Annotated in this window: 48 protein-coding genes and 4 tRNA genes (1 of these 52 running past the window's edge); 29 read left to right on the forward strand and 23 right to left on the reverse strand. The window is 43.2% G+C overall.

Annotated elements, in window-relative coordinates:
• Positions 1–100: 100 nt before the first annotated feature.
• From tssI to V2H77_RS15655, 11 genes are read left to right on the forward strand one after another with little or no spacing between them, the layout of a single operon-like run.
• Positions 101–2,113: a type VI secretion system tip protein TssI/VgrG gene (gene tssI / locus V2H77_RS15605; protein ID WP_341499533.1), complete on the forward strand. Its 2,013-nt coding sequence runs from the start codon at positions 101–103 to the stop codon at positions 2,111–2,113.
• Positions 2,110–3,342, forward strand: coding sequence for a DUF4123 domain-containing protein (locus V2H77_RS15610; protein WP_341499534.1), 1,233 nt, complete (start codon positions 2,110–2,112; stop codon positions 3,340–3,342). Before tssI ends, V2H77_RS15610 begins: the two co-directional genes overlap by 4 nt.
• Entirely contained in the window at positions 3,339–6,350 is a 3,012-nt protein-coding gene (locus V2H77_RS15615; protein WP_341499535.1) for a toxin VasX, read from the forward strand. The genes V2H77_RS15610 and V2H77_RS15615 overlap by 4 nt, the downstream gene beginning before the upstream one ends.
• Positions 6,347–7,315, forward strand: coding sequence for a hypothetical protein (locus tag V2H77_RS15620; RefSeq protein WP_341499536.1), 969 nt, complete (start codon positions 6,347–6,349; stop codon positions 7,313–7,315). The genes V2H77_RS15615 and V2H77_RS15620 overlap by 4 nt, the downstream gene beginning before the upstream one ends.
• Entirely contained in the window at positions 7,312–8,280 is a 969-nt protein-coding gene (locus tag V2H77_RS15625; RefSeq protein WP_341499537.1) for a hypothetical protein, read from the forward strand. Before V2H77_RS15620 ends, V2H77_RS15625 begins: the two co-directional genes overlap by 4 nt.
• Positions 8,277–9,245, forward strand: coding sequence for a hypothetical protein (locus tag V2H77_RS15630; protein ID WP_341499538.1), 969 nt, complete (start codon positions 8,277–8,279; stop codon positions 9,243–9,245). Before V2H77_RS15625 ends, V2H77_RS15630 begins: the two co-directional genes overlap by 4 nt.
• Positions 9,242–10,210, forward strand: coding sequence for a hypothetical protein (locus tag V2H77_RS15635; protein WP_341499539.1), 969 nt, complete (start codon positions 9,242–9,244; stop codon positions 10,208–10,210). Before V2H77_RS15630 ends, V2H77_RS15635 begins: the two co-directional genes overlap by 4 nt.
• Positions 10,207–11,175 carry a hypothetical protein gene (locus V2H77_RS15640; protein WP_341499540.1) on the forward strand — a complete coding sequence of 323 codons (969 nt, stop codon included), beginning with the start codon at positions 10,207–10,209 and terminating at the stop codon, positions 11,173–11,175. The genes V2H77_RS15635 and V2H77_RS15640 overlap by 4 nt, the downstream gene beginning before the upstream one ends.
• A complete protein-coding gene (locus tag V2H77_RS15645; RefSeq protein ID WP_341499541.1) occupies positions 11,172–11,735 on the forward strand; it encodes a hypothetical protein in 564 nt (187 codons plus the stop codon). Before V2H77_RS15640 ends, V2H77_RS15645 begins: the two co-directional genes overlap by 4 nt.
• Positions 11,699–12,139, forward strand: coding sequence for a hypothetical protein (locus V2H77_RS15650; RefSeq protein WP_341499542.1), 441 nt, complete (start codon positions 11,699–11,701; stop codon positions 12,137–12,139). Before V2H77_RS15645 ends, V2H77_RS15650 begins: the two co-directional genes overlap by 37 nt.
• A complete protein-coding gene (locus V2H77_RS15655) occupies positions 12,136–13,101 on the forward strand; it encodes a hypothetical protein (protein ID WP_341499543.1) in 966 nt (321 codons plus the stop codon). Before V2H77_RS15650 ends, V2H77_RS15655 begins: the two co-directional genes overlap by 4 nt.
• Before the next feature lie 45 nt (positions 13,102–13,146).
• On the opposite strand, the gene yigL is transcribed toward V2H77_RS15655, so the two are convergent.
• From yigL to recQ, 3 genes are read right to left on the reverse strand one after another with little or no spacing between them, the layout of a single operon-like run.
• Complete coding sequence (gene yigL, locus V2H77_RS15660; RefSeq protein WP_132346111.1) at positions 13,147–13,947, reverse strand: sugar/pyridoxal phosphate phosphatase YigL; 801 nt, start codon at positions 13,945–13,947, stop codon at positions 13,147–13,149.
• 22 nt (positions 13,948–13,969) lie between these two features.
• Positions 13,970–14,968 carry a lysophospholipase L2 gene (gene pldB / locus V2H77_RS15665; protein WP_341499544.1) on the reverse strand — a complete coding sequence of 333 codons (999 nt, stop codon included), beginning with the start codon at positions 14,966–14,968 and terminating at the stop codon, positions 13,970–13,972.
• A 14-nt stretch (positions 14,969–14,982) separates the two neighbouring features.
• Entirely contained in the window at positions 14,983–16,809 is a 1,827-nt protein-coding gene (gene recQ / locus V2H77_RS15670; protein WP_341499545.1) for an ATP-dependent DNA helicase RecQ, read from the reverse strand.
• A 449-nt stretch (positions 16,810–17,258) separates the two neighbouring features.
• Here recQ and V2H77_RS15675 point away from each other — a divergent pair, with 449 nt between their 5' ends.
• From V2H77_RS15675 to V2H77_RS15735, 13 genes are all read left to right on the forward strand, one after another.
• Positions 17,259–19,079, forward strand: a complete 1,821-nt coding sequence (locus tag V2H77_RS15675) for an IucA/IucC family protein (protein WP_341499546.1) — start codon at positions 17,259–17,261, stop codon at positions 19,077–19,079.
• Positions 19,080–19,132: 53 nt separating this feature from the next.
• On the forward strand, positions 19,133–21,373 hold the full coding sequence (locus V2H77_RS15680; protein WP_341499547.1) for a TonB-dependent siderophore receptor: 2,241 nt from the start codon (positions 19,133–19,135) through the stop codon (positions 21,371–21,373).
• 68 nt (positions 21,374–21,441) lie between these two features.
• On the forward strand, positions 21,442–22,458 hold the full coding sequence (locus tag V2H77_RS15685; RefSeq protein WP_341499548.1) for an iron-siderophore ABC transporter substrate-binding protein: 1,017 nt from the start codon (positions 21,442–21,444) through the stop codon (positions 22,456–22,458).
• Positions 22,455–23,468 (forward strand): FecCD family ABC transporter permease, encoded by a 1,014-nt coding sequence (locus tag V2H77_RS15690; RefSeq protein ID WP_341499549.1) that lies wholly within the window; start codon positions 22,455–22,457, stop codon positions 23,466–23,468. The genes V2H77_RS15685 and V2H77_RS15690 overlap by 4 nt, the downstream gene beginning before the upstream one ends.
• Positions 23,455–24,501, forward strand: a complete 1,047-nt coding sequence (locus V2H77_RS15695; protein ID WP_341499550.1) for a FecCD family ABC transporter permease — start codon at positions 23,455–23,457, stop codon at positions 24,499–24,501. The genes V2H77_RS15690 and V2H77_RS15695 overlap by 14 nt, the downstream gene beginning before the upstream one ends.
• A complete protein-coding gene (locus tag V2H77_RS15700; protein WP_341499551.1) occupies positions 24,501–25,313 on the forward strand; it encodes an ABC transporter ATP-binding protein in 813 nt (270 codons plus the stop codon). The genes V2H77_RS15695 and V2H77_RS15700 overlap by 1 nt, the downstream gene beginning before the upstream one ends.
• A 179-nt stretch (positions 25,314–25,492) precedes the next feature.
• The gene (gene fhuF, locus V2H77_RS15705; RefSeq protein WP_341499552.1) at positions 25,493–26,269 is read left to right on the forward strand and encodes a siderophore-iron reductase FhuF; all 777 of its coding nucleotides are present in this window, start codon (positions 25,493–25,495) and stop codon (positions 26,267–26,269) included.
• Between the two features lie 262 nt (positions 26,270–26,531).
• Positions 26,532–27,989 carry a pyridoxal phosphate-dependent decarboxylase family protein gene (locus tag V2H77_RS15710; protein WP_341499583.1) on the forward strand — a complete coding sequence of 486 codons (1,458 nt, stop codon included), beginning with the start codon at positions 26,532–26,534 and terminating at the stop codon, positions 27,987–27,989.
• 30 nt (positions 27,990–28,019) lie between these two features.
• Positions 28,020–29,321, forward strand: a complete 1,302-nt coding sequence (locus V2H77_RS15715) for a lysine N(6)-hydroxylase/L-ornithine N(5)-oxygenase family protein (protein ID WP_341499553.1) — start codon at positions 28,020–28,022, stop codon at positions 29,319–29,321.
• Entirely contained in the window at positions 29,321–31,723 is a 2,403-nt protein-coding gene (locus tag V2H77_RS15720; protein ID WP_341499554.1) for a GNAT family N-acetyltransferase, read from the forward strand. The genes V2H77_RS15715 and V2H77_RS15720 overlap by 1 nt, the downstream gene beginning before the upstream one ends.
• 308 nt (positions 31,724–32,031) lie before the next feature.
• A complete protein-coding gene (locus V2H77_RS15725; protein WP_341499555.1) occupies positions 32,032–32,502 on the forward strand; it encodes a thioesterase family protein in 471 nt (156 codons plus the stop codon).
• A gap of 114 nt (positions 32,503–32,616) precedes the next feature.
• Positions 32,617–33,507: an EamA family transporter RarD gene (gene rarD / locus V2H77_RS15730; RefSeq protein WP_265378218.1), complete on the forward strand. Its 891-nt coding sequence runs from the start codon at positions 32,617–32,619 to the stop codon at positions 33,505–33,507.
• Between the two features lie 7 nt (positions 33,508–33,514).
• Positions 33,515–33,778: a hypothetical protein gene (locus V2H77_RS15735; protein WP_341499556.1), complete on the forward strand. Its 264-nt coding sequence runs from the start codon at positions 33,515–33,517 to the stop codon at positions 33,776–33,778.
• A 361-nt stretch (positions 33,779–34,139) separates the two neighbouring features.
• Here V2H77_RS15735 and corA read toward each other — a convergent pair whose 3' ends face one another.
• From corA to lptM, 7 genes are all read right to left on the reverse strand, one after another.
• Positions 34,140–35,090, reverse strand: coding sequence for a magnesium/cobalt transporter CorA (gene corA, locus V2H77_RS15740; protein WP_049585403.1), 951 nt, complete (start codon positions 35,088–35,090; stop codon positions 34,140–34,142).
• A gap of 95 nt (positions 35,091–35,185) precedes the next feature.
• Positions 35,186–37,348 carry a DNA helicase II gene (uvrD, locus tag V2H77_RS15745; protein ID WP_445935531.1) on the reverse strand — a complete coding sequence of 721 codons (2,163 nt, stop codon included), beginning with the start codon at positions 37,346–37,348 and terminating at the stop codon, positions 35,186–35,188.
• A 66-nt stretch (positions 37,349–37,414) separates the two neighbouring features.
• Positions 37,415–38,131: a 5-amino-6-(5-phospho-D-ribitylamino)uracil phosphatase YigB gene (gene yigB, locus V2H77_RS15750; RefSeq protein ID WP_341499558.1), complete on the reverse strand. Its 717-nt coding sequence runs from the start codon at positions 38,129–38,131 to the stop codon at positions 37,415–37,417.
• Positions 38,131–39,042 carry a tyrosine recombinase XerC gene (xerC, locus tag V2H77_RS15755; protein WP_341499559.1) on the reverse strand — a complete coding sequence of 304 codons (912 nt, stop codon included), beginning with the start codon at positions 39,040–39,042 and terminating at the stop codon, positions 38,131–38,133. The genes yigB and xerC overlap by 1 nt, the downstream gene beginning before the upstream one ends.
• A complete protein-coding gene (locus V2H77_RS15760; RefSeq protein ID WP_341499560.1) occupies positions 39,039–39,743 on the reverse strand; it encodes a DUF484 domain-containing protein in 705 nt (234 codons plus the stop codon). The genes xerC and V2H77_RS15760 overlap by 4 nt, the downstream gene beginning before the upstream one ends.
• 32 nt (positions 39,744–39,775) lie before the next feature.
• Positions 39,776–40,600, reverse strand: a complete 825-nt coding sequence (gene dapF, locus V2H77_RS15765; RefSeq protein ID WP_341499561.1) for a diaminopimelate epimerase — start codon at positions 40,598–40,600, stop codon at positions 39,776–39,778.
• A 47-nt stretch (positions 40,601–40,647) separates the two neighbouring features.
• Entirely contained in the window at positions 40,648–40,833 is a 186-nt protein-coding gene (gene lptM / locus V2H77_RS15770; protein ID WP_088374044.1) for an LPS translocon maturation chaperone LptM, read from the reverse strand.
• A 78-nt stretch (positions 40,834–40,911) separates the two neighbouring features.
• Here lptM and cyaY point away from each other — a divergent pair, with 78 nt between their 5' ends.
• The gene (gene cyaY, locus V2H77_RS15775) at positions 40,912–41,232 is read left to right on the forward strand and encodes an iron donor protein CyaY (RefSeq protein WP_088374043.1); all 321 of its coding nucleotides are present in this window, start codon (positions 40,912–40,914) and stop codon (positions 41,230–41,232) included.
• A 28-nt stretch (positions 41,233–41,260) separates the two neighbouring features.
• Here the strand turns inward: cyaY and V2H77_RS15780 are convergent, their stop codons facing one another.
• Positions 41,261–43,834, reverse strand: a complete 2,574-nt coding sequence (locus V2H77_RS15780) for a class I adenylate cyclase (protein WP_341499562.1) — start codon at positions 43,832–43,834, stop codon at positions 41,261–41,263.
• A gap of 599 nt (positions 43,835–44,433) precedes the next feature.
• On the opposite strand from V2H77_RS15780, the gene hemC reads away from it, so the two are divergent.
• From hemC to hemY, 4 genes are read left to right on the forward strand one after another with little or no spacing between them, the layout of a single operon-like run.
• A complete protein-coding gene (gene hemC / locus V2H77_RS15785; protein WP_341499563.1) occupies positions 44,434–45,375 on the forward strand; it encodes a hydroxymethylbilane synthase in 942 nt (313 codons plus the stop codon).
• Entirely contained in the window at positions 45,372–46,112 is a 741-nt protein-coding gene (hemD, locus tag V2H77_RS15790; RefSeq protein WP_341499564.1) for a uroporphyrinogen-III synthase, read from the forward strand. Before hemC ends, hemD begins: the two co-directional genes overlap by 4 nt.
• A gap of 20 nt (positions 46,113–46,132) precedes the next feature.
• Entirely contained in the window at positions 46,133–47,263 is a 1,131-nt protein-coding gene (gene hemX, locus V2H77_RS15795) for a uroporphyrinogen-III C-methyltransferase (RefSeq protein WP_341499565.1), read from the forward strand.
• 3 nt (positions 47,264–47,266) lie between these two features.
• Positions 47,267–48,499: a protoheme IX biogenesis protein HemY gene (gene hemY / locus V2H77_RS15800; protein ID WP_341499566.1), complete on the forward strand. Its 1,233-nt coding sequence runs from the start codon at positions 47,267–47,269 to the stop codon at positions 48,497–48,499.
• Between the two features lie 89 nt (positions 48,500–48,588).
• Here hemY and V2H77_RS15805 read toward each other — a convergent pair whose 3' ends face one another.
• From V2H77_RS15805 to rffC, 12 genes are all read right to left on the reverse strand, one after another.
• A complete protein-coding gene (locus V2H77_RS15805) occupies positions 48,589–48,891 on the reverse strand; it encodes an NINE protein (RefSeq protein ID WP_341499567.1) in 303 nt (100 codons plus the stop codon).
• 780 nt (positions 48,892–49,671) lie between these two features.
• Positions 49,672–49,748 (reverse strand) — tRNA-Pro (locus tag V2H77_RS15810).
• 31 nt (positions 49,749–49,779) lie between these two features.
• Positions 49,780–49,866 (reverse strand) — tRNA-Leu (locus V2H77_RS15815).
• A 15-nt stretch (positions 49,867–49,881) separates the two neighbouring features.
• Positions 49,882–49,957 (reverse strand) — tRNA-His (locus tag V2H77_RS15820).
• A 75-nt stretch (positions 49,958–50,032) separates the two neighbouring features.
• Positions 50,033–50,109: transfer RNA gene (locus tag V2H77_RS15825), tRNA-Arg, on the reverse strand.
• A gap of 157 nt (positions 50,110–50,266) precedes the next feature.
• Positions 50,267–51,643 (reverse strand): bifunctional threonine/serine APC transporter ThrP, encoded by a 1,377-nt coding sequence (gene thrP / locus V2H77_RS15830; RefSeq protein WP_265513459.1) that lies wholly within the window; start codon positions 51,641–51,643, stop codon positions 50,267–50,269.
• 259 nt (positions 51,644–51,902) lie between these two features.
• Positions 51,903–52,640 carry a lipopolysaccharide N-acetylmannosaminouronosyltransferase gene (wecG, locus tag V2H77_RS15835; RefSeq protein ID WP_341499569.1) on the reverse strand — a complete coding sequence of 246 codons (738 nt, stop codon included), beginning with the start codon at positions 52,638–52,640 and terminating at the stop codon, positions 51,903–51,905.
• The gene (gene wzyE / locus V2H77_RS15840; protein ID WP_341499570.1) at positions 52,631–54,010 is read right to left on the reverse strand and encodes an ECA oligosaccharide polymerase; all 1,380 of its coding nucleotides are present in this window, start codon (positions 54,008–54,010) and stop codon (positions 52,631–52,633) included. Before wzyE ends, wecG begins: the two co-directional genes overlap by 10 nt.
• On the reverse strand, positions 54,007–55,092 hold the full coding sequence (locus V2H77_RS15845; RefSeq protein WP_341499571.1) for a TDP-N-acetylfucosamine:lipid II N-acetylfucosaminyltransferase: 1,086 nt from the start codon (positions 55,090–55,092) through the stop codon (positions 54,007–54,009). Before V2H77_RS15845 ends, wzyE begins: the two co-directional genes overlap by 4 nt.
• Positions 55,089–56,339 (reverse strand): lipid III flippase WzxE, encoded by a 1,251-nt coding sequence (wzxE, locus tag V2H77_RS15850; protein ID WP_341499572.1) that lies wholly within the window; start codon positions 56,337–56,339, stop codon positions 55,089–55,091. Before wzxE ends, V2H77_RS15845 begins: the two co-directional genes overlap by 4 nt.
• Position 56,340: 1 nt before the next feature.
• On the reverse strand, positions 56,341–57,471 hold the full coding sequence (gene rffA, locus V2H77_RS15855) for a dTDP-4-amino-4,6-dideoxygalactose transaminase (RefSeq protein ID WP_341499573.1): 1,131 nt from the start codon (positions 57,469–57,471) through the stop codon (positions 56,341–56,343).
• A 1-nt stretch (position 57,472) separates the two neighbouring features.
• Positions 57,473–57,671, reverse strand: partial view of a dTDP-4-amino-4,6-dideoxy-D-galactose acyltransferase gene (gene rffC / locus V2H77_RS15860; protein ID WP_341499574.1) — the 3' end only. The gene runs 515 nt beyond the window's last position; the window shows 199 of its 714 coding nt (coding positions 516–714); its start codon lies off the right edge, out of view — the gene reads right to left on this strand; the stop codon is at positions 57,473–57,475.

Here is a 57,671-nt window from a genome sequence, read left to right on the forward strand (position 1 = left end):
TTCACCAATTAATCGCCATCAATGACGACACCGGCGAATGCTGGGAATTTTACAATATGCCTGGGCATCAGAAGATCATGTAATGTATTGAGGAAAAATTATGAAAACCGGACTCCGCTTTACCTGCACTATCGGCAACCTGGAAGCCAAAACTTTTGCCGTGGTTGATTTTACGTTAGATGAGGCGCTTTCATCGTTATTTACCCTGTCTCTGACGTTAGCGGCACCTCGTTCAGATATTGATACCGATACCCTCCTGCTCCAAACCGCGCGGTTCACCGTCACCCGTGACGATATTCTGCAACGCGAAGTGACAGGATTGGTTGAAAGCGCGGTTGTTGGAACCACAAACCGGCATCAAACCCAGTATCACCTGACAGTCAGGCCAGAAATGTGGCTTCTGACACTCGATCAGGACAGCCGTATTTATCACCAAATTAGCATTCCCGATATTTTACAAAGCCTCCTGAAACAGAAGCAACTCCGGGCCAATATACATTTGAATAACCCACACTCAACACGGGAATATGTCACCATGAAAAGGGAATCATCCTATGATTTCTTTACCCGCCTGGCGGCTGAGGAGGGGATGTTCTTCTGGTTCGCCGATGACGGGCTCCATCTGAGTGATAGCCACCTGAACATGAGAGCGCCGGATACACTGATCTACAACCCGGACATTACCAGCGCAGTAGAAGAAAATGTTATCTACAAATGGCTGTTTGGCTCCCACATGCGCCCTGAATCCACCACCCAAAAAGACAGAAATTACCACAATCCCAATTACGCTTTACGACACAATGCAACAGATTTTGCGGCAGAAAACGACACACTATTTCATATTTTCGAAAGTTACGGGCGTTTTCAGAAAGACAAAGAGGCCATTCCGTTTATCCAATACCGGCTGGAAGCCCTGCGTGCTGATAGCAAATCAGGGATAGCGAACAGTAACTGTATCCGATTAATGCCGGGCAGAATCTTCACATTAACCAACCACCCGATTGACGCCATGAATGACCGCTGGCAAGTCATCTCTTCTCAACATACAGGGCATGTCCCTGCGGTTTTAGGCGACGGCGGAACCGGCACTACCCTGAATTCACAAACCCGGTTTATACCAGGCCGCAACGATTGGCGTCCGCCATACCGCTATAAACCACTGGCTGACGGCGATGAAATCGCAACAGTTGTTGGACCGGGCACTGAGGAAATTTACGTCAATAAAGATGGGGCGGTTCGCGTTCACTTTCACTGGAACCGTTATGACGCGCCTGACGACCGGGCTTCTTGCTGGGTGCGGGTTGCACAAGGGTGGAATGGCAACGGATTTGGTTTTCTGGCAACGCCGCGAGTCGGTCAGGAAGTGATTATCTCCTATCTCAACGGCGATATTGACCGGCCTATTATCACCGGATGCACTTACAACGGCCTTAACCGCCCGCCGCTGAATTTACCCGCGGAAAAGACGCGCACCACGTTCAGAACCAAAACACATAAAGGTAATGGTTTTAACGAACTGCGTTTTGAGGATGAAAAAGAGCGGGAAGAGATTTATATCCACGCTCAACGTAACCAACTGATCCAAATTAACCACGATAAGACACAACAAATAGAGCACGACGAAAGCCACACGGTCATGAATGATCGTCGGCACAAAATCGGCAATGATGAATTTATCCGCATCATGAATGAACAACACATTCAAGTGGATAAAAATCAGTTCGAAACCATTGAGAAAGACAAAGTTACGCGGATCAACAATAGCTGGAAGGAAGAGATCTACGCTTCTCATTTCCAACAAATTGGTGAAAACAAACAGAGTGATATCAAAGGCAATTACCAGATAAATGTCGTTAAAGGCATTCACTCACACACCAAAATACATACCCTGCAAGCCAGTGATACCGTGATCCTCAGAGGTAAGGCAGGAAGTATCACGCTGGATGCTCAAGGCATCACACTAAACGGCAACATCTTTTTGAAAGGCCCGGTGGTAGTGCAAGGTGGCAGCGCCGGCACCGTGCCAACATTGACCGGCGCAGCCAATGAAGGACAGCCCATTGCTCAGGATTGCAGAGGAAAGGCTGATGCACAAAAGGAAACATCAGAGTGAAAACGCTATCTTCGTTTGATCTAGCTCACTACTGGGTTGCCACTTGCACCTACCAAGCGATAGGCAATGAAAAACATCCTGCCGGACAATATTCAGCCAAAGCATTAATTCATGCTCCGACTGAATATGAGGCATTTACAAATCTATGCAACTACGTGATCGGTTTTGGAATAACAAACGGCCAATACCAAGACATCATTGCCTTACAAACTTACCTGATGGAAAGCGCTAACCCCGAATTACGGTTAATACGCTATATCCGACAGATAAGTGATCAGCAGCCCGTCATACTGGTACAACGGGAAGATATTGACTCTCCACGGCCTGCCATTCGTGGCGATTTAATATTGACGCCAACCACTGATATGCCGGTTTATGAAGATAATGAACATCTCTACGCGGTCATTGACGCGGCAGTATATCAACAGGCAGGACGATTTATCATTCCTGATCTGTCCGCTTCCTCTTTACATTGGCAAGGACTGTTTCAGGGAGAAACTCGAGTTTCACTGGAAGATAGCGCCCCTTATCTGGTTGAACTGTATAAAGACAGTAGTAATCAGCCAGAATTACAACGATACATTATGAATGCCGATAACCGGGCAGAGCTGAGCGTGTTTATCCAAAGCGAACAACCTTTTGAAACAGTGTTAAATCATCTGCGTAAGTTCACCTATTTAAAAAATGAGCTGACTCAAGAGTGGGCATTTTTCCGTTTCTATCATCCCAACACACTGACGACTCTGCTTAATACTCTATCCGACGGGCCATTAGCCCATTTTATGCAGGGGATCAATTCAATATGGTTCTATGGTGATAAACCCGATACCCACCACATTATCACCATCACGGAAAACATTCGGCAGGCAAAACCTGCGCCTGTCACGCTCAATCACCAATTGTGTGAACTGTTTGAGCAACAAACGCAACAACGCCATGTACTTAAAACCATTGACTTTATTAAGGAAAATCTAACTGAACGCTGTCAGGTGAATAAAAACACCCTGCCTGCTTTTGTTTTGCAGCAGACTAATCAGGCTTATCTGCAAGGACTGACGCAACAGCGAGCCATACTCTATTACGTTGCCGCCAGGTGTTTAATGCCAAACGATGAAGTTCACTGGCAACAACTTTGGGACTCAGCCTGCTCGCAAACAGAAACACAGGAAATACGGGCACATTCACTTTTCAAACAATGCGACACACTAACAACCAAGGAAATATTATGACCACCAACATTCAGGAACGCTTTGACAAATTAATAGAAAAAGCTTACGAACTGTTCCCGCAAAATCTTGAGGTAGATAATTATATGCAGCCCTGTGACTGCAACATTAAACCGATTTACCCGGTTCGTTATGCTTATGTGAACTTTTTCGGCAAAGAACTCGAAAAACCAGAAGCGCCCCCGGATATCCACACCCTGATGTTCTCCTCGTCACTCCAGCAAACCAAAGGCTATGCCGCCCGCCTGCTGCGTCCCGGCTGGATATACATCAAGGAAGAAGATCCGCTTACTACCCGAGGCAGCAAAGCCCGCGGTTATCTGCACATCTTTAAATATTGCGTATCAGAAAGAGAGATTAACGGCAAAAAGCAGCGGGTGGAGAAATTTAAAAAGTACATGTTTCTCAACCGCAAAGACGCCAGTGAAGGACTCATCCCTGAACCCGGCATTCGGGGCGAGGGGCATCCATTCCTGTTTGTCGCCAAAGATGTCATCAATATCAGTATCGCTTACAGTGAACACCCGTGGCACTCCTCCGTACTGGCTAAGATTGACAACAGTCTTGAACTGCGGCAGAAAACCATGCAATTCATCAACCTCGAACAGGAGCAGTCCCCCTTTGCGGTTAACGCCTCAGAAAAGTATTTTCGAAAACTGATTGTCGATTACAAAATCCGGCAGGAGCAGTTTGCCAACATCAAGGCCACCATTGAAAAAGACATCAATGAACTGGATCTGGCTGACGTCGGGATTGATACACTGACCACTCAGGGCAGCTACGAGATGGATGCCGACGTGATTATCAAGCGAATCAACAGTTATCTGCACCTGGATGAACAGGCGCGGATTGTGATCCTGCATGACCCGGTAGGCCGTCAGCGGGATATTGTGGAAGCCTACTCTATCCTGAATTTGTGGCAACAGAGCTATAACGCCTCCAACATCTACCCACTGACCATCGGCTTCTATGTCGAAAATCTCAAAGCCACCAAAAACCCGGAGCTGAAAAAGAAAATAGATGACAGTATCCATCAGGAACGCTGGGAAAATGACTGGCCGAAACTGAAAAAAGTCACTGAAGATTTTGAAGCGCGTCAGGCCATGTTTATGAAACTGTTCGAAGCCTTTGCGGATAACCCGGACCTCAGTTATCAAGTCGGCGGGCTGAAAAATTATTTTCACTACTTCTTTTCACTGCAAGATGAAAAAGAGACGCTGGAAGAAGAGGATGCGCTGGAGTTCCAGTTTTTCAGTGAAATACTCTCCGGCCTGCTCGGCAATCTGCAATCCTCCCTGCCCGGCCAGCAGGTGCTGGCGAAGCTGGCAGCTAAAGAGTCGGACAGCAACGGGGATGGCAACTTCTGGCGCACCATTACCACCGGAGTTGTCACCGTACTGAATAACGACAAAGTCAAATCTCCGCTACTTAAAGGCCCGTTTATTCGTGGCGTCGATAATATTCTGCTGGGGATGGGGACATTTCTGGCAACCGTCTGCGCCTATACCCAGCAGGCGATTTATCAGGGTTCAAGTTATGTCCGTCAGCTTCCCCAGAAAGCGATTGACCAGATAACCCAACAACTGGTTCCGGCCCTGTTGTCCACGTTGGGAGTAGTGATTGAACCGGATGGCAGAGTGGCACTCAGCGAACAGAGCTATCAGGAAGTGCTGAGACGGCTGGAATCGAAAACGAATCGCCACCTCCCTGACCCGGCAGTGCGTCAACAGGCTATCGGGGAACGGATGATTAACTGGAGTAAACGTCTGGAATCACTTGGCAATAAACCGGTGATAACCCTGCCTGAGGTTAAAACCAGTGTGGACTCTCCGGTTCAGCTTTTTACTTTAGACGGGGCTGGCAAACCTTCCCTTGGTTTACTGTTTGATTCTTCACTGACCGGTGTCAGCCTGTTTCTGAATGCATTCACCCTGTCCGATGTGCTCATGCAGACAGAATATGCCCGCAACAACCCTTTACAACCCGGACCTACCTATATGAATCTGTTGCGCTTTAGCACCGCAGTGATTGGGATGAGTGCCGATTTGACCTCCATCGGTTCGACATTAGCCAGCAAAGTAAACTCACCCATAGTCAAGGCGCTGATGAGCGGGATAAAAGTGCCTGCCGTCAATATCGCAATGGTCAATCAATTCTCCCGTGTTGCCGGTAGCGTGGCAGGCTATTTAGGGGCAATTATCTCCTTCTATGATGCGAGTAACGCTTTCAAAGTGGGTAATAACATGGAAGGTTATGGACTGGTAGCGATAGGGGCAGGCTCTATTATTCTGACAACAGTAGGATTAATATTTCTTGCCGTTGGCTCTGTACTGACAGCGGGACTATTAGCATGGCTGGCAGCAGGTACCAGTTTGCTTATCGGTGGTAGCATTGTACAAGCCAGCAGTGCCTGGTCAGATTTAGAGAAAGTACTGAATAATTGTTTCTGGGGAGTGGGAAAGAAATATGCTTTTTGGCCAGTGGATGAACGACCAACTATCTCAAATCAATTACAAGATGCTAGGGAAATGAGCGATTCCATTAATAACGCTTTTCTTATAGAGAACCAAGAATTTTTAAATCTCTTTATTCAGCCACAACTGAAAATACATCAGGGATTTGGCGTCACTACCTATCGTTTCACTTTGCCTGCTTTTCAGATAAGCCTCTCAAATATTCGCGGTATCTTTGTGACTCCACCGAAAACCTCCTACTGGGGAGAAAAAATCGATTATATTGAGATTAACCGTCAAAAATATACTCTCGATACCTTTCGTAATACCAAATTTAAGGAAGCCAAAGCACAGGCCAAACTTACCCTGAATGGCGATACCGCAACACTGGAGGTAGTAATTACCGAAACGAAGGGCGTTTTCCCCAAGAATAGTGAACTGTACTGGTATTATGAACAATCAGAAAGCGTCATCGCCCCTATGCGTTATCTCTGGGGAGAAAAACCCATAGCAGAAAATACCATTAAGGGTAGTTTTGACGGGGAGCGTACACTATGAAACAACGATTAAAACATTTACTTAAAAAATGGTTTCCTACTATTCATCCAATGCCAGCCAAGAGGTTGGCTCGATGGGAAAAAGAAATCTTGGCGGTACCTCCGGATATTAAAAACGAGGAAACCATTAAGCATGTGGAAATATTGGATTGTCTTAATGATAAGGAGTGCTGGGTTAGAAATCCCCAGCGTCGCTTCCGAAATATCACCTTAATCCCAGTAACATTAGGAATTATCAGTAGCTTGGTGTTAAGCGTTAACGATTTTATAGAATCAAGAAAAAAAAATGAGGAAGCTATACATCGATGGGTTGGTTATGCTAAAAAGAAATATGGTGAAGAATTCTACCTGCGTAATGATCTACCAGCGGATATGGAAGATGTACGTTATATCGGCAATGATAAAGAAATTTCACTAAGAAAATATTTGTATTACCGTTATACCTACTACCCCAGTAGCCCCCAACTTCTGATAATTGATATAAGTTTCCTTCTGCTCTATTTATTGATTATTCCACCCTTTGTCTATTGTGTATTTTTCTGGCAGAGTCAAGCTCCATTAATTATCGATCGCGAACGGCAAATCTTTTACACCTGGTATAAAGGTAAAGCTTATGCTGCCCGTTATCCACAATTAGGTATGGTAGAAAAAACTAATATCCTGTATCTCAAAATCTACGGATTGGATGAAAATAATAATCTCATCGGACGTGGCTTTATCCCTAATATCACCAGTTACACCTTTGCTGCCTTAAGCAATGGCAATGATAAAGGACTAGCAGTCGCTTTTATGGTGAAATTTTTATTAAATGGCAAAGAAGCGGTCAGCAAAGTGGATTATAAACGCCGTGAGCCGCTTATCTGGTGGAGTAAAGATAAAAGACCTGAGGATTTAGAAGCTCAAATTCCATTGATTTTGGCAGAATTGGATCGCTTAGGTCCCCCTGATGAAGATCTTTCCGAATGAAGCAACGATTAAAACATTTACTAAAAAAATGGTTTCCTACTATACATCCATTGCCAGCCAAACGGCTGGCCCGTTGGGAAAAAGAAATTCTGGCGGTACCACCGGATATTAAGAATGCAGAAACCATTAAACATGTGGAAATACTAGACTACCTTAATAATAAGGAATGTCATATCCGTAATACCCAACGCCGCGCTCGGAGTATTGCCTTGATCCCGGTAACACTAGGACTAATTACCAGTCTGCTATTAACAGTAAATGATTTTATAAAAGAACGAAGAAGTGCTGAAAATAATCTTCATGATTGGATCGAGTTAGTAAAGGAAAAATATGGAGAAGAATTTTATCTACGCAATGATTTACCCGATTATATGGAAGATGCTCGTTATATTGGTAACGATAAAGAGATCTCTCTGAAAAAATATCTTCACTATCGCTATACCTTTTACCCAAGTAGTTCCCGGCTTCTCATAATTGATATAAGTTTCCTATTGCTCTATCTACTGATTATTCCACCTTTCTTATGGGCCATATTTTTTTTACGCCGTCAGGCACCATTAATTATCGACCGTGAACGGCAAATTTTTTACACCTGGTATAAAGGTAAAGCCTATGCCGCTCGTTATCCACAATTAGGTATGGTAGAAAAAACTAATATTTTGTATCTCAAAGTCTACGGACTGGATGAAAATAATAACCTTATCGGACGTGGCTTTATCCCTAACGTCAGCAGTTATACTTTTGCTTTCTTAAGCAGCGGCAATGATAAAGCGCTGGCAGTGGCCTTTATGGTGAAGTTTTTATTAAAAGGCAAAGAAGCGGTCAGCAAAGTGGATTATAAACGCCGTGAGCCGCTTATCTGGTGGAGTAAAGATAAAAGACCTGCGGATTTAGAAGCTCAAATTCCGTTGATTTTGGCAGAATTGGATCGCTTAGGTCCTCCTGATGAAGATCTTTCCGAATGAAGCAACGATTAAAAAACTTACTTAAAAAATGGTTTCCCACCATCCACCCGCTGCCAGCCAAACGGCTGGCCCGTTGGGAAAAAGAAATTCTGGCGGTACCGCCGGATATTAAGGATAAAGAAACTATTAAGCACGTTGAAATATTGGACTACCTTGATAATAAGGAATGCCGTATTCGTAACACTCAACGCCGTGCCCGGAGTATTACCTTAATCCCGGTTACATTGGGGATAATTACCAGCATGCTATTGACAGTAAATGATTTTATAAAAGAACGAAAAAGCAATGAATCAGAGATTTATCGATGGGTAGATGTAGCTAAAAAGGAGTATGGTGAAAAATTTTATCTACGTGATGACTTACCTGACTATTTGAACGGTATGAACTACATTGGGAATGATAAAGATCTTTCTCTGAGAAAGTACTTACATTATCGATATAACTATTATCGATATAGCGACTACCTTTTTAAAGTCGATATAGGTTTCCTACTGCTCTATCTGTTAATTATTCCACCTTTCGTGTGGGCCGTATTTTTTTCGCGTCGTCAGGCACCATTAATTATCGATCGCGAACGGCAGATTTTTTACACTTGGTATAAAGGTAAAGCCTATGCCGCTCGTTATCCACAAGTCGGCATGGCAGAAAAAACTAATATCTTTTTCCTCAAAGTCTACGGGCTGGATGAAAATAATAACCTTATCGGGCGGGGTTTTATCCCTAACGTCAGCAGTTATTCTTTTGCTTTCTTAAGCAGCGGCAATGATAAGGGACTGGCAGTCGCCTTTATGGTGAAATTTTTATTAAATGGCAAAGAAGCGGTTAGCAAAGTGGATTATAAACGCCGTGAGCCGCTTATCTGGTGGAGTAAAGATAAAAGGCCCGCCGATTTAGAAGCCCAAATTCCGTTGATTTTGGCAGAATTGGATCGCTTAGGTCCCCCTGATGAAGATCTTTCCGAATGAAACAACGATTAAAACATTTACTCAAAAAATGGTTTCCCACCATCCACCCGCTGCCAGCCAAACGGCTGGCCCGTTGGGAAAAAGAAATTCTGGCAGTACCGCCAGATATTAAGGATAAAGAAACCATCAAACATGTGGAAATACTGGATTCCCTTAATAATAGGGAGTGCCATATCCGCAACCCACAGCGCCGTTTTAGAAGTATTACCTTAATCCCAGTTACATTAGGGATTATTAGCAGCCTTATCCTAAATATCAACGGATTTATCGAAGATCGTAAAAATGATGAAGCAGGAATCCATAGTTGGATCGCATTGGTAAAGAAAAAGTATGGTGAAGAATTTTATCTGCGCAATGATTTACCAAATCATATGGAAGATGCCCGTTATATCGGTAATGATAAAGAAATCTCCCTAAGAAAATATTTACATTACCGTTATAATTATTATCGGCACAGCGACTCTTTTTTGAAAATTGATATAAGTTTCCTGCTATTCTATCTATTAATTATCCCTCCCTTTGTTTATTGTGTATTTTTCTGGCAGAGCCAAGCGCCATTAATTATTGATCGAGAACGACAAATTTTTTACACCTGGTACAAAGGTAAAGCCTATGCCGCCCGTTACCCACAATTAGGTATGGTAGAAAAAACTAATATTCTGTATCTCAAAGTGTACGGATTGGATGAAAATAATAACCTTATCGGGCGTGGCTTTATCCCTAATATCACCAGTTATACTTTTGCCGCTTTAAGCAACGGTAATGATAAAGCGCTGGCAGTGGCCTTTATGGTGAAATTTTTATTAAATGGCAAAGAAGCGGTCAGCAAAGTGGATTATAAACGCCGTGAGCCGCTTATCTGGTGGAGTAAAGATAAAAGACCTACGGATTTAGAAGCCCAAATTCCGTTGATTTTAGCAGAATTGGATCGCTTAGGTCCCCCTGATGAAGATCTTTCCGAATGAAGCAACGATTAAAACATTTACTTAAAAAATGGTTTCCCACCATCCACCCATTGCCAGCCAAACGGCTGGTACGCTGGGAAAAAGAAATTCTAGCGGTACCTCCGGATATTAAAAACGAGGAAACCATTAAGCATGTGGAAATATTGGATTGCCTTAATGATAAGGAGTGCTGGGTTAGAAATCCCCAGCGCCGTTTTAGGAGTATTAATCTAATTCCAGTTACATTAGGGATTATTAGTAGCCTTATTCTAAATATTAACGGATTTATCGAAGACCGTAAAAATGATGAAGCTGGAATCCATCAGTGGATCAATTTAGTCAAAGAGGAATATGGTGACAAATTTTATCTACGCGATGACTTACCCGATTATATGGAAAATGCTCGCTATATTGGTAACGATAAAAAAATCTCCCTAAGAAAATATTTACATTACCGTTATAATTATTATCGACACAGCGACTCTTTTTTGAAAATTGATATAAGTTTCCTGCTATTCTATCTATTAATTATCCCTCCCTTTGTCTATTGTGTATTTTTCTGGCAGAGTCAAGCGCCATTAATTATCGATCGCGAACGGCAAATCTTTTACACCTGGTATAAAGGTAAAGCCTATGCCGCCCGTTATCCACAAGTCGGCATGGCCGAAAAAACTAACATTTTTTTCCTCAAAGTCTATGGACTAGATGAAAATAATAACCTTATCGGGCGGGGTTTTATCCCTAACGTCAGCAGTTATTCTTTTGCTTTCTTAAGCAGCGGCAGTGATAAAGCGCTGGCAGTCGCCTTTATGGTGAAATTTTTATTAAATGGCAAAGAGGCGGTCAGCAAAGTGGATTATAAACGCCGTGAACCGCTTATTTGGTGGAGTAAAGATAAAAGACCTGCGGATTTAGAAGCCAAAATTCCGTTAATTTTAGCAGAATTGGATCGCTTAGGTCCCCCTGATGAAGATCTTTCCGAATGAAACAACGATTAGAAAATTTACTCAAAAAATGGTTTCCCACCATCCACCCATTGCCAGCCAAACGGCTGGCCCGTTGGGAAAAAGAAATTCTGGCGGTACCTCCGGATATTAAAAATGAGGAAACCATTAAGCATGTGGAAATATTGGATTGCCTTAATGATAAGGAGTGCTGGGTTAGAAATCCCCAGCGCCGTCTTAGGAGCATAAACCTGATTCCTGTAACTCTGGGGATTATTAGCAGTTTGGTATTAAACGTTAACAATTTTATCGAAGAACGAAAGAGTAATGAATCAGAAATTTATCGATGGGTTAATATAGCTAAAAAGGAATATGGCGAGAAATTTTACTTACGTGATGATTTACCAGACTATCTGAAAGATACACGTTATATTGGTAATGATAAAGAAATTTCACTAAGAAAATATTTATATTATAGATATACCTTTTATCCAAGTAGTTCCCGACTTATCAAAATTGATATAGGTTTCTTATTGTTATATTTACTAATTATTCCACCTTTTGTATGGGCCGTATTTTTTTACGCCGTCAGGCACCATTAATTATTGATCGCGAACGGCAGATTTTTTACACCTGGTATAAAGGTAAAGCCTATGCCGCTCGCTATCCACAAGTCGGCATGGCAGAAAAAACTAATATCTTTTTCCTCAAAGTCTATGGCCTGGATGAAAATAATAACCTTATCGGACGGGGTTTTATCCCTAACGTCAGCAGCTATTCTTTTGCTTTCTTAAGCAGTGGCAATGATAAGGGACTGGCAGTCGCCTTTATGGTGAAATTTTTATTAAATGGCAAAGAAGCGGTCAGCAAAGTGGATTATAAACGCCGTGAGCCGCTTATCTGGTGGAGTAAAGATAAAAGACCTGCGGATTTAGAAGCTCAAATTCCGTTGATTTTGGCAGAATTGGATCGCTTAGGTCCCCCTGATGAAGATCTTTCCGAATGAAACAACGATTAGAAAATTTACTCAAAAAATGGTTTCCTACTATTCATCCATTGCCAGCCAAGCGGCTGACTCGATGGGAAAAAGAAATTCTGGCTGCACCACCGGATATTAAGAATGCAGAAACCATTAAACATGTGGAAACATTGGACTATCTTGATGATAAGGAATGTCATATTCGCAATCCACAACGCCGTTTTAGGAACATTACTCTAATTCCTGTTACACTAGGACTAATTACCAGTCTAGTGTTAACTGTGAATGACTTTATAAAAGAACGAAAAGATACTGAATCAGATATTCATTCCTGGGTAGATCTAGTAAAAGAAAAGTATGGAGAAAATTTTTATCTGAGTGACGATTTACCAGATTATATGGAAAATGCCCGTTATATTGGTAATGATAAAGAAATCTCACTAAGGAAGTATTTATATTATCGTTATACCTTTTACCCAAGCAGCACTCGATTGCTCATCATTGATATAAGTTTCCTTCTGCTCTATCTATTGATTATTCCACCCTTTGTTTATTGTGTATTTTTCTGGCAGAGTCAAGCGCCATTAATTATTGATCGCGAACGACAAATCTTTTACACCTGGTATAAAGGTAAAGCCTATGCCGCCCGTTATCCACAAGTCGGCATGGCAGAAAAAACTAATATCTTTTTCCTCAAAGTCTATGGCCTGGATGAAAATAATAACCTTATCGGGCGGGGTTTTATCCCCAACGTCAGCAGCTATTCTTTTGCTTTCTTAAGCAGCGGCAATGATAAAGCGCTGGCAGTCGCCTTTATGGTGAAGTTTTTATTAAATGGCAAAGAGGCAGTCAGCAAAGTAGATTATAAACGTCGTGAGCCGCTTATTTGGTGGAGTAAAGATAAAAAGCCCGCCGATTTAGAAGCTCAAATTCCGTTGATTTTGGCAGAATTGGATCGCTTAGGTCCTCCTGATGAAGAAGAAAATTAATAAAAAAACAGCGCCAATAGCGCTGCAATTACAGTGGATAATAAATTAAACCTGATATATTTTGCACAAATAGTGGGAAACTGCATCATCAGCGTTTGAGCCAATCACTTCCATATCTGGCAGGATATCTTTCAAGCGCTGGTGAGCATCCTGCATAATACAGCCCTTACCTGCTACCGTTAGCATTTCAAAGTCATTCATGCCATCGCCAAAAGCAATACAGTCACTCAGTTTATAACCCATAGATTGGGCTACCCGTTCAAGTGCATGACCTTTCGACACTCCACCCGCCATAACTTCCAGACAATTGCGCAACGAGAAACTCACATTGACTCTATCACCCCAACGCGCTTTGATTTTCTCTTCCAACGTAACCAATAGATCATGATCTTGGCAGGTAAAATAAACTTTACATACATCATCGGTTTTAAAGTTGTCACGCTCAAAAAGTTGATAATGAAACACTGATTCCTGAAAAAACTCTTTCTGCTCAGGGCATTCACGATTCATATACCAGTGATCATGGCAATAATAATTCGTCAGAATATCAGCGTTATCAAACTCCATTAAACACAAATCACGCACAATCTCAGGATCAACATTGTGACTGAAAACCAGTTCACCCATAGCATTGTGTACCCGAGCGCCATTGGAAGTAATCATATAGGCATCAATACCAAGAACATCTCGGATTTGCGCTACATCTACATGATGACGACCAGTAGCAAAAATAAAATTAATGCCTTTATTGGTCAGTAAATTAAGGGTTTCCTTGGTGTAAGAAGTTAATTTGTGATCAGGAGATAGCAAAGTGCCATCTAAATCTGAAGCAACAATGTAATACATAGTTATCATTCCTATAATTGAATCAATTCTGGTCAAAAAAATCACAAATGGCGTTGAGTGCCTGGCTACGTAATTTATCTTTTTCAAACAGGATCTCATGATGCGCCCCTTGAATAATCAAAGGTGACCGTTCTTCAATGAAAGCCCTCTCTTTGTTACGTGATTCACAAAAAGCCCGTATTTTTTGATTATTAACGACTTTATCCTCACTGGCTTTTAAGATCATCAACGGTGTCTCAATTTCTCCGGCTTTTTTTATCAACATATCGCCAACCCACATACTTTCCCTCATCCAGTGATATGTTGGGCCGCCTATGCGTAATTCCGGGTAATCCGCGCAATAACGGAGGTAACGGTTATAACGCTCATAACTGTGTGTCAGAAGGTTTATTAAATAAGGCAATGGACGCCATTTTCCGGTTAATATCGCATAATCATTACGCACATCTGACCGCTTTTCTGCCCGGTTTACCAGGAAAGTCGCCAACCAACGCGGCATAGGAAAGTTAATACCAAACATAGGAGCACAAAGGGCTGCCGCATCAAACACCTGGCTGTGACGTAATAAAAATCCCCCTAATATTGCCGCTCCCATTGAATGAGCTAACGCATAACAGTGAGAATAATGACGAGGAAGAATTTCTCTTTCTATTAATATTTCAACGTCATCAATATAATCATCAAATTTTTCTACATGCCCCTTTTGTGGATCTGCAAGCATTCTGCTGGATCGCCCCTGCCCACGATGATCAATAATAAAAACGTCGTAGCCAAGGTGATAAAAATCATATGCCACTTCCGAGTATTTGACATAACTTTCACTACGGCCAGGAAAGATAACAACCGCTCTACAATTTTTTACTGTCGTACAAAAATGGACATAACGTATCAGTACATTATCGACCCCAATAAATTCGCACTCTTCCCTGACTTGCCAAAAATCTAACAGAGGCCCGTTGGCAAAAGCAGAGAACTGTGTCTCACGATTAAGCCAACTTTGTTTCAACATTTCTGGCGTCATAAGTTACCCTCAGACTAGCCAAACTCCTCTAGATGTTCACTAATTAAAGCCATAAAGACGTTACCAAAACGTTCCAGTTTCCGTTGCCCTACTCCATTGATTAATAACAATTCATCAGCCGTAACCGGGCATTGCTCCGCCATTTCAATTAGCGTGACATCGTTAAATACAACAAAAGGCGGGATATTTTCTTCATCAGCAATGGATTTCCGTAACTTACGTAGCTTGGCAAATAGTTTGCGATCATAATTACCGCTATACGATTTACTCTGCTGAGTGCGCCCTTTTAGGCTCTGAATTCGTGGAACAGCCAGTTTTAGCGAAACTTCGCCACGCAATATTGGGCGTGCCGCTTCTGTTAATTGTAATGCAGAATAATTGGCGATGTTTTGACTGATAAAGCCTAAATGAATAAGCTGCCGTAATACACTCATCCAGTGTTCCTGACTTTGATCTTTACCAATACCATAAACCGGCAAATTATCATGTCTCATATCACGGATACGCTGATTATTCGCGCCTCTGAGTACTTCAACAACATAGCCGATACCAAAACGCTGCCCAACCCGGTAAATACAAGAGAGCGCTTTTTGGGCATCCACCAAGCCATCATAATTTTTCGGTGGATCAAGGCAGATATCACAGTTACCACAAAGGGTTTGTTTACTTTCACCAAAGTAGTTTAATAACACCAAGCGACGGCAAGTTTGCGCTTCGGCAAAAGCCCCCATCGCATTGAGCTTATGTCGCTCAATATCCTGCTGTGTACCCGCTTCTTTCTCTTCCAGACAACGGCGAAGCCATACCATATCCGCAGGATCATAAAACAGCACCGCTTCCGCCGGCAGACCATCACGCCCAGCACGTCCCGTTTCCTGATAATAGGATTCGATATTACGTGGAATATTAAAATGCACCACAAACCGAACATTGGGTTTATTAATTCCCATTCCAAATGCCACGGTTGCCACCACCACCTGCAAATCATCACGCTGAAATGCGTCCTGCACCCGTGCACGCTGACTGTTATCCAACCCGGCATGGTACGGCGCAACACTCAAGCCACGTTTTTGTAAACGCTCTGATATTTCTTCAACTTTGTTGCGACTGTTGCAGTAAACAATGCCACTTTTACCTTTCTGACCGCGAATAAATAGCCACAGTTGATCTAATGGTTTGTATTTTTCTATCAAGGTATAACGGATATTGGGGCGGTCAAAACTGCTGATATGGATAAGTGGATTATGAAGATTTAGTAGTCGGACAATATCATTGCGGGTCGTTTCATCAGCGGTGGCCGTCAACGCAATGACAGGTAATGTCGGAAAGCGTTGCCTGAGCTGCCCCAACGCCCGATATTCCGGCCGGAAATCATGGCCCCATTGTGAAATACAGTGAGCTTCATCCACAGCCAACATTGCCGGTTGCCATTCCAGAAGCTGTTCAAGGAAGTTATCCATCATCAAGCGTTCAGGGGCGATATACAGCAATTTAATCATTCCCTGACGGCAACGCCGGATCACATCAATCTGCTGTTCACGGGCCTGAGTTGAATTCAAGCAATCTGCCGCAACGCCATTTGCCCGCAGTTGATCCACCTGATCTTTCATTAAAGAGATCAGCGGGGAAACAACCAAAGTCACCCCTTCCTGTACCAGCGCCGGAATTTGGTAACACAATGATTTACCGCCGCCAGTCGGCATAATGACCAGACAGTCACGCCCTTCCAGAATGGTATTGATAACTTGTTGCTGGCCTGGCCGGAATTGCAAATAACCAAAGGTTTTCCGCAATACCTGCTCTGTCAGTGATATCGAATTAATGACCTCTGCGGTAGACACGCTTTTCCTCAACCATGTTAAAAAATCACAGACGCCATCCAAAACGCCTGTGCATTATGCTATCTCACTCTCGAAATAATTACAGCATGTCATTGAACATCATCTCGGATAAAAGCAGGTTTTGTTAAAGGTTATAGCCGTTCAAAAATTCTCCCCACAATTCATCTTTCTCACTCCAATGCAGTGCCATAACGCCACATTTTTGACTGCTATTTAAACAAAACCAGAGTAAATCCTTACACTTACACAGTTGTTAATGATAATAATTTGTATTAATGTTATCAAAATTGAATACCTCAAAAGTCACCTGTCTAAGAGAACCGGAATGAATACCTGGAAAAAGGATGCTTATATTCAAAAATTTTAGAATTAAGCGTACCGATTTGTTTCCAGCGTATAGCGACTATGTTGGATATGATTTTTGATTATGAATAGGGATTGTTATCACCATGAGTTCACTACATATTAATTCTGATAATCACACTCTGCATCTCAACGCAGAGAACTGGCTCTATGCCAACCGCCATCTGGTGACAAAAATATTACGTGAGCTGTGTCACGAAAAACTGATTAATCCTACCTATCATGGGCAGCAACAGTATTCTCTGACAATAGGTGACTACCAATATCATTTTCAAGCGGAGGCTTATCAGCTCGATCATATTGATATTGATACCGCTTCCATAACCAAATTCAAGGATAATCAATCTCAGCCACTTGATGCCATTCAACTAATTATTGAGTTGCACCCACTGTTAGAAATCCAGGAAAAAATGCTGCCGATTTATCTCGACGAGATATCTAGCACGCTTTATGGTCACGCTTTTAAATATCAGTACAACCGACTTACAGCCCAAGATTTAGCTCATGCGGATTATCAAGTCGTTGAAACAGCAATGAGTGAAGGCCATCCAGTCTTTATTGCCAATAATGGTCGCATTGGTTTTGATGCCGATGATTATCAGCGCTATGCGCCTGAAAGCGCTAGCCCCGTGACTTTAATCTGGATTGCAGTGCACAGGAATAAAGCTATTTTCTCTGCACTGTCCGATCTGTCATACCAACAATTAATAGAAGAAGAGCTAGGAAAATATCTGCCAGCACAATTTGAACGCCACCTGAATATGTTGGGATTATGTCCATCAGATTATTATCTGATGCCTCTCCATCCCTGGCAGTGGCAGCACCGTATCGCCATCAGCTTTGCAGCAGATATTGCCAATAATCATATTGTTTATCTTGGAGAAGGCCATGATCGCTACCTCGCTCAGCAATCTATCCGTACTTTCTTCAACATTACTCAACCGAAGAAGAACTACGTTAAAACCGCCCTATCCGTGCTGAACATGGGCTTTATGCGTGGGCTCGATCCACACAGCATGGTCACAACCCCATCAGTCAATGAGTGGCTCAGCAACTTAGTCCATAATGACCGTTTCTTCCAACAGAAAGGTTTTACCGTATTACGGGAACGTGCTGCTCTCGGTTATTTCAATAACTACTTTGAATCAGCCATTAAGAAAGATAGCCCACATAAGAAAATGTTGTCAGCACTGTGGCGCGAAAGTCCAATGACGCTGTTGCAGGATAACCAACGCTTGATGACGATGGCTTCGTTACTGCATGTTGACCATCAGGGTAATTCCGTCGTTGCTGCTTTAGTAAAATATTCTGGTTTAGAAGCAGAAGAGTGGGTATCACGCTATCTCGATGCTTACCTTTCTCCATTACTGCGCTCTTTCTTCACCTATGATCTGGTGTTTATGCCACATGGCGAAAACCTGATGTTGGTATTGGATAATAACCGCCCGACAAACATGTTGATGAAAGATATTGGTGAAGAAATCGCTATTTTAAATGGTGACCTCCAATTGCCCGAAGAGATTAATTTCTTGCACGTCACTATCGAAGACGACATGAAAATTAACTATATCTTCCTTGATATCTTCGATTGTTTCTTCCGCTATCTGATTCCGCTGTTGCAAAAAGATCTTAATCTACCCGAAGAGCGTTTCTGGTTACTGGTTGCACGCTGTGTCCATAATTATCAGTCACAACATCTGCATCAGATTGAAAAATTCCGCAAGTTCGATCTGTTTAAGCAGGAATTTATTCGTACCTGTCTGAACCGTCTGCAAATGGCAAACAATCAACAGATGATCGATCTTGACGACCGTGAAAAGAATCTTAAATTCGCCGGAACTTTAGTTAATCCGCTGTACGCTTTACGCCATGAATACTCGGTTATTCTTCATCAAGCCGAGCAGTAATAAATAAAAATATCAACATAGATAAATACCAAAAGATTTAATCCGGGGATGGAATGAATAATAAGAAAGTGATGTATCCGTTTTTGCAGAAGGGCTCCATGATTAAAAAAACAACTCTTGCAATGACTATACAGTTAGTATTAATGGGAAATAGCTATGCAATCGCGGAAAGTGCGCAAAGTACAAGCGATAAAACCGCTGCCCAAAATGAAAGCACGATTATTGTCACTGCTTCACGACCAGAAAATGAAGGAGTGACCGAAGACACCGGTATGTACAATACCACTTCGATGGTCACTGCCACCGGTCTGAATCTTTCAGCACGTGAAACGCCACAAACCGTCAGCGTCATCACCAAACAACGTATGCTTGACGAAAATCTGAGCAGTGTTAATAACGTCATCAATAGCACAACCGGTATGAGCATACGCCAGCTTGATAGCGATCGTTTCGGGTTTACCTCTCGAGGCATGGCCATCAATAACATCCTGCGTGATGGGGTTGCGACCTACTACGATACCCGTTTTAACTATGGCGACAATCTGTTAGATGCTGACCTGTTTGATCGTGTTGAAGTGGTACGTGGGGCAGCCGGTTTGATGGTTGGCCCAGGCAATCCTTCGGCAGCCGTTAACCTGATTCGTAAACGTCCAACCCGCGATTTCCGTGGCGAATTCTCTGCTGGCGCCGGTTCTTGGGATAAATGGCGCACTGGCCTTGATCTCTCTGGCCCATTAAATGACAGTGGCAACCTACGTGGACGTTTCGTTACAGCCTATCAAGCGGCCAACTCCTTTATTGATCGCAATAGCAACGAAAGATACCCATTCTATGGCGTCCTTGAAGCGGATTTAACAGAAAATACCTTGCTGACTATAGGCGCTGATTATCAACGTAATCACACCCGTGGCGGCATGTTTGGTGGTTTGCCGATCTATTTCGCAGACGGCAGCAAAACGAACTATAAACGCAGCGACAGCTATGCACCCGATTGGGCTTTTTCAAAAGTTCGGACCTTCTCTACCTTTACCAGCCTGCAACATAACTTTGACAACGGCTGGAGTGTGAAGGGCACCTTTACTTATGATAATAACGCTCTGGACCAAAAAGTCCTATGGGCAACAGGTTTTCCTGACCGTAGCACCAATATTGGTATGGCGCCAGGTAACATGACACTGATTGATGGCAGTCGCCGCCAGAAGAACTACGATCTACAAGTAAATGGCGACTACCGGTTATTCAACCGTACTCATCATGTCAGCTTCGGCTTAAATCATCAGCAACAGGATTTCCAAAACGATTACTTCAACGCAACCTGTATGCTCAAACGCAATTGCACCGGGCTGGGTGACTTCACCTCTCCAGGCTGGCAATATCCTGAACCAGAGTGGAGTAATACGCGAACTTATGGTTCAAAAGGACGTAATGAACAGACCGCAGGTTATGCAGTCACTCAGATTTCTCTGGCAGATCCTCTGACCTTGATCCTCGGTGGTCGGGTAACCAGTTGGCAAACACGCGGTGATAATTTCAATACTCCACAGAATGCCAGCTACAGCGACGAATTTGTTCCTTATGGTGGATTGATCTACAACATCACGCAAGATTTGTCGGTTTACACCAGTTACACCGAAATATTCAACCCAGAAAATCACCGTGACCGCAATAATAAATTGCTTGCTCCAGTGTCTGGACAAAACTATGAAGCGGGCCTAAAAGGTGTTGCTTTCGATAATAGTCTCGATTACTCACTGGCAATCTTTGAAATCCGTCAAGATAACCTGCCATTAGTCGATAACAATGCACCGAAACTACCGGATCTCTCCATTCCTCGTTATACCGTGGATGGCACCAAAACTCGCGGGTTCGAAGCAGAAATCAGTGGTCAACTGACAGATAACTGGCGTCTTTATACGGGTTACACGCAATTCCGCGCAACAGATCCTAATGGTGTGCGAATCAATAGCAATATGCCAAACAGGTTGTTTAAGCTGTTTACCACCTACACCCTGCCAGGTGCGATGAGTAATCTGACCATCGGCGGTGGTGTTAACTGGCAGGATAAAACCTGGTTGACCGTTGCTGGGCCTGGGAAGACATCAATGCAAGCGGAACAAAATAGCTTTGCTGTGGTTAACCTGATGAGCCGTTATCAATTCACTCCAGATCTCTCTTTAACGGTTAACCTGAATAACGTCTTTGATAAGACCTACTACACCCAGTTCGGTCAATATTCTCAGTATTACTTTGGCGCACCTCGCAACATTGAAGCGATCTTGCGTTATAAATTCTGAGTTTAAATTCGTTATGGCGCCACGGGCGGCAAACTTTATGTTTCTATTTATTTGAAGGAAAGCAAACAATGAAATTGAAGCGTTGCAAAGGGTTTGCCGTACTGCTGGTGTTGTTTATCAGTCTGTTGGCTGGCTGTGATAAGCCAGCCAGAACAGACAATGTATCGTCAGATAAGCCCGGTTATCCAAAAGAAATTACTACCGCATTGGGTACGGCGGTAATCCCACATCAACCCCAACGTGTTGTTGCCTTGGGCGCAGGAGCGGAAGATATCGTACTGGATCTTGGCATCGTCCCTGTCGGGATCGAATCCCATCGTTGGGGCGGAGATGAACAAGGTTATCTGCCGTGGTTTACACAAGCGATACAACAGCGTGGCGAGACTCTGCCTGCTGTGATAAATATGTACCCCGAATTAGACATTGAGAAGGTCATTAGTCTTAAGCCTGATCTGATTGTGGCAACCCAATCAGGCATTACCCAACAGATTTATGACCACTTGTCACATTTCGCTCCGGTGATCGCTTATCCATCTGCCCCTTGGCTCACGACGCCGCAACAGCAAATTGAATTAATTGCCCGTGCGCTAGATAAGCAGCCGCAAGGAGAGCAACTCACTACTGAACTGGATGCCATATTACGCGAAGCAGGTAATACCATCCCACATATCAACGGTTATACTTTCGCCTACATCAAAGCAGGCATCAGTAGCAACATGTTATCGGTATATGTCAAAGGCGATCCACGCGTCGATACTTTAGTGCATCTTGGTTTGACGCTACTGCCATCGGTCAGCGCACTGGCCGATCCCTTTGGCAGTTTCGCCGCCAATATAGGGCTGGAAAATGCCGATTATCTTAACGGCGCGGATATCTTAGTGACATGGTTCAATAATGAACAAGAACGTAAAGCAGTGGAAGCACAGCCGTTATTTCAATCTATCCGTGCCGTCCATCAGGGAGGTTATATCCCGTTAACCGACCAATCATTGGTTGTTGCTATGTCTTACGGTACACCACTTAGCTTGCGCTGGGGCTTATCGCAATTTATGCCGGTGCTGGCAGAGGCAATTAAATCATCATGACAAATCCTAAACGGCGATTCTTACTGCTACTTGGCCTAGGTCTCATGATATTACTGACCTTGATTTGTATTACTGCCAGTCTGAGTCTGGGTGCAAAAACGTTACCGTTATCGACCATATGGCATCACTATTGGTTAGGTGACAATGGTAGCTATAGCGATCTGGTGATTAATGCCCGCAAACCACGCACGTTAATTGGCATCATGGTCGGCGCAGCACTGGCGCTTTCCGGTGCCGTAACACAGGGATTGTTGCGTAATCCATTAGCCGAGCCGGGTTTACTGGGTGTTAATGCCGGTGCGGCTGCGGTGGTCGTCAGTTTCTCTTTCATCCCCATACTGAACGAACTGCCGCGCTTCTGGACAGCATTTATTGGCGCAAGTCTGGCTACATTGCTGTTCTACCTGCTTAGCGGCGGACAACGTAATAGCAATCCAGCACGCATGGTGTTAACTGGCGCCGCCATTAACGCCTGCCTATTTGCTTTTGTACAAGGCTTCGTATTAATGAATGCGCATGTACTGGATAGCTATCGTTTCTGGACGATTGGATCGCTTAGCGCAATGTCGCTGGCAGAAGCGAGTTCGCTGATACCCTATCTGTTATTTGCTTTGATATTGACCCTTTCACTCAGCTCTTCTTTAAATGTGATGGTGTTTGGTGAAGGCATTGCCAGTTCACTTGGCGCTAATGTTGCCCGCACCCGTGTATTATCGCTTATTGCCGCCACCATACTGGCCGCAGTGGCTACCGCGATGGCTGGTCCTATTGCCTTTATTGGCTTAGCGGCCCCTCACTTGATGCGAGCTTTAGTTGGCGGCGATTTCCGCTGGCTACTGCCCTATTGCCTGTTCGCCGGGCCTTGCCTCCTACTCACTTCCGATATATTGGCTCGATTGGTGATAGCGCCGGGGGAGATCATGGTGGGCATTATTACCGCGGGAATCGGTGGACCGTTGCTCTATCTGATCGTTAAAACCCATCGTGGAGTGAATTATGCCGCAGATTAACCTATCCAGACCGGCAAAAACGCGCACCTTCATGTTGGGACCTGCTGTTTTTCTTATACCTTCACAGCGAACCCAAAGATCAATCCTATTGATATTGCTACTGCTCGCTGTGCTGTTTTATCTCTCTCTGGCACTGGGTAAGCAAGGTATTGATAACCTCTGGCTAGCAACCTCAACCCCTTATCAGGAATTTATTCTCACACAGCTACGTTTACCCCGCGCATTAGTGGCTATCGGGGCGGGTGCAACTCTGGCACTCTCTGGTTCACTTTTTCAACTGACAACCCGCAACGCACTTGGCAGCCCCGATATTATTGGCGTGAATGCCGGCGCCGCCGCAGGGATCGTCGCCACGCTGATCATCTGGCCTGGAGTAATCCCCGTTGCTTTAGGTGCGTTGCTAGGAGCCAGCTTTGCGGTATTACTGGTATACGCCGGAAACATTAGCGACTCTGGACAGATGCAGACAACCAAGATTGTCATCTCCGGAATTGCTATCGCCGCCCTTTGTATGGCATTTGTTAATTTTGCTATCTCGAATGTACGCCTTGAACAGGCGCAACAACTTGCTTCGCTGCTGCACGGCAGCCTCGCCAACCGACGCTGGCAAGATGTTGGGTTAATTTATGGGACGATGATACTGTTTGCCCCGCTTCTACTCTGGCTGGGACGGCAATTGAACTACGTCAATCTGGGCTATGAAGTTGCTAATACGCTCGGTGTACCAGTACGTATCATTCAACTTATGAGCTTATTACTGGCGGTCATACTGGCTTCAATGGCAGTACTGGTTGTCGGCCCGGTAGCTTTTATCGCACTCTCTGCTCCGCAAATCGCCCGCCGCTTGGTTCGGGCAAAAGGCACTGCTCTGTTCTGTTCCGCATTGGTGGGAGCATTATTACTGCTCGCCTCCGATTTAATTACTTTGCTACTTCCTACTTCGGCACGTCTGCCAATAGGGGTTATCACCGCAGGGGTTGGCGGCGTCTATTTGATGTATTTGCTGTACGCTGAATTAAGGAGAACAAAGTAATGTCACTTGATATGAATTCCCCAACTGGCGCTTCACGATTGACAGCCCAAGATCTTTCGCTGGCATATGGAAAAAAAACAATTATTGAGCACTTAAATATTTCTATTCGTGATGGTGAATTCAGCGTCATCATCGGCCCGAATGGTTGTGGAAAATCGACCCTACTACGCGCCATTAGCCGAGGTATAACGCCACAACATGGTGAAATCCTGCTTGATAGGCGCAATATTCGACATTACAAACCCAAAGCGGTAGCACGTGAGCTATCTCTGTTGACACAAGGGGCAACCATCACCGAAGCGTTGACAGTATACGATTTGGTTTCACGTGGGCGTTACGCTCATCAATCCTTTTTACGGCAGTGGTCGGCAGAAGACGAACGAGCAGTTAACGACGCTTTACAGGCGGTTGAACTTCAAGACATGTCACAACGGTTAGTCAGTGAACTTTCCGGCGGTCAGCGTCAACGCGCTTGGTTTGCGATGACATTGGCGCAACAAACACCCATTGTACTGTTAGATGAACCAACTACTTATCTGGACATTACCCATCAGATTGAAATGCTCGATTTTTGCCAACGTCTACATTTACAGGGGAAAACGTTAGTGCTGGTACTACACGATATTAATCTAGCACTACGTTACGCCTCACATTTAATTATGATGAAAAATGGCAAAATTTACGCCGAAGGGGTGCCAGAAGAGATTATCAATGAGCAGAGTATTGCTGACGTGTTTGGTCTGGCCTGCCGTATTATTTGCGATCCAGAATCTGGTAAGCCATTGATTATCCCAAGGTATAATCCTGTCTGAACGAGAAACGAGCTGCCTATGATTTTGTCGCATTGATAAGCAATATAGGCGCTCAAAAGATTTACTACTTGATAATGACAATGATAATAATAATAATTATCATAATTATATTTACAATGATTAGTCATATGTAAGATACTACAATCAGGTAGTACGGACGTGTAAACAGGGAGTTGGTGGTGTCAAATACAAAGCATTCAATTACACCTTTAACCACAGTGGTAATTGAAGATATCATCCAGTTATTTGAACAAACATTCAGCCATTTTACTGCCACAATGAGAGTAAATGCAGACAATATCCCTGTGACTAGCATGAGTTTTCCCCAGTGGTCAGATACAAAGAAATTTCCAGTATTAATTCAGCGCTATCAGGATGAATATTACGGCGACAATGATATAAAACCTAACCAAAAAGCCCTATATTCCTTGTGGACCCAATGGTATTTTGGTTTAGTTATTCCCCCAATGATGTTAATGCTGCTGGAATATCCACAAGCAGTGGATACCCATTACAATCTTTTTCAGGTTGAATTCCATGACAGCGGCAGGCCAGATATTTTTTACTATAATTTAACCTGGCTGAATGAAGCGCCTCCATCATTACTATATCGCCATTATTCTCTCTTGGAGCGCCATATTATTCCCGTATGTGAAAAGATTGAATCATATCAAGGAATAAATAGACGTCTCCTGTGGAATAATATCGGTTATCTTATGTATTGGTATCTTACCGAATTCAGTACAAGAATAAATAGCAAGTTATATCAAGAAATTATAAATGGTCTTTTTATGGAGCCGCAATTACCTGATGGTAGAGATAATCCCCTTTACCGTACTGTTATTTTACGGCATAACAATATGCAACGTCGCAGTTGCTGCCAGCGAAATAAACTACCTGGCGTCGGTAATTGTCATGATTGCCCTTTAGAATCCAAAGTAGAAAGTAAAGATTAACATTCTATTCTATAATTTTTAATTCTTATCTGTTTAGGCAGAAAGAGATTATTATGATTTAATCGCGCCATTATTCAACACTTATTTAATCTAACCAAACATTACACATAATAAAATCAATTATGTTGGGCAATAACCAAATGATAACCTATATATGAGATAAAAAGGATATATAATGTACGGAGACACTCTGCTATTAAACCATCCACACACGGAAGATAGTCATATAACGGAAAAAGATTTTTCCAGATATTTCTTAAATATGCATAGTGCTGGAGACTATCTTGATGACGCCTATAATGTCGTTACCAGAATAAAGAAAGTATTACAACGGGTAGATAAGCCTTTCAGTGGGATATTACCCCATGAATTATCTCCACTATTTTCTAAAGTGAATTTAGATCTTCCCCTCACCTCTTTAAACCAGGCTTTAGATGAGTTGCAGCAACTTTATCTTAAAGATGCTGTTTATTTTCATCATCCAAAGTATGTGGCCCATCTTAATTGTCCATTGGTATTACCCGCCGTTCTGGCTGAAACCATTATTGGCGCGATTAATTCTTCATTGGATACCTGGGATCAAAGCGCTGGCGGGACACTAATAGAGCAAAAAGTTCTCGACTGGACACGAGATAAAATGGCATTAGGTATAAATGCTGATGGTATCTTTACTAGTGGCGGCACCCAATCAAATCTGATGGCAATGCTACTGGCACGGGATCATTTTTGTCATCAGCGCGATCCTGAACATAAAAATCAGCTACATGGTCTGCCAGCAGATTTCCATAAGCTGCGTATTTTTACCTCGACAGTCAGCCATTTCAGTACACAAAAAGCCGCTGCTATCCTTGGTTTAGGATATAACGCCGTTGTCTCTGTTCCTCACGACAGTGAGTTCCGTATGGACCCTCAAGCATTGGAACAAAGCATTAACCAATGCATCGAACAAGGCAACATTCCTTTTGCCATTGTCGCGACAACCGGTACCACGGATTTCGGCAGTATTGACCCACTTCATCCTATCGCGGCTATCGCCAAACAGTATGGTATTTGGCTACATGTGGATGCGGCATACGGATGCGGTTTACTCGTTTCGCCTCGTCGCGCTCATCTACTGGAAGGCATTAATTTGGCGGATTCTGTCACTGTGGATTACCATAAGTCATTCTTCCAACCCGTTAGTTGCAGTGCTTTCTTCGTCAAAAATAAGCAGCATTTATCCCATCTGACTTATCATGCCGAATATTTAAATCCACTCAGCGCCTCACAAGAGGGTACACCCAATCTGGTTAATAAAAGTATCCAGACAACTCGCCGTTTTGATGCATTGAAAATGTGGCTGACATTACGAATTATGGGCGCAAAACGACTTGGGCAAGCTTTTGATAAAGTTGTCGATACGGCTCAGGATGCCCATCGATTAATGGCGCAAAATCCCTATTTTGAACTTATTCATTATCCAGAATTAAGTACTTTGGTTTTCCGTTTTATTCCTAAACAAAAATTACCCGATGCTGATATTGATGCCATCAATGCAGCCATTCGCAAAGCGCTATTCCGTGAAGGTAATACCGTTATTGCAGGCACCAAAGTCAATGGCAAACAATATTTAAAATTTACTTTCCTTAACCCGGCAACAAACCAACAACATCTACAAGAAATTGTGCATAGCATCGTAATGCACGGAAACGATTTTCTGGCAACCCATAATAATAACTAATGAAATTAATGCTATTCACCAGGAGAAATTATGACAACTCGCCCTTATGATTTTATTGCCATTGGAATAGGTCCTTTTAATCTCGGACTGGCTTGTTTAACTCAACCACTAAAAGACGTTCATAGCCTGTTTATCGATCAAAAACCGGGCTTTGATTGGCATCCGGGAATGATGCTGGAAAATTCCACCATGCAGACCCCTTTTATGTCAGATCTGGTGACCTTAGCCTCACCCACGCACCCACTTAGCTTCCTTAATTATATTAAGCAAAAAGGGAGAATATATTCCTTTTATATCCGGGAAAGTTTTTTCTTAATGCGTAAGGAATACAATCAATATTGTCAATGGGCGGTAGAACAGTTATCCAATTTACGTTTTAACACGCGCGTTAACAGCATTAGCTATGATGAACATACCTCGCTATATACATTACATTGTTCAGATACGTTAACAGGACAACAACATCAATTTGTTTGTAAAAAGCTAGTATTAGGTACCGGGCCTTCGCCCTATATTCCAAAGTGCTGCCAACCCTTCGCTGATCAGATGGTGACATCTGGTAATTATTTGAAGAACAAAGCCGCTTTACAACAAAAACAATCTATTACCGTTTTGGGTAGTGGACAAAGCGCCGCAGAGATTTTCTACGATTTGCTCAGTGATATTGACAAATTCAATTACCAACTCAATTGGCTTACCCGTTCGCCACGTTTTCTCCCGCTGGAATATACCAAGCTGACACTAGAAATGACCTCACCAGAATATGTAGATTATTTCTATAACCTCCCGGAAGAAAAACGTGATGCATTAAATCTGTCCCACAAACAGCTTTATAAAGGCATCAATAGTTCATTAATCAACGATATTTTCGATTTAATGTACACTAAACGATTAAACGGTGAATTAAACGTTAATTTATATACCAATAGTGAGTTACGGCAAGTTAGCCATGCAGAAAATGGGCGCGACCTGACATTAACGTTATTCCAGCATGAGCAGGAGCAACCATTTTCTCTGGATACCGCAGGAGTTGTTCTGGCAACTGGCTATCAGTATCAGCCTCCGACTTTTATTGAAGATATACGCCATCTTATTCGTTGGGATGAAAAAGGGCGTTATGGTGTACAACGTAATTACAGCATTGATCGCAACAATACTATTTTCATACAAAATGTGGAATTACATACCCACGGTTTCGTTACACCGGATCTGGGGATGGCTTGTTATCGCAATTCTTGCTTGATTTATGAAATTACCGGTACTGAACATTACCCGATTGAGAAAAGTATCGCTTTCCAGCAGTTCAGCGTTGCTACCGAAGGAGCGTGCTAATGTCCATCTTTAATCCTACGCTATTTGAAAAATCCTTGCCTGAAATAGGCAGCTTTGCATTACGTCCACTGGATCTGGAACGGGATATTCCCATATTAACTGACTGGGTTAACCGGGATTACGCCCATTATTGGGGAATGAAAAACAATACCGAACAACAGGTATGGGAATTTTATCATAATTTAGAATCACGCCATCCAGGTAGTGTATTTATTGGAATATATCGGGAGCAACCTGCTTTTCTATTAGAGTGTTATCGTGCACAAGATGATTTGATTGGAAAATATTATCCAGCACACCCAGATGATATGGGAATGCATATTCTGGTTGCACCACCGCAAGAAAAAATCAGGCATTTCACTTGGGGAATTTTCCAAACCATCATGGCCTTTATTTTTAGCGATCCTACTGTGGCTCGCATGGTGGTTGAACCTGATATACGTAATGAGAAAATTCACAAGCTTAATCTGCGGGCCGGTTTTGTTTATCAGAAGGCATTGGTATTACCTCATAAAACCGCCAAGTTAGCCTTTTGTACCAGAGAGCAGCATCAGATTGCGTTACAGCGGGAACATCAAGCAACAACATCAACCCCTTCAGGCTCATTGATGACAAATGCTCCACACTTGCAACCGGCGGTCTGGCAGAAGGTTAATCGTCTGCACTTGTGTAAAGCTATTTCTGAATTTTCACATGAATGTCTACTCGCGCCTCAACAGTTAACTGAAAAAGCAGATAGCGACGGATATCATCATTACCGTTTGGATAATGCCGACCATCTGGTCAGCTATACTTTCCGAGCGCGGCGTATGGCGCTGGATCACTGGCTGATTGATGCCGATTCGTTACAGAAAAATGCCCACGGAGAAGAAGTAGCGCTCGATTCCTTGCTATTCATTATTGAGTTCAAACAACAACTTGGCATTAGCGACATCGTGATGCCTACCTATCTGGAAGAAATTACCAGTACTCTCTATAGCAGCGCCTTTAAGCATAACAGAATCGGCATCAGTGCAATGGATCTCGTGAACACTGATTTTCAGGCGCTGGAAGGGGAGATGATGGAAGGACACCCCTCTTTCGTCGCCAACAATGGCCGGATTGGTTTTGATATTGGCGATTTTCAGAATTTTAGCCCCGAAGCCGCCTCTGCTATGCATTTAGTATGGCTGGCCGCACATAAGAGCAAAGCGCACTTCGCCTGCATTGAGCAACTCAACTATCAACAGTTGCTGGAACAAGAACTAGGCACAACCACAATGGCTGAATTTGACCAGCGGTTGATCGCGCTTAATCTTAATCCAGAGGATTACCTACTGATACCTGTTCACCCCTGGCAATGGCAGAACAAGTTGGCATCGGTGTTTGCGCCCGATATTGCTAATCAGAAATTGGTCTACCTTGGTATTGGCGCTGATACCTATCAGGCGCAACAGTCAATCCGTACCCTATTCAATCGCAGTCATCCTCAGCGATATTATGTGAAAATGGCGTTGTCTATTCTAAATATGGGATTTATGCGCGGTTTATCACCTTATTATATGGCGACGACACCGGGCATTAATGACTGGCTATTTGATTTGGTAACGCAAGATCCCGTCTTGCAACATTATCGTTTTAAAATTTTACGAGAAGTCGCCAGCGTTGGTTTCAAAAACAGCTATTACGAGCAAGCAATCAGTAGCGATACGCCTTACAAAAAAATGATGGCGGCCCTATGGCGAGAAAACCCATTGCAATTGATTGAACCTGGGCAACAAGTGATGACAATGGCTGCGTTACTGCACAGTGATCAGCAAGGGAATGCCCTGTTGCCTGCGTTAATTTCAGCATCCGGTCTGTCTACTCAGGAATGGCTAAACCGCTATTTGGATAGTTATCTTGCTCCACTGTTGCACTGCCTGTACGCTTACGATCTGATGTTTATGCCACACGGCGAAAACATCATTCTGGTATTGGAAGACCATGCTCCACAACACGTCTTTATGAAAGATTTGGCTGAAGAAATTCTGGTCATGAATCCCGACGCCGATTTACCGGAAAAAGCGAGTCGAGTCAAAGTAGACATGCCAGAAGAGATGAAAACACTAACCATCCTATCTGACGTGTTTGACGGTATATTCCGCTATCTGGCTGCAATTCTGGATGAACAGGGTGACTACTCACAGGATCTGTTCTGGCAGGCTGTAGCAAATTGTATTTTAAGCTATCAGCACAACCATCCCGAATTGAGTGAGCAATTTGTACGTTACGATCTGTTTACACCGGAGATTAAACGCTGCTGTCTAAACCGCCTACAAATAGCGAATAACCGTCAGATGCTTGATTTAGCTGATCCAGCTCAAAGTTTACAGTTTGCTGATAACCTGATTAACCCAATTGCCACATTTGGTAATGCGTAAAACATAGTTACAGAAAACTAAGCTTCATCAGTAAAACTCTCAATTTTCTTAAGGCAGTACGATGAACAGTACTGCCTTATTTATTTACATAATTTACATATACACGTAATTTCAGTAGATTAAATTCCAGCGCCGATATTATTTCCCGTTTCAACTTACCTATAGTTGTATTCAATTATGTTATTCAGATTATTGCCAGATATTCCTTACAAGCTGGCAAGGTTAGCAATAAAAGCATAACATTAACAAACCATTAACTATATAAATTCACACTGATAACACATACCTTTATTTAGGAATAAAATTAAATGTCTACAACGCTATTAACCCTGGAAGAAGCCCGAAAAGTGATTGGTCATGCTTTTGTTCACGATATGCCCTTTAACCAATTATTAGGACTTGAACTGATCCGATTTGAACCGGATTACGTAGAAATACAATTCCGTAACCAAAGTAAACTAGTAGGTAATATTGCACAGGAGATTCTACATGGCGGTGTAGTTGCATCAGTGCTGGATGTATGTGGTGGATTGGTCTGCATCGGTAACGCCTTACCCCGTCTGGTACCGGCATCAATAGAAGAATTAGCAAAACGATTATCAACAATGGGAACCATTGATTTACGCGTGGATTACCTACGCCCCGGCCGCGGTGAATTATTTACTGCCACCAGTAGTATTATCCGTAATGGCAACAAAGTTTCCGTCGCCAGAGCAGAACTACATAATGAGCAGAGAGACCATATCGCCAGTGTAACGGCGACCTATCTGGTAGGATGACAATATAATTTTAATCGCTTGCGTAATATTCAGCCCGGTGACATATTATTTTCATGTTAACGGGCTAAAAACCGGTAACACGTTTTCCACCTTCTATCTTAACATCAGGACAATATGAACAAGCCACAAACGACTAAAGGAGTACTGTACGCCTTCGGCGCCTGTTTTATCTGGGGAATCGCGCCAGTTTATTTTAAACATATCCAGCAAGTACCTGCTGACGAAATTCTGACTCATCGTATTATTTGGTCATTTTTCTTTATGTTGCTGTTGCTAACATTAACTCGTCACTGGTCACAGGTAGCCAAAATTTTCCGTCAACCTAAAAAAGTATTATTGCTGGCCGTGACGGCCACTATCATTGCCTGTAACTGGTTGATTTACATCTGGGCAGTAAACCACGGCCATATGCTGGAAGCTAGCCTGGGTTATTTTATTAGCCCACTGGTTAACGTTTTGTTCGGTATGCTGTTTCTGAGTGAGCGTTTCCGCCGCATGCAATGGGCTGCTGTTATTCTGGCCTTCACCGGCGTGTTAATCCAGCTATGGCAATTTGGTTCTATACCGGTCATTGGATTAAGTTTAGCTGTCACTTTTGCCCTGTATGCCCTGCTGCGTAAAAAAATGAATGTTGACGCTCAAACGGGCATGACGATTGAAACCCTCTGGTTACTGCCGGTTGCTGCCATTTATCTATTTGGTTTTGCCAACACTCCAACCAGTGATTTAAGTAATAACCCAATGACTCTCAATTTATTGCTGATCGCCGCAGGCATTATTACTACTGTGCCATTACTGTTATTCACCGAAGCCGCGGCTCACCTGCGTCTATCCACACTAGGATTCTTTCAGTACGTCGGCCCAACGCTAATGTTTTTGCTAGCAACCTTGGTTTATGGTGAACAGATAGGCATTGATCGTCTGATTACTTTCGGCTTTATCTGGGCTGCACTAGTGCTATTTACATTGGATGCAATGTATACACAGCGTAGAGCGCAGAGATAACAAAATAATGAGAATAACCATCAGATTAGCCAATACAACCGAACAGATCGCCCTTGAAGCGCTGCAATTACGTGCATCTCTCATGTGGGAAGAAGATAGGGAATTATTACTAGCAAATCCCCATATGATAGAACTGCCGATAAAATATATTGAAGCAGGATATGTTTATATTGCGGAACAAGCTGATGTTATTTTGGGATTTTGTGCTGTATTACCGCTATCTGATGGAAATGCTGATATTCAGAATACAGAATACAGAATACAATTATAATATAAATTATATTCTGTAAATCAATGCCTTTTATCTTTACATCCACTTTATTATTAATAATTAAATACTGTTTTTTTAAATAAAAAATTTAATTTAATTCATGCCATCTTCATATTTTATATAAATTAAATAATCAGGAATAATAATATTTTAATTAAAAATTAAATTATATTAAATAATAGAAATATCCTATTTAAAAATAAGTATTCCACAATTAAACAGTATTAAGATTATTATCATAAAAAATAAAATTTTTAAAATAAAAATCCGAACAATATAGATATTAAACTATTAATATGTTATTCCCATGTCTCTATAACTGCTCTGGCCGCCGTAATAAAATTATTACGGCGGCCGTATATTAAAGCCAATTCTTCCGCTTAAAATAGAGATACGGCGCGAGACCGGCAGCAATCATTAAACCAATTGCGCCCGGATAACCAAATGTCCAGTGCAACTCCGGCATAAATTCAAAGTTCATTCCATAACTGGAAGCCACCAGCGTCGGCGGCAAGAATACCACAGAAACAACCGAGAAGATTTTGATAATTCTGCTCTGTTCAATATTGATAAAACCCATTGCCGCCTGCATCAAGAAATTAACTTTCTGAAACAGAGATTCATTATGTGGCAACAGCGATTCAATATCTCGCAAGATTTCACGGGCCTGCTCCAGTTGATCCCCCGGCAAACGGGCTCGTCTCACCAAGAAGTTAAGCGCACGCTGAGTATCCATAAGACACAAGCGAACCTTCCAGCCGATATCTTCCTGCTCCGCAAGACTGGATAAGGCTATGTCAAACTCATCACCCTGTTTCCCTTCCATAATGACTCGGCTCAGGGATTCCAGCACGCTGTAAATATTTTCGATAACATCAGCCAACTGTTCAATCTTGGTTTCAAACAGATCCATTAGCACTTCATAAGCATTACCATCAACTAATGTCTGATTACGAGCACGCATACGATACAATCGGAACGCAGGGAGCTCCCGCTCTCGCAATGTATAGAGACGACCATCACGAATAGTAAATGCAACGGTTGCGTTGCCAGCATGGTCTTCCGCGTCTTCAAAGTAGAAAAACGAGTGAACGTGTATCCCGTCTTCATCTTCAAAAAAACGCGCCGACGCCTCAATGTCATCCAGTTCCGGTCGGGTTGCCAGAATTTGGCCTAATTCATTTTGAACTTGCAGCCTGTCTTGCTCTCCCGGTTCAACTAAATCTACCCATAAGGAATCAGATAACTTTTCTCCCTCTTCAAACTCAAGACGGAGCAGGCGATTATTCTCTAACTTAAATGCGCTCAGCATGTATCATAAGTCTCCGTTACTCCCTACGTGATCGTAAGGCGCGAATGTTACGCTTAGAAGAAAAAGCCTGTCAACATTCAACCTGGATATTATTTTTAGACCATTTCAAGTCTGGCATAAGCAGCCACCAGCCACTTAATCCCTTCCCCTTGAAACGCGATTTGCAATCGGCTATGTTCACCACTCCCTTCCATATTGACAACGGTTCCTTCACCAAATTTAGGATGACGAACACGTTGTCCAAGAGCATAACCACTATCATTGGAGCTAATTGGCGTACCTAGCCGGCTATGGCTAACGGGACGAGATACTGTCGCACGTAACCGAACTTCTTCAATACATTCTGACGGTAGTTCCCCAATAAAACGAGATGGCCGATGATACACCTCTTTACCATATAAACGACGACTTTCGGCATAAGTGATAGTCAACTTTTCCATTGCACGCGTCAGACCTACATAAGCCAAGCGACGCTCCTCTTCCAAACGCCCACCTTCTTCAATCGACATCTGGCTTGGGAACATACCTTCTTCCATGCCAACAATAAATACTTGTGGGAATTCAAGTCCTTTAGCCGAATGTAATGTCATCAGTTGCACTGAATCCTGATAGGCATCGGCCTGACCTTCTCCCGATTCCAGCGCAGCATGGGAAAGAAACGCCTGCAATGGCGTCAAATCTTCATCCTCTTCCTGATAACTGAACTGGCGAGTCGCTGTAACAAGTTCTTCAAGGTTTTCAATACGCGCCTGCGCTTTTTCGCCTTTTTCCTGCTGGTACATCGCTCGCAAGCCAGAATCACGGATAACTCTGTCAGTCTGAATATGCAATGGCATATCTTCGGTTTCTGTCGATAATGCGTCAATCAGTTCAATAAAACGTTGTAAGGAAGCAGCAGCTCGCCCGGCCAGCACTTTCTCTTGCAGCAATATTTGGCAACAGTCCCACAATGTTTGCTGCCGTTCACGCGCCGCCTGGCGCACAAGATCCAACGTTCTATCGCCAATACCACGAGTAGGCGTATTCACTACACGTTCAAAAGCCGCGTCATCATGACGATTGGCGATCAGACGCAAGTAAGCCAGCGCATCTTTAATTTCCTGACGTTCGAAGAATCGTTGACCACCATAAATACGGTATGGCATTGATGCCTGTAACAGCGCCTCTTCCAATACACGGGACTGAGCGTTGCTGCGGTAAAGTATGGCGCAATTTTTCAAAGCGCCGCCATTTTCAAGCCAGTTTTTTATCCGGCTAACCACATAACGGGCTTCATCCAATTCATTGAATGCACAGTAAAGGGAGATGGGTTCACCCTCTACGCCCTCAGTCCACAAATTTTTACCCAGACGATCACTGTTGTTGGCAATCAATGTATTGGCAACTTTCAAAATATTACTGGTGGAACGGTAATTTTGCTCCAAACGGATAGTTTCAGCACCAGAAAAATCTTTCAGGAAACGCTGAATATTCTCAACTTGAGCCCCACGCCAACCATAAATAGATTGATCATCATCCCCGACAATCATCACTTTGCCTGTTTCACCTGCCAACAAATGAATCCAAGCATATTGAATACTGTTAGTGTCCTGAAACTCATCCACCAGAATATTAGTAAAGCGGCCACGGTAATGTTGCAGGATCTGAGGTTTATTCAGCCACAACTCATGCGCTCGCAGTAAAAGTTCGGCAAAATCCACCAACCCGGCTCGATCACAAGCCTCTTGGTAAGCCTGATAAATTTTCTGCCATGTCGCTTCAACAGGGTTGCCATAACTTTCAATATGCTGTGGCCGCAAGCCTTCATCTTTTTTGCCATTGATGTACCACATACCTTGACGAGCCGGCCATTGTTTATCATCCAGATTCATCGCTTTGATAATGCGTTTAAGCAGTCGATGTTGATCTTCGCTATCAAGAATCTGAAAATCCTGTGGCAAATTGGCATCCAGATGATGAGCTCGTAACAAACGATGAGCCAAACCGTGGAACGTACCAATCCACATTCCACCTTGGCTGGTACCGATCAAATTTTCAATCCGATGACGCATCTCCGCAGCCGCTTTATTGGTGAAGGTCACCGCCATAATGGAAAACGGCGAAGCCTTCTCCACCGACAACAGCCAAGCAATTCGGTGTACCAGAACCCGAGTTTTACCGCTCCCCGCGCCAGCTAATACCAACATATTGGTCCGCGGAGCAGCTACAGCTTCCCGTTGTTTGTCATTCAGACTTTCGAGCAGATAGGAGACGTCCATAGTTACCATCAATTGATTAGACAGCGACCAGAGGTTGCTGTGTTTTTATACAGAATAATTTCTTGATTATATCAATGCTGTCAAAGAAGCCAAATCGTAAATCTCAATGTGAGGCAGTAGGCGGCTTTCCGTCGTCTGCAACAATTTTTTATTCTTAGTATTCATCCAGCAAGCCTGCATACCACTACGCAGCGCCCCTGCTACATCGGTACTCAAATCATCACCGACATGTAAGATTCGCCCAAGCGGTAAATCCAGACGATCCGCGGCCAAACAGTACATATCGCTGCAAGGTTTTGCACGGCCATCAGGGCCAGCTTTTAACACAAATTTAAAATAAGGGGCAAGGCCACAGGCGGCAGGTTCGGCATTACCATTAGTAATCGCTACCAGCGGCATCTGTTCAGCAAGTGCCGCCAGAGTTTTATGTGTTGATTCAGGAATCTCAATCCGATTACGCCAAAGTGTGAAATGCGCCATGACATCATCTGCCCCTCGTTCAGCCTCTTCGCGACTGAAACCGTAATGGCAAAACATCAACCTTGAGGAGTGCCAACGCCATAAAGTCATGTCATGATAAATTTCAGGATACTGCTCAAGCGTCAATTCACGGAAAGCATATAGATCCTGGTGCTTAAGATGACTGAACCTGGGATCATACTGCCGTACAAAATTCAGTACTTCCTCTTCCGTCTTATCCATGACTGGATGATTATCATACAGCGTATCATCCAGATCAAATGTCATCGCTAACACTGGCGCAAGAGGCCGGTAAAAATGCATTACGATTTCCCCCGTTTGGCTCTGGGATGGGCTACATCATACACTTTTGTCAAATGCTGAAAATCCAAATGAGTATAAATTTGTGTGGAAGATAGGCTAGCATGGCCCAACAATTCCTGAACTGCGCGCAAATCACCACTGGATTCCAGAATATGAGTGGCAAAAGAGTGACGCAATTTATGAGGGTGAATATGGCTGCTGATTCCCTGACGTATTCCCCACTGCGCAAATCGTTTTTGTACATTGCGGGTTGATATTCGCCGCCCACTCTTTGAGACAAAAACAGCGTTATCCTCCGGCTCGAATAGTTTCCGCATCTCCAACCAACGATTAAGCCATTCAACCGCGGTCTGTCCCAAAGGGACCTTCCGCTCTTTACTGCCTTTACCTGAAACCCATACTTCTCCACTTTCAAGATCCAAGTGCTGGCAATCAAGGCCCACCAACTCTGACAACCGTAATCCAGCACCATACATCACTTCTAACATCGTCCGGTCACGCACCGATAATGGATCATTAAAATTGATATTCAGCAGTTGGTTCACTTCATCCACATCGATATTTTTCGGCAAATGACGCTTGGTTCCCGGCGTGCTGACGGTTTTACTCGGGTTAACGGAAATTTCGCCTTGAGTCACCTGCCAATCAAGGAAACTACGCAAGGAAGATAAACGCAACGCCAAACTAGCTGACTGCAAACCAGCCCGACGACTACGTGTTACCAACATTCTCACTTTCGCGGGCTCAAGATCTTTCCATTGGCTAACACCCATTTCTAAAACCATCTCAGCCAATGTAGCAAGCTGGCGACGATAATTGGTGATAGTCACTGGACTTAATCGACGCTCTACCTTGAGGTAGCGCAAAAATGCCTCAATCGGCTCCAGTAACCGGTCAATTTCCTGCATCATATTCGTTTAATCCAACGAGACAGTATATCCGGCAATAAATTAGCCAGATGCTCAAGCATGTCAGTTCCCATACCTTCTTGATAATGTTGATGGTTCCGACTGTTAAATATCACCATACCCAGTTCGCCCCTCGTTCCCAGTAGAGAAACGGCAACCGAACCTACATGCCGAACTTGCGGCAATAACAATAAAATTTCCGGCCCATTTAGCATACCGAGATAGTGGTTTTTATTACCAAAACGCTGAATACGAATTGGCTCAAAAGCATTGCGGGAAAGCGCCAAATTAGGTGCGTCAAGTGGTGCGCCAATATGCCATTTATCATTGAAAAGACGGATGCTAGCACTATTTAGCCCCATATTCTTAGCCCATGAACTTAATCGACTAAGCATATCCTGCAAACTCTCTGCCGCAACCAAATCAATCAGTAATTTAAGCAACTGCTCAAACAGTTGTTCATTCACTCTAGCCTGTTCCATGAGCAGAGTGATATCTTCTTCCAGATAAGCAATCCGCGTTCTCTGGCGGTTCATATACCATTCAACCAAAGAAACCGTTTCTCTTACCGGGTGAGGAACCCGCATCTGTTCAACGACACATGCATTACGGATAAAGAAATTGGGGTTTTCCAATAAATAATCCACAACAGTCTGATCATCAAGTATGTCATTGATGTTTAACTGCTCTTCTTTTCTCTCCATCTTCGATGCTCCGCAGCTCAAAACAGAATCGATTACAGATGAATTGCGCCATCATAAACATGCGTCGCCGGCCCTGTCATATAGAGCGGTTTTCCCGGCCCGTCCCAACAGATCAACAGTGAACCTCCCGGCAAATCTACCCGAACATGATTGTCGAGCAGTTGCTGCTGAATGCCTACTGCTACCGCTGCGCAAGCACCACTGCCACAAGCTTGGGTTTCCCCAACGCCACGTTCGTAAACCCGTAAGCGGATATGACCACGGTTTAAAATCTGCATGAAACCAATATTCGCCCGTTCAGGAAATCTTTCGTGGCTTTCCAAAGCTGGCCCCAAAATTTCTACTTCGGCTGTTTCTACATCTGGCACTTGAATCACACAATGAGGATTCCCCATAGAGACAACACCACAAAGCACAGTTCTCTCTACTACCCGTAAAATATAGGTTTTTTCTGCCCTTAACGCACGAAATGGCACATGATGCGGCTCAAATTCAGGTTCCCCCATATTAACGCAAACCTGATCATCATTGGTGATGCTCAACATCATCCGTCCCGATTGCGTACTGACTTTAATATCACGCTTATTAATTAATCCCTTAAGACGAACAAAACGGGCAAAACAACGCGCTCCATTGCCACACTGTGCAACTTCACTACCGTCAGCATTAAAAATTCGATAGTGAAAATCCATATCTGGATCATAAGGCGCTTCAACAACTAACAACTGATCGAAGCCCACACCAGTATGCCTATCTGCTAAACGGCAGATCAGCTCTGGTGAGAAATAAACATTTTGGGTCACAGCATCAACGACCATAAAGTCATTACCCAAGCCATGCATTTTGGAGAACTGCATATCATGCTCCACGTCAGCCATAGTCACTGACTATCGGCTTATCTCGCTTATTTCTGAGAGGTGCTATCCACTTTTTGCCCTTGCTGCTCAGTATTCGCGGGAATCTGAGATGCCGTTGTCGCCTTCTCGGTCGATGGTTGTTCTGGAGGAAAATAGAGAGGACCTTTTAGTCCACAGCCGGAAAGTATAAATAAAGTTATGATAGCCAGAAATCCGCGTAATTTTTTCTTCATTGCATTAATGCCTGTAATTCATACGTCAATATTCTCTATAATCGCAGTTAGACCTCGAAAAGCAAATAGGAAATGAAGATGAACGACAGTGAATTTCACCAGTTAGCTGACCAACTGATGGTTTATATCGAAGGGCAGTTGGATAATTATGATGGCAATGCCGATATCGACTGTGAAACCAATGGCGGTGTCATGACCCTCAGCTTTGATAATGACAGCAAAATTATTATCAATCGCCAGGAACCTTTCCATCAAATCTGGTTGGCAACCAAAAGCGGGGGTTACCATTTTGACTACAAAGAAGGTCAGTGGATTTGCGACCGTAGCGGTGACAATTTTTTAACCATGCTAGCACACGCCATCACTGAGCAAAGCGGCGAACCGTTCAGTTTTCCATAATTGAACCTACCCCGCACCGCGGGGTAAATCAGTAATGTGACACAGAACGATAAAGTTCTGACCGTTCTTCTCCACTTTCCCCATCATGAGTCACACACAAATGTGAAAAAGATGTTCCACTAAATGGAATAACCTGAGTTTGTCCTTCCATTTGGACGATCTGATAAAACTGCGGCAAGTTAAAGTTGATAAAACTTGAGCCGTAAGTAAACCGATCATGAGATGAAGAATAAAACCGACTGACGTCACGTACCAACTCTTCCTTACTTCCCTCACAATGAGAATAGATTTCTACCCGGTTAGTTTCATCCAGAATATAAATATTAAAACTTTTATTATCTTGCATATTTTCAAAGAAAAACTGAATAATGCCCTCACTGGCAAAACCATCAACCACTGCGGGCAAATGTGTCTCTTTAGTATTAATTTTCACCGGCAACCCATGCAATTTGTTATTAGAAATCGCCCCATAGAATTCCACGGCATTTTCCAATTTCTGCACCGATACATTAAGACGTTCAAAGAACAGCCCCCAAGTCTGGCCGGCAATGCGTAACGCTTTAAAACGGCCTGGGTCCTGACGATTGCTGGATAAACGTAATTCAATACATTCAGATACCAGTTGCTGGATTCGGGTTCGAATAAGCCCTCGTAAATGTTCGCTGTAACAGAACACTTCAACCGCTGCCGGCAGTGCAGCATCCTGATGCATCTTGCCCAATATGGTCTTCAACGCTTCCAGCACAGATTGCTCGCCACTAAAGTGTAAGGTTCGCACTTCATTCCATGAATTGCGGTAAAGTAAGTCAATACTTTCCACCAAACACTGTTGCGATTCACCAAAACTGAATACATCAAGTTTACGAAAATCAAAATGTACAACCTGATTCGAAAACTCAGCCGTCGGATCTTTCTCCAGATTGACAATAATTGCCAAATGGCGAATTTCACACGGGCTATAGAGTGCTCTCGGTGTCGGCGCTGGCAGACGAATCGGGAAATGAGCAGAAATATCATTAATCAATTCATGCAGTTTCAGCTCATCACATTGAGTTTCACCATGATGAATATGGACACACGACTTTTCTGTTAACAAGCCGTTAAAGTAGGTCCACGATACCAGTTTATTAAGATAACGATTATATTCCAGCGGTTGATGACCAATGATCGAGCCAATAGTCGGCGCCTGATTGTAAAGATACCAACCGCTGCGGTTTGCTCGTCCTTGAGGAACATAAATAAATGTTAAATTTTTCTCTGATAAGTCTGGCGAAATTTGCGGATTAACCAACGTTACTTTTCCGGGCAATGCTTCAAATGCAGCATAAAGTTTACGCGTCAGCACACCAATATCCTGTGGACTGGCACTGACACTCAGATTATTACGGCGGGCAAAACGGATAAGATTACGATAGCTCTGCATCATGGTATCAAGCAGTTCATTATGCGCATCACGAACCTGTTCAATTTTCCATGCGTTGCGGTTATCCAAAATGTTCAACCGCTCTGGCTCCCACTTCCACTCATAAACCAATTGAGTCAGAACCTGGCGTCGCCAACCAATGCAACCTTTATCATCTTGATTAAGAGAGAGCTTTTCACAAACTTTTAAATAAAAACATCGACGTATTAGATCTAACCGGGTTGTATCATTAATCTCCGTCAGATAACGGGTAACACGCTCAAGCATCATACTGTATGCATCAAGGCCAAAGCAGACTATTTCACCCGCATGCAGGCGCTGTTTCATCTCCATTGCCAGTAACTTACCATTGGGATATTCCCAAGAATAGGCTTCCAGTAATAAGCTTTTCAATACCGCTTTATAAGGGGAATCGATACTTTTGTAGAGTTGCCATAAGCTAGCGCCAAAGTACTCTTCAGCGGAGAGTTCACCCAATCCGCCGAGATCAAGCCACTCGTTTGGCGTCAGAACACCTTGCGCGTAAAGGGATAAAACATATTCATCATAATGGCGCTCTTCTTCTACGGGCACCATTTCCCATAACAAACGCTTACCCGCCATACGTACAGCGGTACGGTAAAATTCATCAAGTAATAGAATATGCTGAGTAGAACCGCAGTCCTCACCACCGAGACTACCACTCGCATTATGGCGAAAACGGTTTTCGTCAATAAGAAAAAAATTGACCTCAATACCTAGCGCTGCCGCCCACTGTTCAATAAGCGTACACTTACGTTGCAGCAAAAGGCGCTCATCATTATCAAGCCATGACTGATGACATACCCAAATATCCAGATCAGAACAATTGCTCTGCCCGATTGATGAGGTACTGCCCATTGAGTAAATACCAGTAATAGGCAGTTCACCATTGGCAGGCTGTTCTATAAAGTGATCTAATTTATTTTCTAAATCATTAAGATAAGATTTTTGTGCTTCATCATGCACGAAAAAACATACGCCATAGGGAACATTACCGTTAATGTAACCTGGCATCATCGGATGCTGATAATGCAGTAATACTGGCAGTAAACTGTATACCTGCTTAAATTCCGCACTCATGGCGGTAGAGGCGCGTTCTAACCTGAGTTGGTTTATCGCATCCAGTCTCTGCTTCAGTGTTTCGATATAAAGGTACAAGACGTCTCGCCCGATTGAGTTCCAGTGCCCAGATAAATCCCCCGTTTCCGGCTGTTATAGCTTGATGGAATTATTTAGAATGATTTTTACCAATTTATTACCGGAAACGTGATCAATTTAACACCTTGTCGATAAACCGTAAAGTCAGTAAAGCAATTGAATTACGATGTCTTGTTGTACGAAAAATCAAATAATACATTGTTATATATGGAAATAATCAAAAAAACCATACCATTTATACTTTCTTATACGAAAGAAATTTTCTCCGTCCATTTTTTCAACCTAATACGCATAATACCTCGTTATCATCAATCCGATGAAAATGACTCCGTTGGCTATATTTTAATTAATGATTCTTTTCATTCAGAATTCCTTAATTACAGAAATAATTTACTAGAAAAGTTAATTCATAATTAAATCAATCTATTTTCATTGCTATAAAAATAATTTAAAAAATTAAAATTTATTTTACAATTTAACATAACCGGCATATCTTCTTCTTAACCCCCTAACTGGAAAAAAAAGTGCTGAAATGTTAAAACGAGTGCTATGTTTTTCATTTATATGACGGCCGAAAAGCCTGAGAAATACAAACATCTATGTCAACTAAAACCATCCGTATCGCGACCCGACAAAGCCCTCTAGCCATGTGGCAGGCGCTGTATGTTCAGCAAAAACTACAACAATATCACCCAGATCTGGAGGTTCAACTGGTTCCGATGGTAACCAAGGGCGATGTCATTCTGGACACGCCTCTGGCAAAAATCGGAGGAAAAGGACTGTTTGTCAAAGAGTTAGAATTAGCTCTGCTTGAAGGCCGAGCCGATATCGCTGTCCATTCAATGAAAGATGTCCCCGTTTCTTTTCCAGAAGGGCTTGGTCTGGTCACTATTTGTGAACGTGATGATCCTCGTGATGCTTTCGTCTCTGTCAAATATCACTCTCTTGATGAATTGCCAACAGGCAGTATTGTTGGCACATCAAGTTTACGCCGTCAGTGTCAAATCCGTGAATTACGTCCTGATCTGATTATCCGTGACCTTCGGGGCAATGTTGGAACCCGCCTGAACAAGTTGGATAATGGTCACTATGATGCCATCATCCTCGCCGTCGCAGGATTGAATAGGTTAAAACTGCATGAGCGTATCCGTACGCCATTGACGGCAGAACAATCATTACCTGCTGTTGGTCAAGGCGCGGTAGGAATTGAATGCCGCCTTGACGACCAACAAACACAAACTCTGTTAGCGCCATTAAACCACTATGATACAGAAATCTGTGTTCTTGCCGAACGTGCAATGAATACCCGGCTAGAAGGGGGCTGCCAAGTACCAATAGGTAGCTATGCCATTTGGCAGGATGAGAAAATTTGGTTACGAGCATTGGTTGGCGCACCTGATGGTAGCGTTATTATTCGCGGTGAAAGAACGGCTTTACCAGAAGATGCTTGTCAGGCAGGAGTTGAATTGGCAGAAGAATTGTTAGAACGGGGCGCACGGGAAATTCTAACCGAAGTTTATCGAGGAAATCCTCCCACATGAGCATTCTGGTGACTCGCCCTGCTCCTGCCGGAGAGGAGCTAGTCAGAAAGTTACAGGCAGCGGGAAAAACAGCTTTCAGCGCGCCTTTAATCAATATTCACCCAGGTTCAGAGCTGCCACAGCTAGCTGAGAAGCTTAGCCATCTAAATACCAGTGATATGGTATTTCTGTTGTCAAAAAATGCAGTTTACTATGCAAACTTGCAGTTAAATAAAATTAATCTGTCATGGCCCGACAAGCTGATTTATTATGCTATTGGCAGATCAACCGCTCTGGCTTTTCATCAACTAACGGGTATGAATGTTATCTGGTCATCAGAGGGTGAAACCAGCGAAATCCTGCTAAAACTACCATCACTACATCAGGTTGAAAATAAACAAGCTTTGCTGCTCAGAGGAAATGGCGGACGTGAACTTATTGCCCGGACGCTGACAGAAAGAGGCGTTACAGTTAACTATTGTGAATGTTATTTCCGCCAGCCAGTAGACTACCCGGCAGCAGAATTCAGTGCCCACTGGCAAAAGTCTGGAGTACAAACTTTAGTTGTAACCAGTGGCGAAATACTGCAACTGTTATATAACTTAATACCCGAAAGTGATCGAAACAGGTGGTTATTGCATTGCCGCCTGATTGTGGTAAGCGAGCGTCTTGCACATACCGCCCGGAACTTGGGCTGGCAGGATGTTAAAGTTGCAAAAAGCGCAGATAACGACGCCTTAATTCAGGCACTAGAATAAACTGACATGGGATGCCCACTATGACGGAGCAAAAACAGTCCTCCGAGACAGTTGAACAAACAAAAACTACGGTTGAAAACTCGCAACAGCCCGAGCCCAAAACAGCGCCTCAAAAGCCAGAACGTTCTGGCACGCTAAAAAACATTATTGCCATTGCAATCATGCTGGCAATTGGCGGCGGTCTTTATTATTACGGACAGCAACAAAGCCATTTATTGAGTGCAGAGAACCACGAGCTACGCCAACAACTGGAATCAATGAAACAACAGCAATCACAGGATAAACAGCATATTGAAGCGCGGTTCAAAGAACAATCACAGACTTTAAGCCATTTTGCCGCACAAAATGAGCAACTAGGTAATAGCCTACAAGAGTTACAGGCCAAATTCTCTACGTTATCCAGTTCTGATGTAAAAAGTTGGCTACTGGCACAAGCTGATTTTCTGGTCAAGATGGCAGGCCGGAAATTATGGAATGATCAAGATATAGTCACCGCCGCTGCTCTGTTGAAAAATGCAGATGCCAGTCTCGCTGAAATGCATGATCCAAGCCTGATTGAAATCCGCCGTGCAATTACACAAGACATCAGTACATTATCTGCCATTAGTCAGATTGATTTTGACGGCATTATCCTGCGAGTTAACCAGCTTTCTAACCAGGTAGATAACCTGCGTCTGGCAGACAATACAACCGATGGTTCGCCAATGGACGAAGATAATGATGAATTAACCGGTACATTATCTGAATGGCGCCAGAATCTGAGCAAAAGCTGGAAAAGTTTCATGGACAATTTCATTACCATCCGTCGCCGGGATACCACAGCAGAGCCATTACTGGCGCCAAATCAAGATATCTATCTACGAGAGAATATCCGTGCCCGTCTGTTGATTGCCGCTCAAGCAATACCTCGTCATCAAGGTGAAGTTTTTAAACAGTCATTAGAAACGGTTTCAACTTGGGTTAGAGCTTACTTTGATATCAACGATCCCAATACCAAAGCATTCCTGGAAGAAATTGATTCATTAAGCCAACAGCCTATTTCCATCACTGCGCCAGATCAACTTTCAAGCCAGCCTTTACTGGAAAAACTGATGCAAACCCGAGTTCGTAGCTTGCTTTCCCAATCTTCTGAAACTAATCAGGAGGGTTAAGCTATGCTGAAAGTTCTATTACTGTTTGTAGTACTCATTGTTGGTATTGTGCTTGGTCCAATAGTTGCCGGCCATCAGGGATATGTTCTGATTCAAACTGACAATTACAACATTGAAACCAGTGTTACCGGCCTGTTCATTATATTTGTTCTTTTACAACTGGTACTCTGCTTCCTTGGCTGGTGCTACCGCAGAGTTATACGCACAAGCTCACGTACCCGCGGCTGGTTCCTTGGACGCAAACGCAACCGTGCCCATGCTCAAACCAAAGAAGCGCTGATCAAACTGGCAGAAGGCGATTTCAAACAAGTTGAGCAATTACTGACCCGTAACGCTGATCATGCAGAACAACCGGTAGTCAACTATTTACTAGCGGCTGAAGCAGCCCAACAACGTGGGGATGAATTCCGTACTAATCAATACTTACAACGCGCGGCAGAAGTCGCAGATAATAACCAGTTGCCTGTGGATATTACCCGTGTACGTATTCAACTCACGCAAGGTGAAATTCATGCAGCTCGTCATGGTGTAGACAAGCTATTGAATCAAGCTTCTCGCCATCCAGAAGTCCTACGCCTGGCTGAACAGGCTTATATGAAATCAGGAGCCTACCAGTCACTGATTGATATAATACCGGTAATGGAAAAAATCCATCTACACGATGAATTACAAATTCACAAATTGCGCCAGCAGGCGTATATCGGCCTGATGAATCAGTACATGGCAGAACAAGGCAGCGAAGGTTTAAAACGTTGGTGGCATGATCAAAGCCGAAAAATTCGCCATGATGTGGCTTTACAAGTTGCAATATCTGAACATTTAATTGAATGTGATGACCATGAAACTGCACAAAAGATCATATTGGAAAGTTTAAAACGTCAATACGACGAACGTTTACTCTTATTGATCCCACGCTTAAAAAGCGAAGATCCAAAGCCGATACAAAACGCGTTGGATCATCAGTTAAAACAACATGGCTCAACTCCCCTGCTAAACAGTACGCTGGGACAAGTTGCTTTGCGCCACGGAGAATGGGAAAAAGCAGTAAAAGATTTTAAAACCGCACTAGCCCAACGTCCTGATGCACATGATTATGCCTGGTTAGCAGATGCATTGGATAAACTGCGTAAACCAGAAGAGGCAGCACAGGTTCGTCGCGAAGGATTAGTACTTACTTTAAAGCGTGAGAGTAATGTAGTAAAGAGTGATCTAGCTAATAGCAATAGTGTCAGCTAACACCGTAGCGTCGTGATCTCTCATCCATCGCCATCTTTATTAGCCAGTCTACATGCCCTGATTAAAAATGCCCCGCACGGGGCATTTTTCTAACCATATTTTTTGGCAAAATCTTCATCGGAAGTGCAAAGATAAATAATAAATTCAATAAATGCGATAAGTACAGGGATAAATGTCCAGCAAAATAGCAGATATAAAATCCCCGTACCGATTTTGCCCAGATAAAATTTATGAGCGCCAATGTAACCAAGAAAAAACGCCAACAGTGCAGCAACAATTCGATTTTTACTACCAGAAGAATAAGCCTTTATCATCGCGCCACAATGTGGGCATGATTGTGCAGACTCATGCAACATTCGACCACACCCAAAGCATCCAATCATTTTTGACATCAATATTCCCCTTAAGATAAGTTTAGGAATGAAAATAAGTAGCTAAATTAATTTTATATTAAAAAAACTCACCATCATATTTTCAGTTCTGCTTATATTAGATAGTAATATCTAAACAGTATATAAACCTACCAGATATATCTCTTAGGAATAAAAAAAACACCTACCTTATAAAACAAAGATAGGTGTACAAATACAATCAGGTCTACAGACGGATAGTGCCTCACTCAACGTTGAGTCCGGTCGGCGATGAAAAGAAGGTTATATCTTACTCATCTGTGACATGGACAATAGGCACCGATAATCGGCTCTGCATCATCCCTGGGTTTATGAAGCATAGGCAATCATAAGAAATAGGATGAGCATCTACGTTTATAATAATGCATTTAGTGTGCCAACTTTTATTCAAATGAACGCTGCCTCGCTTCATCAGCTATTTCTCTATTTATTACAACAAGAAATCGAATCATCACAAAATCCATTTTATACACTGTCTCTTATTTGAGACAAAACATAAGGTATTTATTATTTTCATTAAAATTCAATTTGTTATAAGTCTCTTATTTGAGACAGCTAATATATCAATTGTCGTCAAAATACAAAAAATAAGAAATTTACATATAAAACAAATAGTTATTTTAAAAAAACAATCCACTAAATTTGAATCAAAAGAGCACAACTTGAAGGTATATGGATGGATAGGAAAGGAAATAAAAAGTCAGGGGGAACAAAAAGGGATAAAACGCAAAAAACCCTGCATTGCAGGGTTCTTTTAGAATTTGGTCGGCGAGAGAGGATTCGAACCTCCGACCCACTGGTCCCAAACCAGTTGCGCTACCAAGCTGCGCTACTCGCCGAAATTTTCTATTTTTTCTTTTCTCTTTTTTATGGTGCGAAAGGGGGGACTTGAACCCCCACGTCCGTAAGGACACTAACACCTGAAGCTAGCGCGTCTACCAATTCCGCCACCCTCGCGTGTCATAAAAAAGATGGGGTGGCTAATGGGACTCGAACCCACGACAACTGGAATCACAATCCAGGGCTCTACCAACTGAGCTATAGCCACCATAACAGCTATTTACTGCTAAACACTTAACTACCAACAGCGTAATACATCACCGCAGCTCTTGCACGCAAATAATGGCGCGCCCGACAGGATTCGAACCTGAGACCTCTGCCTCCGGAGGGCAGCGCTCTATCCAGCTGAGCTACGGGCGCTTAACGCCGTTGCGGATGGGGATAGTACGGATTTAATGATCTACTGTCCAGTGCTTTTTTAAAGAAATGATGCGTTTGATTACACCTTGTTCATTTCGTAGATAAAGCCAGCCCTTAATTTCCCTACTCATTACCACCCTGATAGTAAATTAGTCGATCAAGCTTTGAGTTTTTTACCGTTCAAAAGCTTCACCAACCAATAAATCAGCGACACTATCAACAAAAATCCCCCACCTACCAGCAATGAGAAACGGGTATCAGGGTTAATTGCCATACCTATCAACACACAACATAAAAATGCCAATGTCAGATAATTTACATAGGGGAACAGGATAGATTTAAAACCATGTTGTTTCAGTGCTTGTTGGTGATACTGACGAAAACGCAATTGGCTTATCAGAATAACAAACCACGGTACCATTCCTGGCAATACACTGGCACTGTAAACATAAACAAAAACCGCCTGCGGATTTGGGATCAAGTAATTCAAGCTAGAGCCCACCGTCAGGCACAGGATTGTAATGGCAATACAAATTACCGGTACCCCATTCTTTGACAATTTAGTCAGGGATGAAGGTAACTGATTGTTTTTCGCCAACGCATAAAGCATCCGCCCACCACTGTACATACCGCTGTTACAGCCGGAAAGTGCAGCCGTCAATACAACAAAATTAATCACGGCTGCCGCTGAGGTGATCCCCACTTTGGTAAATGTCATGACAAACGGGCTGCCCTGTGAACCCACTTCTGTCCACGGAAATAATGTAACTACAATAAAGATCGCGCCCACGTAGAAAATCAGGATACGCCAGAGAATATTGTTAATCGCTTTTTTCAATGTCACCTGAGGGTTCTTCGCTTCCCCCGCAGTGATACCAACCAACTCCACGCCCTGATAAGATGCAACCACAATACAGAGCGCAAATAAGAACCCTTGCCAATCACCCGCAAAGAAACCGCCATGCGCAGTCAGGTTATCCAATCCAATAGGCTGCCATTGATTACCAATACCGAAAAATATCAATCCCAAGCCAATCAGGATCATAACGATAATTGTGGTCACCTTAATCATCGCAAACCAAAATTCCAGCTCACCATAAAGACGTACCGCCGCAAGATTAGCCAAAGCGACCAATGCCACCGCAATCAATGCTGATACCCACTGAGGAAGTCCAGGGAACCAGAACTCAGCATAAACCCCGATAGCCGTTATTTCTGATATTCCTACCGCCACCCACATAAACCAATAGCCCCAAGCGGTGAGGCATCCCCAGTATGGGCTGAGATATTTATGACCAAAAGAGGCGAAAGAACCCGTGACAGGTTCAAGAAACAACATTTCTCCCATCGATCGCATAATGAAGAAAACAAAAATTCCGGCAATAATGTAAGCCAGCAAAACGGAAGGGCCAGCCCACTTCAATGTACTGGCCGAGCCCATAAACAGGCCGACACCAATTGTGCCGCCTAATGCGATCAGCTCTATATGACGGGCTTCTAACCCCCGTTGCAAGCTATGTTGTTGATCTGCCATAAATTCCCTGTCCATTGTTATATTGTTGTAATGTGTAATAGTAAAAACATACAAGACTGATGTTGATCAGCCATAAAAAGGTCAGGGATCAAAACATGTTTTTCCACTGAGTGGAATAAAAAATTATCCAATAATTAACTATAAATAGTGAAAATCCGGCAGGATCAAACTGTTAGATAAATATTGTGGAATAAATTCATTGTATCGACTGACAAAAGTATCGCCTGTCGAAAATTCACACGACAGGCAAGAAGCGGGTTTACAGACGGCCACCATAATAATATCCAAGAAATTTCAACAACTTGAACTGGCGACGAATACGGCTTGGTTGTGATAACAGGCGATAAAGCCATTCAAGCCCCAAATTCTGCCATGCTTTTGGCGCACGTTTTACATGGCCGGTAAATACGTCATAAGTACCGCCAACCCCCATATACAACGCATCCGAATGAATTTTTCGACAGTCACGCATAAAAACTTCTTGTTTAGGCGATCCCATTGCAACTGTCACAATCGCCGCACCGCTAGCATGAATCCGTTCAAAAACAGCATTACGTTCTTCTGGTGTGAAATAACCGTTCTGACTGCCAACAATATTGACGTTCCACTGAACCCGCAGTTTACTTTCCGTCTGTTCCAATATCTCTGGTTTACCGCCAACCAGAAAAATAGGTGTGCCTTCTTTGCCAGCACGCTCCATGATGGCTTCCCATAAATCAGCGCCCGCTACACGAGAAACTTCAGCGTCAGGGTATTTACGGCGAATAGCACGTACAATGCTGATGCCATCAGCATACAGATATTCTGCATCACTCAGCAGTGTACTTAAATCTTGGTTTTCCTCTGCCGTCAGAACTTTTTCCGCATTAATCGCAACCAGAGTACCTGTTTTTACCTGTCCACGTTGAAAAATATGGTCAAGAAAATGCGCCATATCGCGGAAGCCCCAAATATTCAGACCACGAATACTGTATTTAGGAATATTGTTTAGCTCCATTTTCTTTCCTTACATTGCAGCGAACGTTTTTGTGATACAACCAAGTTGCTAATCAGATACTTCTTAATCAGCCCTGCACTCTCAAATAACCAGTACAACAACTTAGCAATTACCAGACATAAGCCAAAAATAATACAGAAAAACACCACCCGGGAAACAAATGAATCCACGCCTTCGCGAGCTAACACAATCATGTTGAAGATCGCGCCAAAGCAAAACGCCTGCAAAATAGCGGCCTTATAACGATTAGTCTCCTGTTTCCCTAATTCATAAATCCAGTCAAACCACTTAATTATCAACCCAACTACAACCGCGCCAACCGGGATAAACAGCACGCCCCCCATCACAACCAGAGAGCCTATTAACGTTGGGGAGATTGCCAGACCAGAGTGGTTATCCAGTACTTCCCAAGTAAAATAATTCGCAGAATTCAACACAGCATCTGGGCGTCCCGGCCAAAGCCAGCTTGGAATAAAGACATAGAAATCACGGATAATAGGCGCCAACCCCTGAAAATCAATTTTGTCGTAGTTATTCAGCAGTAACGCAAGATTTTCCCACGGGGAGAAAGTATCCCTTGTAAGGTAGAGAAAAGTATAAAACGCTTCTGCACCACTGACATCCAAACTATAGCGTTTGAGCGCCAACCAAAACATGCCGACAATCCCTATTGCGCCCGCCGTTGCCAACATCCACAAAGTTATCCAGCCACGCACAATGCCAATAAACAGAAACAACGCAAATGCAATGATAATATTAGCCCGTGTTCCACCAACAATGACATAAGTCAGTATCCCAAAAGCCACTGTGCTCATCAGAAAAAATAGCCAGCGTAGCTGTGTCGGCTTCAAGAAATAAACCACCAACATGGCAGGAATAAAGAAGTAAAAAAATCGTTTTAATGCAACACCAGAAACCTGACTGGAAAAAATCTGACTGTACGACTGTAACTTAAACAGTAGAAAACCGTTTTGCATAAAGAACAGCCCCACTGTCACCATCGCAACTGATGCCAGTAGTAACCATGTAAAGTTAGTTTCTACCCGATTCATGGTAAATACCGGTGCTTTAGGCTGCATAGATGGCTTTCTTAGTCGTGTTTTATAACTGACGTAATAAATACCATAAAAACAGGTCGAAGCCAGTAGAGCATGTAGTAAGGCGTCTACAGGCGCCACTTCAACATCAAACTGAAAAACCAGCAAACATGTCAGTGGGAAACCAAAATAAAATGTCAGCAAATAAAGCAATGAGAAGAATATATTAAAATTAAAACGTACACGCCGGAATTCCTGATAGGTCAACGTCAGGATGAAAACCAGTGATATCAAGTAAACAACAAACAATCCGCCAAACTGCGTTAAAGTCATTGCTGCTCTCCCGCTGCTTTCGCCAGTGCTTGCCGCCAGCCATCAATAAAGTTCGGGCTAAAGAAAGCTATCGCGTTTCTATCCAGGGAGAGCATCTGCCGTTGTGCTTCCGCAATTAGTTGGCTATCTAAAGGATCGCCAGAGAAAAATACCGGCACTTGTTGTTCTGTCAAATCCTGCCAAAAAAGATTCTGACGACTAAGTACAAATGGCACGCCAAATTGTATCAACAGACAAATTGTTCCAATCCCCTGCTGGCGATTAAACATAAAATATCCTAAATCACAACGGCGCAGTAATGCCAGATAATCATCAAACGCCATATTTTGCTTAATAATGTTCAAATTTTCTGGCTGGAACAGCGATAAAGCAGCCTGTTCGACCTGATTAATATAAGCCTGATTGTTTTCAGGATAACCCATTGGAATAATGATTCGCACCTTATTGCCAAACTGCTTATAAATCGTTTTCAATGCCGTAATATGGCGGTTCGATCGATCACCAGAATTCCCCAACAAAATTGTCATTTTGTCATCTTTAACTGGTACTCTTTCTGCAATTGTCAAAGCAGGTTCCATTCTAGTTGGAAAATAGAGCAATGATGTTGGTACGTCCGGATGATGTTGAGAATAAAAATAGAGATCTCCACGAACCGCAAACACATGCCCTACCCGACGCTGCGCCAGACGACGCAAGAAATAGAATAGACGGAATTTTAACTGATTGGAGTCTTCATACAGATCAGCCCCCCAGACATGCCACCAAAACTGATTACGTTTGATTTTTCCTAACAACAGCGCCAACCACAAACTCACATTAAATTGGCCGTGAAAAAAAAACCGACAATTTCTATCTGAACGCGCTTGAACAATAACCGCCTGCGCCAGAGATTTTTTACTATCGAAAAACGCCATATCCAATGCCGGGCAATCATTCAATAAAGCGCGATTTCTGGTCACCACCATAAACTTCGGTTTGGCTAAAAAACCCATTTCTTGTACTAAGACGTCATTAAAAAAGCGCAATATTGTTCGATTGTGATGTGGGATATCAGATCCCAAAACGTGAATGAGGGTTGTCATGCTCGCCTACGATAAATAAGAAATGCACCACAACAAAGGGTGAAATAAATAATATAAGTTGCCATATAGGCTTGCGCTGCACCTAACGCTCCATTTATAGGAATAAGCCAGTGGGCAAAACCAGTAAGCAATAAAAACTGACTCACTTCTGTCAACACATAAAAACGCAACGCAGCCTTGGCAATCACCAGATAGCCAAAAACATAAGCGCCCACTTTTAGAACATCACCCATCAACTGCCAGGCAAATAAATCACGCATAGCAGTAAATTTGTCAGAAAACAGTAACCAAATGGCAAAATCACGCAACAGCCATACAGTAAAACTTGCAACAACCACCGCAGGCAAAACAAATTTGAGCGCCTTAATTATCTCATTTGATATTTCGCTCTTACCCTGCAACCGTGCAAGCGTTGGCAACAGATAAACACTAAAAGATGCCGTGATAAATTGCAGGTAAGCATCGGAAATACTGCTTACACCTTGCCAAATACCCACATCGTGCCAACTATAATGCGCTGCCAGCAGATTTCGCATCATAATGTAGGCAACCGGTAAGGTAATAGAAGTCAGCAGCGCCATAAGGGTAAACTTGCCAAGCTGACCAGCCAGTACCTTATCCCACATGGGCTTAAAACTTGAAATCGATACCGCTTTGAGACGCCAAACCATCAATCCCGCGGGAAATATGATTAATGCCGGCACTAAAGCCAAACCCGCCAAAGCACCTTCATACCCACCAAGGATAAAGCAGAGATAATAGGCCATCACGCCAATCATGCTACCAAAAATAATCGCCAGCGCATTCCTCTGCGCATCTCGGCATCCTTTCAAAATAGCCAAAAAATAGTTGGCAAAAGCAATCCCCATTTGAATAAAGGCAAGTGCCTGCACAACGGGCTCATAATCTTGATGACCAAATAACCCAATACTGATATACCCGCTAAACAGCAAAAAAATTACTGCCAACAGCGTGGAAAACCCAAGGATAATGGCAGAAGATGTTCCCAGTACCGCACGCAATCTTTCCGGCTGCTGCTGATATTCAGCAACATATTTAGTCACACCATTAAAAATACCGGCGCCAGCCAACACCCCAAGCACAGTGATAAGCTGACGGAAATTACCCGCCTGCCCAACCCCACTGGGACCAAAAGCAACTGCTAGTAATTTAACGATTAAAAGCCCCAAACCGATTTTTATCAGTGTGGAGCCCGCAGTCCATATTGATGCTTTAGCCAACGACATATCAGGCGAAGTATTCTCGAATATGTTTAATGACGATCTGCTGTTCAGCGTCTGTTATGTTGTAAAACATCGGCAAACGCACTAGACGATCACTTTCACAGGTAGTAAAACGGTCTTCTCCGTGAAAACGGCCAAATTTTTCACCACCGGGGCTGGTGTGCAGAGAAACATAATGGAATACCGCTAATACACCCGCGTCCTTCATATAGCTATTGAATGCTGAGCGTTCTTCAACATCTTTCAGCTTGATATAGAACATATGAGCATTATGCTCCAACCCTTCCGGTATGACAGGCAATGTCAAGAGACCAGCATCAGCCAGCGGTTTTAATGCTTGATAATAGGTATTCCACAAGGCAAGGCGACGCTCATTGATTTTTTCAGCTTCTTCCAATTGCGCCCACAAATAAGCAGCCTGAAGCTCCGACATCAGATAACTCGAACCGATATCGCGCCAAGTATATTTATCAACTTGACCACGGAAAAACTGGCTACGATTAGTCCCTTTTTCGCGAACAATTTCCGCCCGGGAAATCAGTGATTGATCATTAATAAGCGCTGCGCCACCTTCACCGCCAGAGGAGTAGTTTTTGGTTTCGTGGAAACTGTAGCAACCAATGTGTCCAATAGTTCCCAAGGCACGCCCTTTATAAGTGGACATTACCCCCTGTGCTGCATCTTCCACGACAAACAGGTTATATTTCTCGGCCAGAGCCATAATGGTATCCATTTCGCAGGCCACGCCAGCGTAATGCACTGGAACAATCACGCGGGTTTTCTCTGTAATTGCTGCTTCGATTTTGGTTTCATCAATATTCATGGTATCCGGACGGATATCCACGAATACAATGGTTGCTCCACGCAGTACAAACGCGTTAGAACTGGAAACGAAAGTGAAGCTCGGCATAATAACTTCATCACCGGGTTGAATATTCAGCAAAATAGCTGCCATTTCCAGTGAAGCTGTACAGGATGGCGTTAATAGAACTTTCGGGCAATTGAAATGTTGTTCCATCCACTCTTCACAACGTTTGGTGAAACCACCATCCCCGCAAAGCTTACCGCTCTCCATTGCTTGCTTCATGTAACCTAATTCAGTGCCAACGACTGGTGGTCTGTTAAATGGAATCATTTCATCCCCTATATAACCAATACGCGGTGCTTTCAACAAATGCACCACTGCGTGTATAAAGACGCAAAGCAGCAATGTTGCTGGTTTGTGTCGCAATTCTTAACTGATGTATTTGGTGGTGCTGACACCACTGCTGCGCCGCCAACATTAATTTTGAGCCAATCCCACAGCCAATATTTCCTGGGAATACGGCTAGTAAA

The sequence above is a fragment of the Photorhabdus sp. P32 genome (assembly GCF_038085095.1).
Taxonomy (GTDB): Bacteria; Pseudomonadota; Gammaproteobacteria; order Enterobacterales; family Enterobacteriaceae; genus Photorhabdus; species Photorhabdus luminescens.

Coding starts and splice junctions, on each gene's coding strand:
- tssI (WP_341499533.1), top strand. CDS start 101: ATGAAAACCGGACTCCGCTTTACCTGCACTATCGGCAACCTGGAAGCC.
- V2H77_RS15615 (WP_341499535.1), top strand. CDS start 3,339: ATGACCACCAACATTCAGGAACGCTTTGACAAATTAATAGAAAAAGCT.
- V2H77_RS15620 (WP_341499536.1), top strand. CDS start 6,347: ATGAAACAACGATTAAAACATTTACTTAAAAAATGGTTTCCTACTATT.
- V2H77_RS15625 (WP_341499537.1), top strand. CDS start 7,312: ATGAAGCAACGATTAAAACATTTACTAAAAAAATGGTTTCCTACTATA.
- V2H77_RS15630 (WP_341499538.1), top strand. CDS start 8,277: ATGAAGCAACGATTAAAAAACTTACTTAAAAAATGGTTTCCCACCATC.
- V2H77_RS15635 (WP_341499539.1), top strand. CDS start 9,242: ATGAAACAACGATTAAAACATTTACTCAAAAAATGGTTTCCCACCATC.
- V2H77_RS15640 (WP_341499540.1), top strand. CDS start 10,207: ATGAAGCAACGATTAAAACATTTACTTAAAAAATGGTTTCCCACCATC.
- V2H77_RS15645 (WP_341499541.1), top strand. CDS start 11,172: ATGAAACAACGATTAGAAAATTTACTCAAAAAATGGTTTCCCACCATC.
- V2H77_RS15650 (WP_341499542.1), top strand. CDS start 11,699: ATGGGCCGTATTTTTTTACGCCGTCAGGCACCATTAATTATTGATCGC.
- V2H77_RS15655 (WP_341499543.1), top strand. CDS start 12,136: ATGAAACAACGATTAGAAAATTTACTCAAAAAATGGTTTCCTACTATT.
- yigL (WP_132346111.1), bottom strand. CDS start 13,947: ATGTATTACATTGTTGCTTCAGATTTAGATGGCACTTTGCTATCTCCT.
- pldB (WP_341499544.1), bottom strand. CDS start 14,968: ATGACGCCAGAAATGTTGAAACAAAGTTGGCTTAATCGTGAGACACAG.
- V2H77_RS15675 (WP_341499546.1), top strand. CDS start 17,259: ATGAGTTCACTACATATTAATTCTGATAATCACACTCTGCATCTCAAC.
- V2H77_RS15680 (WP_341499547.1), top strand. CDS start 19,133: ATGAATAATAAGAAAGTGATGTATCCGTTTTTGCAGAAGGGCTCCATG.
- V2H77_RS15685 (WP_341499548.1), top strand. CDS start 21,442: ATGAAATTGAAGCGTTGCAAAGGGTTTGCCGTACTGCTGGTGTTGTTT.
- V2H77_RS15690 (WP_341499549.1), top strand. CDS start 22,455: ATGACAAATCCTAAACGGCGATTCTTACTGCTACTTGGCCTAGGTCTC.
- V2H77_RS15695 (WP_341499550.1), top strand. CDS start 23,455: ATGCCGCAGATTAACCTATCCAGACCGGCAAAAACGCGCACCTTCATG.
- V2H77_RS15700 (WP_341499551.1), top strand. CDS start 24,501: ATGTCACTTGATATGAATTCCCCAACTGGCGCTTCACGATTGACAGCC.
- V2H77_RS15710 (WP_341499583.1), top strand. CDS start 26,532: ATGCATAGTGCTGGAGACTATCTTGATGACGCCTATAATGTCGTTACC.
- V2H77_RS15715 (WP_341499553.1), top strand. CDS start 28,020: ATGACAACTCGCCCTTATGATTTTATTGCCATTGGAATAGGTCCTTTT.
- V2H77_RS15720 (WP_341499554.1), top strand. CDS start 29,321: ATGTCCATCTTTAATCCTACGCTATTTGAAAAATCCTTGCCTGAAATA.
- V2H77_RS15725 (WP_341499555.1), top strand. CDS start 32,032: ATGTCTACAACGCTATTAACCCTGGAAGAAGCCCGAAAAGTGATTGGT.
- rarD (WP_265378218.1), top strand. CDS start 32,617: ATGAACAAGCCACAAACGACTAAAGGAGTACTGTACGCCTTCGGCGCC.
- V2H77_RS15735 (WP_341499556.1), top strand. CDS start 33,515: ATGAGAATAACCATCAGATTAGCCAATACAACCGAACAGATCGCCCTT.
- corA (WP_049585403.1), bottom strand. CDS start 35,090: ATGCTGAGCGCATTTAAGTTAGAGAATAATCGCCTGCTCCGTCTTGAG.
- uvrD (WP_445935531.1), bottom strand. CDS start 37,348: ATGGACGTCTCCTATCTGCTCGAAAGTCTGAATGACAAACAACGGGAA.
- yigB (WP_341499558.1), bottom strand. CDS start 38,131: ATGCATTTTTACCGGCCTCTTGCGCCAGTGTTAGCGATGACATTTGAT.
- xerC (WP_341499559.1), bottom strand. CDS start 39,042: ATGATGCAGGAAATTGACCGGTTACTGGAGCCGATTGAGGCATTTTTG.
- V2H77_RS15760 (WP_341499560.1), bottom strand. CDS start 39,743: ATGGAGAGAAAAGAAGAGCAGTTAAACATCAATGACATACTTGATGAT.
- dapF (WP_341499561.1), bottom strand. CDS start 40,600: ATGCAGTTCTCCAAAATGCATGGCTTGGGTAATGACTTTATGGTCGTT.
- lptM (WP_088374044.1), bottom strand. CDS start 40,833: ATGAAGAAAAAATTACGCGGATTTCTGGCTATCATAACTTTATTTATA.
- cyaY (WP_088374043.1), top strand. CDS start 40,912: ATGAACGACAGTGAATTTCACCAGTTAGCTGACCAACTGATGGTTTAT.
- hemC (WP_341499563.1), top strand. CDS start 44,434: ATGTCAACTAAAACCATCCGTATCGCGACCCGACAAAGCCCTCTAGCC.
- hemD (WP_341499564.1), top strand. CDS start 45,372: ATGAGCATTCTGGTGACTCGCCCTGCTCCTGCCGGAGAGGAGCTAGTC.
- hemX (WP_341499565.1), top strand. CDS start 46,133: ATGACGGAGCAAAAACAGTCCTCCGAGACAGTTGAACAAACAAAAACT.
- hemY (WP_341499566.1), top strand. CDS start 47,267: ATGCTGAAAGTTCTATTACTGTTTGTAGTACTCATTGTTGGTATTGTG.
- V2H77_RS15805 (WP_341499567.1), bottom strand. CDS start 48,891: ATGTCAAAAATGATTGGATGCTTTGGGTGTGGTCGAATGTTGCATGAG.
- thrP (WP_265513459.1), bottom strand. CDS start 51,643: ATGGCAGATCAACAACATAGCTTGCAACGGGGGTTAGAAGCCCGTCAT.
- wecG (WP_341499569.1), bottom strand. CDS start 52,640: ATGGAGCTAAACAATATTCCTAAATACAGTATTCGTGGTCTGAATATT.
- wzyE (WP_341499570.1), bottom strand. CDS start 54,010: ATGACTTTAACGCAGTTTGGCGGATTGTTTGTTGTTTACTTGATATCA.
- V2H77_RS15845 (WP_341499571.1), bottom strand. CDS start 55,092: ATGACAACCCTCATTCACGTTTTGGGATCTGATATCCCACATCACAAT.
- wzxE (WP_341499572.1), bottom strand. CDS start 56,339: ATGTCGTTGGCTAAAGCATCAATATGGACTGCGGGCTCCACACTGATA.
- rffA (WP_341499573.1), bottom strand. CDS start 57,471: ATGATTCCATTTAACAGACCACCAGTCGTTGGCACTGAATTAGGTTAC.